The organism is Paenibacillus algicola, assembly GCF_005577435.1.
Classification (GTDB): domain Bacteria; phylum Bacillota; class Bacilli; order Paenibacillales; family Paenibacillaceae; genus Paenibacillus_AQ; species Paenibacillus_AQ algicola.
Genome location: NZ_CP040396.1, coordinates 2,343,434 through 2,401,104, shown reverse-complemented (window position 1 = coordinate 2,401,104; position 57,671 = coordinate 2,343,434). Strand labels below are relative to the sequence as shown.

Sequence of the window (57,671 nt, the reverse complement as noted above, 5' to 3'; positions counted from 1 at the left end):
GTACGCCTGGGCAGAGGTAAGGAGTGTCTTTCTCCTTGCCTCTTTTTTGTAATTTCGGTTCTGCCGGATCATTTCGACAAAGCGAGGAGATTACCATGTTAAAGACCCGCAAAATGATGCTGCTTGGCTCTGGGGAGCTGGGCAAAGAGGTTATTCTGGAGGCACAGCGTTTAGGTATTGAGACGGTGGCGGTAGACCGGTATGGCCATGCACCTGCCATGCAGGTGGCTCATCGGCACTATGTGATTGATATGATGGATGCATCCCGGCTGCGTCAGATCATTGAGGAAGAGAAGCCGGATTTGATCGTTCCGGAGATTGAGGCCCTGGCCACCCACGAGCTGGAAAAGCTGGAGGCGGAAGGACACCGCGTGATTCCGACGGCGCGTGCAGCAAGGCTGACCATGGACCGTGAAGGCATTCGGCGTCTGGCTGCCGAGAAGCTGGGTCTGCCTACGGCAGGGTATCAGTTTGCCGACACATACGAAGAATTCGATGCTGCGGTCAAGTCAACCGGCTATCCTTGCGTGATCAAGCCGCTCATGAGCTCTTCAGGTAAAGGACAAAGTGTATGCCGCCGTGAAGAAGACATTCAGTCCTGCTGGAATATGGCGATGGAAGGCGGCCGTGTGCAGAACGGAAGAGTCATTATTGAGGAATTTATTCCGTTTGAATCTGAGATTACACTGTTAACCGTTCGCTCGGTCAGTGGAACCGTCTTCTGTCCACCAATCGGACATATTCAGGAAAGCGGCGATTATATTGAATCCTGGCAGCCTCATGCCATGAGTGAAGACCAGCTTGCCGAGGCCAAAAGAATTGCTCAGGCTATCACTGATGAGCTTGGCGGTTACGGCTTATTTGGGGTCGAGCTGTTTCTAGCCAAGGACCGGGTTTACTTCAGTGAAGTTTCCCCAAGGCCTCATGATACTGGACTTGTGACCCTGGTTACCCAGAATCTATCGGAGTTTGCACTTCATGTCCGGGCGATTCTGGGCTACCCGATCCCTGAGATTGAGCTGATTACGCCTGGCGCCAGTCGGCCGCTGAAGGCTGCGGCCGAGCTGGAGCACTATGAAGTGACTGGCGTCGAGAAGGCCCTTGCTGTCCCTCGTACACAGGTTCGGATCTTCGGTAAGCCGGTGACCAAGATCGGTCGCCGGATGGCGGTCGCATTGTCTGCGGCGGACAGTGTAGAGCAGGCCAGAACTCACGCCAAGCAAGCCTTGGATGCTATGCAAATTGTACCTTCTGAATCATAAAGCCAAACAAGCGTGCGATCTCATCATGAGGCAGCACGCTTGTTTTGTTGATAAACCCCTTCAGGTATTTCATACCTTCATCAAGTGATTTAATTCACAATACTGAGAATCTATGGTATATTGTTTCCATTCCTACAAATTGCGGCTTGCACAATGATCAGGGACAAAAGGAGTGGGGTTATGAGGTACACATTGAATGCTTTTGGTAAAGTGCTTGCGGCTTTTTTGACACCGGCCATGGTCTCGTTCTTCTTTACGCTTCAAAGATCCTTTGAGATCCAGCCAAGTCATGAGGTCAGCTCATCCACCAGTTATATATTTGCAGCCGGTTACGTCTTCTTTCTTCCGTTCACTCTATTATTCCTCCTGCCATTATCGCTTCTAGCAGATATGACCATTGCGAGAATTCTTCATACCTTACGTCAAAAACAAAGGCATTTCATCACAATTATTGTATCCCTATTCGTGTACGGCGCGTTAGGTATGCTTGGTGGATGGTTGGGAGGATTAATGATTCAGCATTGGTTCCAAATGTCGATGACGATCCTGCTCGCGATTCTTTTCTGGGTGCTTCAGACTGTCATAAGTATGGCTCTAATCTTCATTGTTCGCAGAAAATAAAGATCCATGGCGAGGTTTTAACCATTTAGACAAGAACTTTTTACCAAAGTGTGCGTTTAATACTAGGGAGCTGGAAAAATAAAACGAGAAACTCAAGGGAGCACAGGTATGAATTTGAAAAAGTTAACGATATTCGCTTTGCTGGTTGTCGTACAGGCTGCTGCAGTTCTTCCTGCAGGAGCTGAGTCTGTAAGTACGGGACCCGTACCCGGCACAGTGACCGGCGAAGTCTATGAAGCACCGCAAAGTGATAAGAACGGACAGCTAGAAGTTATTCAAGGAGAAGTGGAAAAAGTAGAAGCGGACAAGGACGTTGTACCAGGGCAAGGTACAGAAGATGCAGAAGAAGCAGAAGAAGGGGCTGGAAACAGTCTGGAATCGGAGCCAGCGCCAACGCCGGTGTCCATGAACGAACTCATTTTTTATTATAATAGTACAAAGCTTGAGCTAGGCGGACAGGTGTATCAAGCGCCGCAGCCATTGCTGGTCAATAAAGGGATTTCTTATGTTCCGATCCGGACGCTGGTTGACCGTGTTGGTTTCAAGCTCCGCTATGAAGCCAAGACGAAGGAAACCGTGATTCTGAAGGGGGATACCGAGCTGCGCTTCAAGACAGACAGCGCCAGCTACACGGTGAATGGTGTCGTAAAGTCAATGAAAGGGGCATCGTATCAGACCAAAGGAACCTTCATGGTTCCGCTGACGTCCATAACACAAGCGCTCAATCTGAAGTACCAAGTGGATAACATCGGCAAGCGCATCATTATGAATCTGGAGCAGAAGCCTGTAGCAGCATTTACAATAGGACCGAAGGAGATTTATGCGGGTGAGACGCTAGTAACCTACAGCACGCAAGCCACGTCTCCTACAGGGCTTCCGATCGTGAATGAGCGCTGGGAGGGGCGGCAGGACGTGTTTAGCCAGCCTGGAGATTACGTGGTAACGTATTATGTTCAGGATGCCAGTGGAGCCTGGAGTGAACCAGCCACTCAGACGGTAAAGGTTCTGAAGCCGAATCAGCCTCCAGTGGCCGCATTTACAACCGATAAAGCAGAATATAAAATGGGCGAGTGGATTACATACACTGACCAGAGCTACGATGATGAAGGCATCAAGTCTGTGCAATGGGACAATAATGCGTATGCTTTTTTCACACCGGGCCCCAAGACGATTAATCTGACCGTGACTGACCAGCAAGGGGTAAGCACAACGGCGACCCGAATCATCAACATTACAGGTGAAACGCTGTATGCAGAGGATGATTTCAATAAGCTGTTTATTCCGGCCGGAGAGAAGTTTACGTTTAATGGATCTGAAGTGACAGGCCGTGACCGAATTCTTTATAAGTATTTGGACGAGCCAAGCACCTTGATCCGCAGCAACAGCCCCGAAACCGTGAATGAGCTCGGCAATGTCTATCGCGAGACGGCCTCCGGGGACATGCGTTTCATGATTCATCATGTAAACAACGTAAATAAAAATGTCAAAATGTATGTGGTTGCTACGAACAATAATGCATCTCCAGCTGTGATAAACACAGAAAATCTGGGCTTTGCCGGACCGACCTATATTGCCACGGCAGCCGGGAAGAAATCTGTATTGTACTACTTTGAATCGATGCAGAATGGCTCCAAGCAGTCTGCGATCACGCTGGCGCCAGGGGAAAGCCGACTGGTCATGACCGAGCTGAGCCAGACGCGGATGAAGCAGGGGGATGTTATTTCGCTCTTTGCAGATCTTTACAGTGATCTTCCGATTCAGTTTGACGTCATCATGATTGATGAGAAGGCTGAACCGCTGAAGGTGTGGAAGGAGCTTCCACTGCTTGATAAAGACGGCGTGCATAATCGCGGAACGTACCCGAACTCGACCCGAATCATTCAACATTTCGAAGAAGTGGGCGCCAAGCCAGAGCGTTTGCTGCTGGGAGATGATGGAGACGATCCGAATTTAATGGGCACCGATCCTATGTACAACAGTCCTACCTCCAACGCAGGCAATTTTGGAGTTCTTTACAAGATTCGTCTGGAACGAGTGGCACCTAATACATTGATCTCATTCAATCCCCGCGGCGGAAAGTATTCGGGATATGCTATGGTAAATGGGTTAATCACCGCCATTTATTCGAATGGACAAGTCAGCGCTCCAAATGAGCAGGCTGTTCTGTACCGTACTGGCGACTACGAGCAAAGTGTTGAGATCATGTTAACTGCTGCTCCGGGAAGCAACCTTCCCGTCAACCTGCTCTTTACCCCCATGCCTGCCAAGAAATAAAGGCTGAGAAGAACTTATATTCGTTATCCATCAAGCTGGTCTGAGGCGTAAGCCTTTCGATCAGCTTTTTTCATGGGAAGGGCTCTATTATCGTCTCTATTTATACAATTACAACATGTGAAAAATTCAAAATAATAAAACATTAGATATTCGTCACAACGGAGGCTCGAACCCCGCCAAGGGGGCACATAACAACCGCCAAATATCAGGAGCACAACCCAAACACCGTTCTCCTCAGAGCCGGCACGAGATCCCAAGGCTCTGCAAAAGAACGGTGGATAGAAGGTACGTGGAGATCAGCATCACTGCTCCAAATACCGGTATAGCGTTGATTTACTGATGCCGGTCTCATCTTTGATCTGGGCAAGCGAGTATGTTTTGCTCTGATACATTTCAATCGCGCGCTGTACATTCTGATCCGGCTTACGCGGCCGACCGGGGGCATTGCCTTTTTCCTTCGCCTGCAGCAATCCTTGCCGCGTATTCTCGCTCATGGCATCGCTTTGGAATTGCACCAAATGCTTGGCAATGGTCTGGAACGGGTACGCTAGGGCAGGATCAGTCTCAATTCCTTCTTGAAGGGATAATAAGACCGCCTGCTTCTGCTCCAGCATCTCTAATAGCTCTACCAGGTGCCGGGTTGAATCGGCCCAGACGAACAGCTTTGTTACGATGACGGTGTCGCCCGGCTGCAGCTGCTCCATCATCCGCTCCAACTCAGTGCGTCTCTTGGGTGCGGCATGCTCCTCCTGATAGATATGCTGACAGCCATGGTCCGTTAACTGCTTTGTCTGGCATTCACACTCGGGGTCTTCATAAAAAGGTCGCATATATCCAATAATCATAACCAGGCTCCTTACTGCAAAACACGGTATATCCTTCATGAAAAATAAAAGCCCCAAAAAGGTTCCATTTCGGGACTAGCGGTGATAAACTGTTGGTTGTGAACAGGCTGAATACGATGTAATCATATCCTATATCAATCGTAAAAGCCAATATATTGGATGAGGTGGAATACAAGTGTCCGAAAGATTAAGAAATGAATGGTTCGGCAATGTGAGGGGAGATCTGCTCTCCGGCATCGTAGTTGCGCTCGCGCTCATCCCGGAAGCCATTGCTTTTTCCTTAATTGCGAATGTGGATCCGATGGTGGGGCTGTATGCTTCGTTTATCATCGCTGTCATCATATCCTTTGCAGGCGGCCGTCCGGGAATGATATCCGCAGCTACGGGTGCGATGGCATTAGTGATCGCTTCACTCGTGAAAGACCATGGCCTGAACTATTTGCTCGCCGCTACAATCCTGACAGGGATTATTCAGTTTCTTCTTGGCTACTTCAAGGTAGCCAGGCTAATGAAGTTCATCCCGCGAGCAGTCATGATTGGCTTCGTCAACGCCTTGGCGATTCTGATATTCATGGCTCAGGTACCGTATTTCTGGAATATCTCGATGATGACGTATTTATTTGTCGGCTTGACGCTGCTGATTGTGTACGTGCTGCCACGTTTCTTCAAAGCGATCCCGGCACCACTTATCGCAATCGTCCTGCTCTCCGTGATCGCAGTGATGTCTGGTGCTAACCTGGGAACCGTCGGCGATTTGGGACATATCGACCGGTCGCTTCCTGCCTTTTTGTTTCCCGATGTTCCGTTAAATCTGGAGACGCTGCAGATTATTTTCCCTTATGCGATTGCCTTGTCGATCGTGGGGCTGCTGGAGTCTTTGCTGACCGCTCAAATTGTAGATGATATGACGGATACAGGCAGTAACAAGAACCGGGAAGCCCGGGGACAGGGAATTGCAAACTTTGTAACAGGTTTCTTTGGCGGCATGGCCGGCTGTGCAATGATTGGCCAATCGGTTATTAATGTGAAGTCCGGCGGACGAGGAAGGCTGTCTACTTTTGTGGCAGGTGCATTCCTGATGTTCCTGATCCTCGTGCTCGGCAATTATGTGGTTCAAATCCCGATGCCGGTTCTTGCCGGAATCATGATCATGGTATCCATCGGCACCTTTGACTGGTCTTCCTTTAAATATGTTGTGAAGGCCCCGCGCGGCGATGCCGCAGTCATGCTGGTCACTGTTATTATTGTCGTTGCCACCCATGACCTGTCCAAAGGCGTTATTGCCGGGGTCATTCTGAGTGCCGTTCTGTTCGTTTCCAAAATCTCGCGCATCAAGGTTACGGAATCGAAGCAGCAACACAGTACGATTTTTCAGGTGGAGGGTCAGCTGTTCTTTGCATCCGTTGACAGCTTTGTTCATAAGTTTGACTTGACTGCACAGAATCAGAATATTGTCATTGATTTCTCCAACGCCCATGTGTGGGATGACTCCGCAGTGGGAGCCATTGACCGGGTAGTCATCAAATACAAAGAGAACGACAATAAAGTGACTGTCAAAGGCCTCAATTCAGCAAGTCAAAAAATCGTAGATAAGCTGGCGGTATACAAAGATCCTCAAGCAGCAAACCGAAGTGCACATTAATGGACCAAGGAGTGATATTCCATGTATGAACGTATTGTACTGGCTGCTGACGGATCACAGAATTCGTTACGAGCGGCGAAGGAAGCCGGCAAGCTGGCTAAAGCTTCGGCTAACGCTACCGTGGAGGTTGTACTGGTCGCTGACTTCGACAAGGCCAAAAGCGAAATACTTCATGCCCAGAGCCATGTAGAGGTAGAGCAGCTTCGCCGGAAGAAGCTAGCAAGCGTGGAGGAGTGGCTTCAGCAGGAAGAGATCACGTACAAGGTGAAGGTGCTCCATGGTGAGCCGGGGCCTGCCATTGTGGATTATGTCAACAAAGAAAAAGCCAGCCTGGTCGTGATTGGCAGCCGTGGCCTCAATGCTCTTCAGGAGATGGTCCTTGGCAGCGTCAGTCATAAGGTAGTCAAGCGGGCTCAATGTCCGGTACTTATTGTGAAATAAGGACGGATAAGCATGTATAGACCTTTTTCCTGGATGAGAGGAAAAGGGTCTTTTTCTACATCGCTTTACCATGTTACTTTAATAAAATATCCGCTTGTAACATGAATCACAAAGGTATAGAATGTGAATAGAAGTACATTGTAGAATATTGTAGAAAAAGAGAGGAGAGTATTACCATTCGCTGGCTACATACGTTAAGTGCAAAGTTTATTCTCGTGATGGCCGTCGCACTGTTATTGGTTATGTTTCTCTTTGTCATGAGGCAATGGGATCGAATGGAGAAGGATGTGGAGCAGCAGCTGCTGGATAAGGGAAGTGCGCTTGCCAAATCTTTAGCGCAGACGCTTCAGTCTTTAACGGAGGATGATCTTAGAAATGGAGTCACGCTAAGCAACGGGCAAGCGTATACCGGACAGGAGTTGAGAACTCGGCTCTTCAATGATCAGCTGTCTGTACTCCCTGAAAGTGAAGAAGCTGCCCGCAAAAGAATGGAGAATGAGCCGGATGCCATGAACAAGCTTCAGTTGCTGCATGACGGGAGTGAGATTCCGCTGTGGCAATATGAGCTAAAGTATAGTAGTGAATATGATGCTTATACTGATGACAAATGGCAGTCTGTTATTGACAGCTTCCTTGTAGACAGCTCGGTTGTGTTTGCAATTCCGGCTGCGTATTCGGATAATCCGGAGGCGGCCGGCTATATAGCGACTCACAACACGACATATTCTCCAATCGGCGAGCAGTCAGTAGATCCCTGGGGCGATACCGGATTACTCAGTCAGAAATACCGGGCTAATCGGGTATTTAACGACAAGACCGGCTATGCAGCGGCGGCAAACACAGATACATCCCAGGTGCTGCTGCAGAAATACCCTCGGGTCATTGACGGCAGAGTGGTGGAAACCTGGGATATCTCTTATCCGCTCTACATTGATGGCGAGCACTGGGGTGGGGTCCGGGTAGCACTTTCAAAGGATGCCTCTGACCTTATGGCTGCCAAGCAGAAGCAAAGCGTGCTCCTGCAATTCAGTGTTCTGTTCGTCATGGTTTTGGTGCTCATTTACATATTAAACCGTTATATTATCGGGAAAAAGCTGCAGCAGCTGCTGTTCGCTGCCCAAAATTTAAATTCTGGCCAGGCGGATCTGACATATCGAATCCGCGTGAAGGGACAGGACGAGCTTGCCGGGCTGGCTAATGAAATTAATCGCTTTATTCATCATCTGGAGCAGCTAATGACACGGGTCAAGCAAAGCACACAGCAGCTGAATGCCAGCTCGTTGCAGCTGCACCAGTCCGCTCAAGAAACGAGTGAGGTTACGGAGTCTCTATCGGAATCTCTCAATGACACCGTGAAGGGCACTCAGAATCAGTCTCAGGCTCTGCGTGAAAGTGCCCGGGCGATGGAGGAGCTGGCTGAATCCGTGACAAAAGTGGCTGAAGCTGCGGGAACGGTAAACCAGGCGGCGCTGTTCATGAATCAAGGGGCCAAGCAAGGGGGACGTTCTCTGAAAGCCGCAGTAGGGCAGATGAACGAAGTCAATCAGGCGGCACAGCTTGCCCAGGAAGCGATCTTGAAGCTCAATGAGCACTCCGCGCATATTGGTGAAATGGCCTCGGTCGTGCAGGGTGTAGCTTCTCAGACCCAGATGCTTGCGCTGAATGCCAGTATTGAGGCCGCGAGAGCGGGAGAGCACGGTCGCGGCTTTGCTGTCGTCGCTTCGGAAATCCGCAAGCTGTCGGAGCAGTCGAGAACCTCCGCAGAGCAGATTACCGCGCTGATTACCGACATTCAGGATTCGGTAGAGCAAACGGCTTCATCGATCCAAAGCAACTCTCACGAAATTGAAGTCGGCGTGAATATGATGCAGAAGACCAGCCTGATTTTTGAAGAGCTGATAGAATCGGCTGATGCAGTATCCTCTCAAATTTCCGAAATCTCTCAAGCTGCAGAGCAAATGTCGGCAGGAACCGAGGAGATCAGTGCCGCACTGGAAGAGGTTTCGCAGATCGCTTTGAAATCTTCTGAAAGCAGCAAGGATATGAAGCAGGAAGCCGCCAAGCAGTCGGCAGCCGTTGAGCAGACTATGCAGCAGGCCGATCACGTGAAGCGAATCGCAGAAGACCTGGATGACAGCTCCTCTCAATTTGTATTAGATCGTAATGCGTAGTCTAAAATGAATAGTTAAACAGGCCCTGTCGCTTATGACAGGGCCTGTTTATACTCCACCTACATAAAGTCAAAAAAGTAGCGTGTGAAATGCAGAAAGACGGGAGAGGTATAAGCCAGGCTATCGACGCGGCTCAGGTAGCTTTTCTTCAACGCTTCAAAGCGTTCATCATCGCCAATGAGCAAATCACGCTTTAATACAGAGACGGTTAGGCTGCCAAAGAATCCGCTAAGGCTGATCAGCATCCCGGATATGACACCGAACTTAAGATCAAAGGGCGTCAGGTATGGAGTCAGGAATACAGCCGCGGCGGCTGTAGCCAGAAAGCCACAGACAAAGCCCTCCCAGGTCAGCAGCGGATTAGCAGTCGGTACAATCCGGCGTTTGCCCAGATAAATGGAGGAGATCTCGTGAACCACATCATTGAGCTGCGTCAGGATGACCAGAAACAGAACCAGGCCGGCCCCGTATTGCGGGGTGGCTACCTGGAAATAAGCCAGATGGCTCAGGCCGAACACCATCAGCATCAGCCCCCATTGGGTCGAGCTGACACTGCGCAGGAAACCGAGCGTACCCTTGTTGATCAAACGGGGAAGAGGCAGAAACAGAAACACATAGACCGGGATAAACACAATAAACATGCCATACCAGCCTATATAGATCCAATAAAATTGAACCGGGATCGATAGATACGCCCACAGAAAAATCCGCCGATCATGCTTTCGAGTGCGGATCATGGAGAAATATTCTTTTAAAGCGAAGAACGACAAGGCCATCAGAGAAAGCAGGGAAACCACCGGATTAAATAGCGCGGCCAGACAGAAGACAAAGAACATGCCCCACCAGGTATTAATCCGATGACCGATACGAGAGTAATCACGGTCCGGCTGGAGCCGACCGAGAATAAGAAACAGAATATGTACGAGCAAAAGGCCTGCCAGGATTACAATTAAAGTAGAAGGGCTGCTGTTCAACACCATCACCAACTTGTCTATGAAATGATTTCAAGAATAGAATCCTATGTTATTATGAAGCAATAGTTGTTCAATGATAAGGGGTAATTTACTATGGCTTCACCATCATCAGTCTATATTATGCTCAGTAATACAGGGACCTTGTTCACACAGCTCATTCAAAGCTATACGAGAGCACCTTATAACCACGCATCCATTTCATTTAACCGTGAATTATCAGAAATGTACAGCTTTGGACGTAAGCATCCGCGAAATCCGCTGCACGGCGGGTTCGTCAAGGAGGACGTTGCGACAGGCACCTTCAGTAAATTCCCGGATACTACCTGTGTCATTTATGAGCTAAAGGTCAGTGAGCGGGAAATTGAGAAAATGAAGCGTGTCCTGCACATCTTCATCCGCAGCCAGAAGAAGTTTCTCTACAATATATTAGGTGTCATCGGCATTGCTCTTCAGGAACCGGTTGAATTCAGCAACTCTTACTTCTGCTCTCAGTTTGTAGCCGAAATCTTGCAGCGCTCGGGCATCAAGCTGTGGGACAAGCTGCCAGCTTTGGTGACACCGGACGATTTTCGAAAATGCAGCCAACTGACGCTCATTTACGAGGGCAAGCTCTGCCATTATGAACCTAGAGAATAGGTACAAAACCTTTTTTTAACAAAACTATTGAAATTCCTCTTCTTCTTGATTATGATCATAGTCAGTTCTATATAGGAGAAGTGATATCATTTGAAAAAGCTTTCTGTTTCCTTGTTAACGGCTGTTTTCATTGTTGGAATCTCATGTATTGCAGTGCCAAAGGCGGATGCAAAAGGTGTTGTTATCTACAGTAATTGCACGGAGCTGAACAAGGTGTACAAAGGCGGCGTCGCCAAAAAAGCAGGGATTCAGAACAAGGGCGGCAAGACGAAATACAAGCCGTTTGTATCTGCAGCATTATATGAAGCGAATTACAAGAAGGACCGTGACAAAGACGGGATTGCTTGCGAGAAATAATAGGGCCTAGCGTAAACTGCACCGGGGAGCCTTTAGGCTGACACGGTGCAGTTTTTTTCATGTTTGACAGAGACAGGGGAAAGCGTAGACAATGTTGTCAGACAGCAGCATGGAAAGGAGCACGATCTCTATGGAAATGAGAAACCTGAGTATGGATGAGTTTGAGGACAGCATCTCTTTGTCGGAGTATGCTTTTCAGTACACATTAACCAAAGAGCAGAAGGATAAGAAACGAGAGCTGTTCCGGCCAGAACAGTTCTGGGGATGCTTTGAGGAGGGGAAGCTGCAGGCGAAGCTGACCATCTTGCCCTTTCAGATTTATTTGCACAACCAGAAGTTCAGCATGGGCGGCATTGCCGGTGTAGCTACCTGGCCGGAGAATCGGCGCAAAGGACATGTCGCTAAGCTGCTCAAGCATGCCCTTCAGCATATGAGAGCAGAAGGACAGGCCGTTTCGTTTCTTCACCCGTTCTCCATTCCTTTTTACCGCAAATTTGGCTGGGAGGTATTTACGGATACCTTAACCTACAAGCTTCAGATGCATCAGCTTCCCCCCAAGACCTCCGTTCCGGGACGGATTGTCCGCGGAACTGCAGATATAAATCTGCTAAGCTCTCTCTATGAGGCATTTGCTGAATGCTACAACGGTACACTGGTGCGCACAACCGAGTGGTGGAAGCATTCCGTGCTTAAAGACCAAGCCCATACCGCCGTTTACTATGCAGAGGACGGTGAGCCGCAGGGATATATTCTGTACGAGCTGAAGGATAAAGAGCTGGTATGCAGCGAGTTCGTGTTCTTACATGAACAGGCTCGAAGCGCTCTATGGACGTATATCTCCAACCATGACGCTCGGATTGAAGAAGTGACTCTGACTATGGTGCCGGGAGATGATCGGCTGCCGTTCATGCTGCCTGATCCCCGAATTCATCAGGAGCGTTTTCCTTATTTCATGGCGAGGATTGTGGATGTAGAGGCTTTTCTGAGATCATATCCGCTGCATCTTATTACCGGTGAAGGATGGACACTTCACATTTCTGATGAGGCAGCGCCCTGGAACGATGGAGTGTGGAACATTCAAAGCAATGCTGACACCGGAATCATCGTTCAGAAGGTCGAAGAAGCCGTCAAGGGTTCAAGTCCTGACCAGCTTCATCTGGACATTGGAGCACTAACCGCCCTGCTGCTGGGCTATGTAAAGCCTGCGGAGCTGGTTCGCTCCGGCAGACTGCAGGGCGATGAGACAGCCTTGCAGCGGCTGGAGGCTTCCATTCCGGTCCGCCCGCCGATGCTGATGGACTTTTTCTAAAGAATGATACTTAGAACGCTGCAGAAAGGAAGTCAACGTCATGTGGATGTATATCGTCGTCATTTCATTAATCGTCATCGGTCTGATCGCCACGCTGTGGGTCGGAATGTCGCAGGAGAACAGCAAATCCAATCCGAAGTATGAGAAAAAGACGAAAGCGAACATCATCATGCTGAGTGTAATTTATGGGCTCTCCATTGTTGCCTTTGTCGCGATCTGGATGATTTTTGATTAAGTCTATGACTGATAAAAACCGCGCCCTGCGCGGTTTTTGTGCTAGATCAGGTCGCTTCAACCTTGAAGCGCTTTCCTGTGCACATTCCAAACCATAACGTGAAACTGGATGGTTGGGTTTACTTTGTGATATACTTGTTTTTAAATTTAAGGGAGGGAGGTCGTGTCATTGGGAAGGCGATTCTGTTTGCATGTAAGCTGGCTAATATAAATCTAAGCGGTATGGGTCATTGCAGGGAGCTTTGGAAGTCTCAGCAGTACGATCTCCCGAAGCGGACGTAAGCAGCGTTACAAGTAACAATCAACTCATTAAGAACTATACCGGAGGTGAATCCCTCTTTACGAGGGGATGGATTGGACATCCTTACGATTATCAACTTAATCATTCTTGCACTTTTGCTTCTGTTAACGGCGTTTTTTGTGGCGTCTGAATTTGCGGTTGTCAAGATTCGTGCGTCCAGGCTGGATCAGCTCATTGAAGAAGGAAACAAGAAGGCCGTTCTTGCCAAAAAAGTGACAAGTGATCTGGACTATTACTTGTCAGCGTGTCAGCTAGGCATCACCGTAACCGCGCTGGGACTCGGCGCACTCGGTAAACCGGCGGTAGAGCGAATTATGCTTCCTGTATTTGAAGCGCTGAATATGAGCGAAGCCAACTCTTCTGTAGCGTCTTATGCCATTGCTTTTATACTCGTTACGTTCCTGCATGTGGTGGTCGGTGAAATGGCGCCAAAGACGCTCGCGATTCAATTCTCTGAGAAGCTGTCTTTGCTGCTGTCCCCGCCGCTCTATTGGTTTGGTAAGATCATGTATCCGTTTATCTGGGCACTCAATGGCGCGTCCCGAGTTATACTTCGCGGGTTCGGCGTCAAGCCGGCCGGTCATGAGCAGGTGTATTCCGAGGAAGAGGTCAAAATCATTATGACCCAGAGCTATCAGGCCGGTGAAATTGAGGAAACGAAGCTGGCTTACATGGAAAATGTATTTTCTTTTGATGAGCGGGTGACCAAGGATATCATGATTCCGCGTACGGAAATGATCTCTCTCGATAAATCCATGTCGCAGCAAGAAATTATCGAGGTTTTGGATGAATTCAAATACTCTCGCTATCCGATCTCCGAAGAAGGAGATAAGGACCGGATTATCGGGATGGTCAATGTTAAGAAAATGCTGCCATTTATTGTTTCGGGCAAAAATCCGAAGCTGTCTGATTTCATCCGCGACCTGCCAATGGTATTCGAATCCACCCGAATTCAGGATGCGATGCTGAAAATGCAGCAGGAGAAGGTGCACATGGCCCTCGTTATCGACGAATACGGCGGAACGGCAGGCATCCTGACGATGGAGGACATCCTGGAGGAAATCGTCGGGGAGATCCGGGATGAATTCGACGAGGATGAAATTGAGGATATCGTGCAGTCTGGGGAGAACCAGTATTTGATTCAGGGCAGAGTGCTGCTGGACGATCTGGAGAAGCAGTTCGGGTTGGTGTTTGAAGAGGATGAAATTATGGATACCCTTGGCGGCTGGATTCAGTACCGTAAAGGGGAAACGGTAGAGCCTGGTGATGTCATTGAACAGCATAATATCATCTGGACCGTCATGGAGACCGAAAATTATCAAATCAAGCAAGTGATGATGAAGCTGCCGGAGCCGGGGACAGAGTAAACGCTGACCGGGCCGGTGGCCAGACTTATATCCTAACTTGTATTTTAACGGAGGTGAACCCTCTCCACTAGAGGGAAATGATTGGACGGGACAATAGCCTTAAACTTATTTTTGGTGGCCGTATTTATTGGTCTTACAGCGTTCTTTGTAGGGGCTGAATTCGCGATCCTGAAGGTTCGCATGACTCGAATTGATCAATTGATTGCCGAAGGCAACAAGAAGGCGCTCACAGCAAAAAAGGTGACGCAGGATCTGGATTACTACCTGTCAGCTTGTCAGCTGGGGATTACGATTACTGCTCTCGTGCTCGGTGCCTTGGGTGAGCCAACCGTTGAGAGAATGCTGCACCCGTTGTTCGAACGCTTTGAGGTACCGGAAGCATTATCCACAGTGCTCTCTTATGCGATCGCACTCTCGGTCATTACGTTTCTGCATGTCGTCATCGGGGAACTGGCTCCCAAAACGCTGGCGATTCAATATGCCGAACGCATGACCTTGCTGCTCGCGCCGCCGCTGTACGGATTCGGAAAGCTGATGTATCCGTTTATCTATGCCTTAAATGGCTCGGCGCAGCTGCTGCTGAAGCTGTTCGGTGTCAAGCCGGCCGGTCATGATACCGCTCACTCGGAGGAGGAGATCCGGCTGATTGTCACGCAAAGCTATGAGGGCGGCGAGATCAACCAAACGGAGCTGGATTATCTCAAAAATATTTTTTCCTTCGATGAGCGGAAGGTTCAGGATATTATGATTCCGAAATCGAAAATCGTGACCGTGCCTGAGAATGCATCGGTAGAAGAGATCTTGCAGAGCCTGGACAGCTACGTTTACACCCGCTATCCGGTGGAGGATTCCGGGCAGCCTGGTCACTACAAGGGAGTGATCAACACGAAGGAGATTCTGACACATCTGGCGGCGGGAAGAGCGTTTGTGATGAATGAGTTCATCTACGATATGCCGGAGTATCCGGAGGATGCTCTGATTCAGGACATCCTGAGCACCATGCAGAAGGATCGGATTCATATGGCGGCGGTTGTTGATAGTCGCGGAGCCACGATCGGCATGGTTACAATGGAGGATATTCTGGAGGAAATCGTCGGTGACATTCAGGATGAGGTCGGTATGAATCCGAAGCCTCCGCTGCGTCCAGTAGTCAAGAAAATGCGCGAGGAATTACCGCGCACCGTAAGATAACAGCTGTTACAGAGCTGAAGCTTAGGATTACAAGCCGCTGACTTGTTCAGCGGTTTTTTTTCGCGTTCTGGTGCAAAATAAGCTTAGTGTGCAGTGGCATATGTCAATAAGTTGACAGTAAATGTTAGATACAGGGTCGAAGTGGGTAACTAATTAAATAGTTGTTTACATAGAGGAGGTTTGTCATGAGGATACTTCGAAGTCTTCATCTGATGCTGACCCTGGTCGTGCTCATCGCGGCAAGCTGGGGGGCTGGGAGCTTGACGGCTGCTGCAGAGCCGGCAGAGGGCAAGGTTTATATCATTGGCACGGATGTTACATTTGCTCCATTCGAATTCCAGGACATCAATGGCGATTTTGTCGGCATCGATATGGATTTGATCCAGGCGATTGCGGAGGACCAGAATTTCCAGTACGAAATCCGGCCTATGGGCTTCAATGCTGCTGTACAGGCGCTGGAGGCCAATCAGGTAGACGGTGTGATTGCCGGAATGAGCATAACGGAGGAACGGAAGCAGAAATTCGATTTCTCCGAAGGATACTATGATTCTGGCGTCGTCATGGGCATCGACAAGGATAACGAAGAGATCAAGAGCTATGAGGATCTTCGTGGCAAAAAGGTCGCTGTCAAAACCGGCACAGAGGGATACTCCTTCGCGGAATCCATTGCGTCTCAATATGGATTTACTCTCGTTCCCTTTGACGAATCCGCCCTGATGTATGAGGACGTCAAAACCGGGAATTCAGCAGCCTGCTTCGATGATCATGCGGTACTGGCTTACGGTGAACAGCAAAACATCGGGCTTAAGCTGGTTACAGAGCCTGAACCGGGAGCTTCATATGGCTTTGCGGTGCGCAAAGGTGAGAACCAGGAGCTGCTGCAGAAATTCAATGCCGGACTTACGAACCTGAAGGCCACAGGCGCCCATGAAGAGATTTTGGAAAAATATCTTGGTGAGAATGCCGCAGGCAAGGCTCCACTCACCCGCATGGAGCTGCTTCAAGCTTCCTTTGTGCCTTTGCTTGAAGGTATGGGCAAAACGATCTTGTACACCTTCATTTCCTTGTTCTTTGCATTCATTATAGGCCTGATCTTCGGCTTCATGAAGGTAAGCAGAAATGCATGGCTGCGGGGGATAGCTACCGTGTTCGTGGATGTCTTCCGCGGAATTCCGCTGATCGTGCTTGCGTTCTTCATTTACTTTGGCATTCCGCAGGCGTTCGGCTTTACCATGCCGCTGTTTCTTGCAGCCGTGCTGACCCTGACCCTGAACGCAGGCGCTTATGTGACTGAGATCATCCGCGGCGGTATTCAATCCATTGACCGGGGACAGATGGAAGCGGCACGCTCCTTGGGAATTCCTTACCGCAAAGCTATGTTCAAGATTATCATTCCACAAGCGATCAAGGTCATGATTCCGTCGTTTATCAATCAGTTCGTCATCACCTTGAAGGATACATCCATTCTGTCTGTCATTGGCCTGGTAGAGCTGACGCAATCCGGGAAAATCATCATTGCCAGAACCTTTGCATCCTTCGATATCTGGCTGATGGTCGCGCTGATGTATTTTATCGTCATCACAGTATTAATCAAGATCGCCAACCGTCTGGAAAGAAAGGTGGGGCAGCATGGCTAAAATTATCGTAGAAGGCTTGAAGAAAAGCTTTGGCAACAACGAGGTGCTCAAGGGTATTGATATGAAAGTCCATGAAGGAGAGGTCGTCTGTGTCATCGGCCCGTCAGGCTCGGGCAAAAGCACCTTTCTGCGTTGTATTAATCGACTGGACGAGATGACCGGCGGCAAAGTGATCATTGATCAGAAAAATATTAATGACCCGAAGACTGACATCAATAAGGTTCGCGAGAACATCGGCATGGTGTTTCAGCACTTCAACCTGTTTCCTCATTTTAATGTTCTTAAGAATATTATGTTTGCCCCCGTCGAGCTGGGAAAGCAGAGTGAGGCGGAAGCCAAACAGACGGCTTTACGGCTGCTGGACAGAGTCGGCCTGTCCGATAAGGCTGAAGCATTTCCAAGCCAGCTGTCCGGGGGTCAGAAGCAGCGGGTCGCGATTGCGCGTGCACTTGCCATGAATCCGGATATTATGCTGTTCGATGAGCCGACCTCGGCGCTGGACCCTGAAATGGTTGGTGAGGTGCTCGGCGTCATGAATGATCTGGCCCGTGAAGGAATGACGATGATGATCGTGACACATGAGATGGGCTTCGCCCGCGAAGTGGCTGACCGGGTCATCTTTATGGACGGCGGGTATATTGTTGAAGAGGGAGCCCCGGAGGACGTATTCGGGAATCCCAAGCATGAGCGCACGATCAGCTTCCTGGATAAGGTACTGTAGTCTATCATGTTTAAGGAGCCGGTCTGCTTGTCGAGACCGGCTTTTTTATAGTGAGTAGGTAGAAGATCGTTTCTGTGTATATTCCTTGTAAATGAATGGAAATTGAATTACTATTTGATGAGATCATTGTTTTCATATACCTATCAATAGGATGGAGGGCGTGAAATTGTTATACAGCTATTTGCAAGAAGACCGCGTCAAGAAGCAGCTATATCCTGTCGTTCTTGCCGTTTTTCTCATTTCCGTGGTTGTCGTACTGTATCATGGAAATGGACTGTTTCTGGGAGATCCCGAGAAGCTGAACAATGATGACGTCAAATACATACATACGGCAAGGGTGCTGCTGAATGAAGGTACACTCGTCTACAATTCGGGAGAAGCCCCGTCGGCCTTTATCATGCCGGGTCTTCCGCTATTATTGAGCGGATTTATGGCTGTCTTCGGGCAGGAGCAGGGCGGCGTCACAGCCTTCCGAGTATTTCAGTCCGTGCTGCAAGCAGCATCCATAGTCCTTATTTATCTCTTGTCCAGATATACCTTCAGCCATCACAAAGTGGCTATGCTTGGTGTCGTGATCGCTGCGCTATACATACCGGATTATTTTACGTCAGGCTCCATCTTAACAGAGTCCAGCTTTCGCACCCTTATTCTAATGCTTCTATGTGCCATGATTACAGCCGTTCATACCAAAAAAATACGTTGGTACCTCGCTGTCGGCTTGCTTACAGCCGCCGCCGCTTATTTCAAGCCGCAGGCGTCTCTGTTTCCTTGTATGCTGCTGTTCATTTGGCTTGCCCATCGCTATACTCTTAAAGAGATTGTTCGTTTCACGCTAGTCGTTATAGGAAGCTATATCCTGCTGCTCATACCATGGTGGATTCGTAACCTGGTGACCTTCGGTGAGTTTATCTTATTCACCAGCTCTGCCGGAAGTCCCTTTCTACTGGGGACCATGATTTCATATGAGCTGCCGCCTGCTGGCTTTTTTACAGCCTATCCGCAGTATGATCCCAAGACAGTATTTGAGGGTTCAGATGCTGCCGCTATTCAAAAAGGAATGGATATTTTAAAATATGGCTTTACTGTTCAGCCTTTGACTTATTTGTACCATTACAGTATCGGTCGTTTCGAAGCTTTGTATCTGGTGCCTTTCTATCTCAAGGATCTATTTTCGATTCCGAAGCCTTTCGTTCAAATCATGCAGCAGGTTATTGTGTATACGGGGTTAGTCGGTATCGTATGGGCTTCTGTTCGAAAAGTAGGGAAGTCCATGCTTCCGTTATTGCTGCTCCTGATATACTTCACGCTCATTCATCTTCCTTTTGTCGCCATGTCAAGATACGGCTATCCAACGAGTATTGTGTTTATCCTCTTTAGTGGATATGCATTCATGCGATTATACGGAGCGATTACGAACAAGCCGGGAACGAACAAGGAGGAGTCTGCACATGCTCAAGGTACTCGTCATCATTCCGGCTTACAATGAAGAGAGTAGTGTCCCCTACGTCATCCAGGACATTCGTAATCATATGCCGTCTGCCGATATTCTTGTTGTAAATGACGGTTCCAGAGATCGGACAGCACAAGTGGCTATGGAGGCAGGAGCCAAAGTACTGACATTGCCCTTTAATGTAGGCATTGGCGGCGGCATGCAAACCGGCTACATGTACGCCAAGAAGCACGGATACGACGTGGCCGTGCAGATGGATGCGGACGGTCAGCACGCTGCTGCTGATCTGCCTCGGCTGCTAAGCAAGGTTCGTGACTGTGATCTGGTCATCGGTTCACGTTTTCTGGAAAAAACCTCATATAAGTCGTCCGTAATGCGAAAAGTGGGAATTACCTTTTTTTCTCGGCTGGTCAGTCTCGTGACCCGTCAGCGCTTTACTGACACGACAAGCGGCTTTCGTGCTGCCGGAGCGAAGGTCATTGACTTATATGCCGAGTACTATCCGATGGATTATCCTGAGGTAGAGTCGATCGTGTATTTGACCCGCAAGCATTGCCGACTGATGGAGGTTAAAGCTGAAATGCGGGCGCGGGAGACCGGCAAGTCCTCCATTACCCCGCTGAAGTCTGCGTACTATATGGTCAAGGTCACATTATCTGTGCTGATGAGCGCAGTCCGCTACCGGGAGGGAAAAGCATAGCTGTGATGAATGTATATATTCTTTCCGTAATGTTTTCCATTGTATTCCTCGTCATGATCATTGAACTGGTCCGAAGACGAAGGCTAAAAGAGCAATATTCCTTACTATGGATTCTGATGGGCTTCACGCTGCTCATCATATCTGTAAATGTACAGGGAGTAGAGCGGCTGGCTTCATTTCTGCAGATTGAATATGCGCCAGCGCTTTTATTTCTGTTTGGACTGCTGTTCTGCTTTGTATTGATCCTCCACTTAACGCTAGTCATTACAAAGCTGAGCGCTCAGGTGCTCCGACTTACGCAGGAGATTGCCATCATGAAAGGAGAGAAAGCATCTCACAATGAGCATATTCATTAGCTACGGGCTGTTATTCCTGAATATCATGCTGCTAGTATCGGGCCAGATTTTGTTCAAGCTGGGATTGGAGAGCAGCGGCGGCTTGCAGTGGATGAAGCTGTTTACGTCCATGTATGTTTGGAGCGGTCTCGTGCTCTATGGCGCCGCAACGGTAATCTGGTTTGCTGTGCTTTCACGGCTGCCGCTGAGCATTGCTTATCCTCTGCAAAGCATCGCTTATGTGCTGGCATTAATTCCGGCGTTCTTCCTGTTTCATGAAACCATGAGCTTCTCGAAGCTGATCGGGATCGCCCTCATCATCACCGGTGCTTATTTCATAGTCAAATAAACAAGCCACGTAACCATTCGCTCTTCGTTCGTAAAAAATGCAGAAATATGGTAGACTTAGTTGCTGAATATTTCAAAAACAGAACTTTTATTTCGGATATTGTTAATGAGGTGTAGAGAGAACATGATGGAATGGAGAAATCTTTATCGCGGCTTTGTGATGGGAACCACCGATCTGATACCAGGGGTCAGCGGCGGCACTCTGGCCGTAGTACTCGGTATATACGAGCGTTTGTTAGAAGCAATCAGCGGCATATTCAGTAAAGACTGGAAGCGTCACTGGAGCTTTCTGATCCCGCTGGGCATCGGGATGGTGCTCGCAATCGGATCGTTGAGCCGATTGATTGAATACTTGCTGGAGCATCACTACGCACCCACTCAATTTTTCTTTACGGGACTGATTCTCGGGGTACTTCCAATGCTCATTCGGCTGGCGGAGGTCAAACGTAATTTTACAGGTCCGCACATCGGGGTTTTAATTGTATGTATTCTGCTGATGGCCTTGCTTGGCTTCATCCAGGGTGACAAAGAGGGCGGGGAGCTGATTGACCTCAACGTCGTGAATGGCATCGGCATGTTCTTTGCCGGCTGGCTGGCCAGCATGGCCATGCTGCTTCCGGGTGTCAGCGGCTCCTTTATGCTGTTGATGGTTGGGGTATACCCAACAGCCATTAATGCACTGTCTAACCTGGATGTACCGGTCATTGCTGTGATCGGAGCCGGTGTGCTGGCAGGCTTTTATTTCAGCAGTAAAGGGATTCGGTATTTGATGTCTGCTTTTCCAAACATGATGTATGCGGTCATGATCGGCCTGATCGCCGGTTCGGTACTCGTCATATTCCCGGGTGTTCCGGCAGGCTTTGGCTCCATAGTGATTTGCCTTCTTACTTTCCTGGCGGGAGCCGGCATTGCGATATACTTTGGCTCCTCCAAGAGAGTGCAGAAAAGCTAGCTTCTAATCTTGTGCGGACTCATCATCTGAATAAAGAGGCTGTTCCAAGAGATCTAGGGTCTTGCGGGATGGCCTCGTTTGTTGTTGAAGAAGGTCGCAATAGACCAAAATAAAGACATGGCGGTGCTGGGATTACCTCCCTGACTCCACCATGTCTTTATTTTTTGCTTCGGATCTCACTCAAGTGAGCTGTCTCGTTAAACAAGAAACTACTTTGGGACAGCCCCTTTCGTCAATATGCTGGTGCCTGTGATCAGCTGGAGCTGTACTTGCGGCTTTTGTAGTATCCGTGTCCCATACTGCCATGTCTACGCTTGTAATCGGAGGAAGAGCTCTTTCTCCGGGCATGACCGTAGCTGCTGCTGTAACGCTTCTTGTAGCGTTGATCGGAGCTGCTGTAGTGGCGTTTGCCCCGGCTGTGGGATGCAGAGTGAAGAAGCTTGTCAAACATTTTTCTTAACATCTGTTTCAGCCTCACTTTCGAGTGAATAGCAGGAATAAAGGATAATGACCAGTCATAATTACCTTAAATTTCTAACATCGTATCATAATCAAGCTGCTGCTTTCAACGTCAAACTATGACTGCCGCTGTCGAATTGCCGCTAACGCTTCCCTAGAATTAGAAAAAGGGTGAGAATGCCCAAAGAGGGAGTCAAGGAACTGCCTCATTTGAGTTGAAAGGTCTAATTCTTCTCTCCAGCTGCACTCCTGAGCGGTTATGCCGTTTTCCGGCTCGTAAGACGAGTAAAGCATGAACAGCATGAAATGACCGATGTCCTCTAAATCGCTTGTCTCATCAGCCACCTTGCTGCCGGTTGCAGCAGCAGGCTTTCGCCAGAAGGCAGGCCGGTGCTTCTGATGGATGGAGGGCAGTTCTTCTCCCACCTGGCGGCTTAACCCGAAATCAATAAGATACAGCTCATCCCCCTGAATGATCACGTTCGGAATTCGCAGATCCAGATGTACAAAGCCGCAATCATGAACGTGAACAGCCAGCTCCAATAGCTGCTGAGCCAAGGCGAAGCATTCGGCTTCTCCGTATGTATGCCCCTGCTCAAAGATGAGCTCCTCCAGTGTCCTACCTTCCAAATATGTCATGACCATAAAATCGCAGCGTTCTGCTTGGAAGCAATCCAGATAAGCTGGAATCCGCGGGTGATGCAGCAGCCGCAGCATCCGGGCCTCCCGCTGAAGCAGAAGGCGTGAGGATGATCCCTTGCTGCGGCGGCTTTGCTTGACGGCCACTTGATTACCGGAATCCTGATCGTGACAAAGATAGGTCAAGCCATAGCTGCCTTCTCCAAGCAGAGACATGACCTGATATCGTTCGTGGAGCATACTTCCAGGCTGCAGGGGGTAATCTCTCCAGGCCATCATAAACTCCCGCATTCTGTGAAATAAATGCATACATTCTGCTCCTTGTTCAAGTGTACTGACGAAGCTGAAGACATTTCTTACAGTGTAAAGCATGGCTCATCGGAGAAACAATAGTCACGGAATCTATATCGGTAAAATAATAGAACAGCGAGGCTGATTTGAAATCGGCTCCGCTGTTTTTTTAATATTTTTCAGAAAATGATGATTGACAATGGTAATCACTGTCATTATAGTTATTGTTAATCGTAAAGATTACTATCTTAGACAGCGGCGAATATATTTATACGGGGAATAGGGGGGAAAGAGTTAGAAATGGAGGTCAAGTTTATTAAGACGAATCCCACCCAGAATATGACGATCCTCGTAGAGAGCCGTCACGGCCGCGAGGATTACGGACAAGTGGCACAGCGCATGATGTCCTATGATCATGTTTTTGCAGAGCAGGTCGGGTTTATTGAGCAAGCTGAAGGTCAGGAGGCCTGGGCCAGACTGCAGATGATGTCCGGGGAATTTTGCGGTAATGCGGCGATGTCACTGGCAGCGGTGATGGCATGGAAATGGAATCTGCCGCTGGGGCGCAGTCTTGACATTCCACTGGAGGTGTCTGGTGCAGATCAACTGCTATCGTGCAGGGTTACGGCAGATGCGGCTCCTGGATATACCTGCAGGCTGGAGCTGCCGCCGCCGTTAAGTATCGAGCCATCAGTTCTGTTGCTTCGTGAATCAGCACTCACGATTTCTGCTGCCCTGGTTCGCTACCCTGGCATTTGCCACGCGATCCTTGAGGTTGCCCCTGGAGAAGTGAATTTACGATCTATTGCTGAACAGGCAGTACAGTCTTTAGCAGCCACCTGCGATGAGCAGGCCGTCGGGATTATGCTTTACTGCCCGGATACGCAGGAGATGGAGCCGCTCGTATACATACCGGCTGCCAGTAGCCTGGTGTGGGAGCGGGGCTGCGGCTCGGGAGCCGCTGCGGTAGGCGCCTGGCTTGCAAGGCAACAACAGCGTCATATACATACTCAGATCAAGCAGCCTGGAGGAACCATGGAGGTTTGGGCTCAGATTGAAAATCGGCAAATTACCCGCCTGGCCATTCAGGGGCAGGTACATATTTCTGCGTCCGGAACAGCGTATATCTAACCTGGCAAGCTGTTCAACGAAAGGAGATCCGCCATATGATTTCGGTCGAAAAAGACTCATTACAGCAGCAAATGGAATCTTTTTTATCCCGCTTCCGTCAATTGAACAAGGCCTTCGAGCTTAACGATCAAAGCTATAGTGAGATGGAAGAGACGATCGGGCAGTATACTGCGTTTATCGTTCATCCAGATCACGAGGCCGCCTGGGGCGCCATGCCTGAGCAAACGATGCATTTCAAAGAGCTGGCGGAAGATTTGCGGCAGGAAGCTTGTCATTGTGTATGGGCCATGGAGAAGCATCGGGCAAGAGCCTGGCTGGAAAACCGTCCTGATATTGCAGACTACTTTCATAACATTGAAGACTGTATTGAAGCAGAGTTTCAAGGTGCTGGCATGAACAAGCATTCCAAGGTGCTAATGATCGGTTCTGGTGCCTTTCCGATGACTCCTTTATTGATTCAGCGGCGGACAGGTGCACAGGTAGTCGGCATTGACATCGATGCTGAAGCCAACCGCCTTGCTGTGCAGGTACTGCAAAAGCTGGAGTGCAGAGAAATCCAGATCGAGCAGCTTACCGTGGATCAGCTCAGCTTCACCCGGGAGGCCACGCACATTATATTTGCGTCTACGATTCCGGAGAAGTTTGATCTTCTGCAGCAGCTTCATGATCTAACGAATCCCGATGTGATCATCGCCATGCGGTATGGAAACGGATTGAAATCATTATTTAATTACCCGCTGCTGGAAGTCAGTCCGGCGCTATGGACGCTCTCGGAGCAGGTTCGTCAGCCGGGTCAGGTGTTTGAGACGGCATTGTACCGGAAAAGCGCAGCTGTCACCGCATTCAGCTCAGCGCGTGGAGAATTCCATGGATCATGTTAACCGCGTCTTGATTGCAGGAACAGGCCCCGCCTCCATTCAGCTGGCCGTCATGATGAAGCATGCTGGACATGTCATCACCGGTATTGCCGGGAGGATGTCGCTGCGGTCTGAAGGCTTTTATGCATCTCTAAAGGCAAGCTCTTCATGCATTGCGGTAAAGGTACAGAATCCAGCTCACAGCCGATTAGCCGGAGAATGCTGCCTGGATCAAGTGTTTCAGGGCTATGAGACCATTACGGGAACGTGGGATATTCTCATCCTGTCGGTGACTACAGACGCTTACCTTCAGGTGCTGAAGCAAATTCCACCGCAGGTGCTAAGCTCGCTGACAACCATCGTGCTGCTGTCGCCAACCTTTGGCTCCAACCGACTGGTTCAGCGTTATGTACGGAGCAGTGGAAGTGCGGCTGAGATTATCAGCTTCTCCACCTACCTTGGGGATACCCGCTGGGAAAGCGGATCGCCGGGACATCAGGTTCTGACCGCTGCAGTGAAGAAGAGACTGTATATCAGCTCCACAGACTCCAATTCTGTGATCATACCTCATCTAACAGAGATGTATCGCAATCTGGGGGTGGATTTGGTTCGGCTGTCTTCACCGCTGGAAGCGGAAACTCGCAATCTTTCGTTAATTGTCCATCCGCCGCTGTTCATGAATGATGTTACGCTTTCTGCTATTTTTGAGAAGCCCCAGCCGCAGAGATATGTGTACAAAATGTTCCCGGAAGGACCGATCACCCAGGATCTGATATCAGGAATGCTTGCGTATTGGCATGAGATTGAGGGGCTCTTATCGAAGCTCGGCTTATCCGGCATGAATCTACTGCAATTTATGACCGATGATAATTATCCGGTACGCCCCGAGAGCCTCAGCAGACAGGATATTGAGCAATTTCCTGCTCTGGAGCCGATTCACCAGCAATATTTACTGTACGTGCGCTATGTGTCGTTACTGATTGATCCTTTCTCAGAGCCTGACGAGAACGGACGATATTATGATTTCTCTGCTGTTCCCATCCGTCCTGTGTATGTGAACAAAGAGGGTGAGCTGGATATTCCCAGAATGCCCAAAGAGGATTATTACCGCATCAAGATCATTCAGGGAATGGCCAAGCATCTGGGAATCCCTTCTCCGGCCGCGGATCATTTTATTGCTACATATGAACGCTGGCTGATCCAATCCGCTTCAGCAAATGAAGCCTTCCCGCTCTCAAGCGGGTTTAATGTTCAGAGCTTTCAAGAGGATATCAACAGCATCTGCCAGGATTTAATGACTGAAACCAGCAAAGCTTAGGCAGATATACAACAAGGAGGATTTACTGTGAGAGTAAGAAGATCATTTTGGATAACGATGCTAACCCTGGCAGCCCTGGTGCTGCTATCTGCCTGCAATTCTTCAGAGCAAGCCGAGAAGCAGGCAGCAAATCCAGAGAACAAAGAGAGTAAAGAGATTGTATATGCAACGGCAAAGGATATTGTCGATATGAATCCCCATCTTTATGCAGGCTCCATGCCGGCACAGGGCATTGTATACGAATCTCTGGTGGAGAGCACTCAAGAAGGAATTGCTCCGCTGCTCGCTGCATCGTGGGAGCTGTCTGAGGATGGCAAGGTGTACACGTTCAAGCTGAGAGAGGACGTGACCTTCCATGATGGAGAGCCGTTTAATGCAGAAGCGGTGAAACAGAACCTCGAGGCTGTCTTGAGCAATGCGGCCAAGCATTCCTGGATCGGACTGACAACCCGGATTGAAAGCTGCAATGTCATTGATGAGTTTACTGTCGAGCTCGTGCTCACGGAAGGATATCAGCCGGCCTTGAATGAGCTGGCGATGACCCGGCCGTTTGTATTCATCTCTCCAAAAAGCTTTATCAATGGCGAGACCAAGGATGGCGTACAGAGCTACCACGGGACGGGCCCTTACAAGCTTGCCGAGCATAAGGTTGACCAATATGCCGTGTTTGAAGCCAACGAGCAGTACTGGAACGGCGCACCGGCCGTCAAGAAAATCACCTCCAAGGTGCTTCCAGCCGGCGAAACCACCTTCCTGGCCCTGCAAAAGGGTGAAGTGAACTTTGTGTTTACCGATGACCGGGGTGCTGACAGCCTGGATGAAGAAGCTATGGAGGCTCTGGTTGCCTCAGGAAAATATCAGCTGGAGCGCAGCGAGCCCATGAATACGAAGATGATCGCAGCGAACAGCGGCAAGACAGACAGTCCGGTTAGTGAGCTGGCGGTACGGGAAGCCATCTGGCATGCCATTGATCGCGAAACGATCAGCAGCCAGATTATGAATGGCGCTGAAGGGCCGGCAGAAGCGCTCTTCTCTGCGAATGTGTACGCAGCCGACCTGCCGCTTAAGAAACGAGAATTTGACCTGGAAACATCCAAGTCCTTGCTGGAATCAGCCGGATGGGTGATGAAGGAGGGTGAGGCGGTACGTACGAAGAACGGTAAGCCGCTTGCGATGAGCGTTTATTTTGACGTTAACTCCAGTACGCAGAAGATCCAGGCGGAATATATCCAAAGCACGTTGAAGGAAATCGGTATGCAGCTGGAGCTGGTGGGCGAAGAATCCTCTTCCATTGCCAATCGCCGCGGAACGGGCGAGTATGACCTATTGTTCAATCAAACCTGGGGACTTGCGTACGACCCGCAGAGCACGATCGCCGCATTTGCCCTGGAATCCTCGTATCTGCATACGACGAAAGGAATGAAGGACGCAGATGTCCTGTACTCCAAGATCGAACAGGCTCGGGCCGCGCAAGAGGAATCCGAAGCGAAAGCGCTATATGCCGACATTTTGAACATGGTTCATGAAGAAGCGGTGTTTATCCCTCTGACACACGGAAGTGTAACGGTTCTTGCCCCAAGCGACTTAACCGGACTTGCATTCAAGCAGACGCAGTTCGAGCTGCCATTTGAGCGGATGAGCTTCAAATAATGAACGGCTAAAGGAGGATTGCTGTGCTTCGTTATGTTAGCCGCAGATGGATTCTGTCGATTCCGCTGCTTGTGATTATTTCGTTTCTAACCTTTGTTCTGATCCATTTATCACCGATGAAGCCGGCGCAGGTCGTCCTACAGGCACAAGGGGTACCGGTTATTACAGAAGAGCTGATTATCGAAACAGAGCAGAGGCTGGGGCTTGACCGCCCCTTTCTGCTGCGCTTCGGAGATTGGCTGCTGTCCTGTCTGAAGCTAGATTTCGGCGATTCCTATGTTACAGGGCAAACCGTATGGTCGATGCTTAGTCCGGCGCTGTGGAACACACTTAAGCTCACGCTCGTGTCCATGGTGGCGATTGTGACGCTGTCCATTGTGCTTGGCGTAATCTGTGCGCTTAAAGCGGGCTCATGGGTAGATCATTCGGTGCGGTCAGTCTCTTTCTTTCTGACTGCGATGCCGGCTTATGCACTCGCTGCGCTGCTGATCTGGTTGTTCTCGATTCGACTGGATCTGCTCCCCACAAGCGGAATGGATTCCATCCAAAGCTATGTGCTTCCTGTCATCATCATTACAACGACCTATGCCGGACTTTATTTCCGCGTCATTCGGACCTCAATGCTTAACAATCTGAACCAAAATTACGTGCTTTACGGCAGAGCATGTGGGCTTCCGGAATCCAAAATTATCTTGAGCGTATTAAGAAATTCACTACAGGTGGCGGTATCGGTATTCTGTATGGCGGTGCCGATTATTCTCGGCAGCACGGTGGTGGTCGAAAATATTTTTGCATGGCCGGGTCTAGGCAGCTTGAGCGTTCGGGCCATCCTTGGCCGAGATTTCCCGGTTATTCAAGCCTTTGTGCTCGTGCTGGCTGCGGCTTTTGTCATCTTTAATACGTTCTCCGACACGATTAATGCTGTGCTCAATCCGAAATCCAGAGAGGGGATGTAGCTGCATGAATATGAGGTTAAGGCTGAAGCGCCTGCTGAGTGATCCTCTTGCGGCTCTGTCACTGGGTGTAATTACCCTGATTATGACAGCCGGGGCCTTTGCGCCCTTCTTTGCCCCCCATGATCCGTATGAAGTGAATATGAGCCTCCGGTATGCCGGCAGCTCGATGGAGCATTGGCTCGGGAACGACCATCTTGGACGATGTATTTTGTCACGGCTCATTTATGGCATTCGCCCCAGTGTGATCTGGGTGTTTGGGACTTTGCTTCTTTCTGCTCTGTTCGGCGCCCTGCTCGGTCTGGTGTCCGGTATTCTGAGGGGTAAAACAGAGGCCGTTATTATGGGCGCCTGTGATGTTGTGCTTTCTTTTCCCGGCACGGTAATGACTTTAGCTATTGTCGGCATGCTGGGCGTGGGGATGGAGAACATTCTGCTTGCCTTTATCCTGTTAAAATGGGCCTGGTTCGCGCGAGTTGTGCGCGCTTCCGTGCTGCAATACACCGAATCAGAGTATGTGAAGTTTGCCAAGGTTATAGGAGTGCCCACATCCAAGATTATGACCAAGCATATCATTCCGGTGACCCTGCCGGATTTCGCTGTTGCTGCTAGCGGCTCCTTTGGCTCCATGATCCTGCAGATCTCCGGCTTCTCTTTTCTCGGCCTTGGCATTCAGGCCCCTCATGCCGAGTGGGGGATGATGCTGAATGAGGTTCGGGATGTTCTGTTTACGAAGCCGGAATTTGTGATCGCTCCTGCCCTGGCCATTATCATTACGGTATCTTCTGTACAATTCCTTGCAGATGCACTGCAGAAGGCATTAAATCCCCAGCTCAGTACGAATGGAGCGGTACCGGAAGCCAGTACGGCGACTGGAAATCAGCGTCTCGCGAAAGGAGAGGTGGCTGGATGAGCCCGGATATACTGACCGTCGACAAGCTCCAGATCTGGGATCGGCACAGCGAGCAGATGCTCGTTCATGGCAGTTCTTTTTCCGTGAGGGAAGGCAGCTGTCTTGCCATCGTCGGTGAAAGCGGCAGCGGCAAATCCTTGACCTGCAAATCGATTATGAAGCTGAATCCCTCAAGCTTAGCTCATTCGGGAACGATGATGTTCAAGGGTCTTGATCTGAATAAGCAGTCCCGTTCCCAGATGAGGAGCATGCGGGGACGTCATATGTACATGATTCTGCAGCAAGGGATGAGCGCCTTCGATCCGTCGAGAGCCGTGGGACATCATGTGAAGGATGTGCTGAAGCAGCATTTTGGATGGGGGAAGCAGGAGGCTTTTAAGCAGATGAGTGACGCGATGCGCAAGGTCATGCTGAATCAGCCGGAGGATACGCTTCAGAAATTTCCTCATCAGCTGTCCGGTGGCATGCTGCAGCGGATGATGATTGCCCTTGGGCTTGTGCTGAAGCCGGAATTAATTGTGGCAGATGAGCCGACAACGGCGCTGGACACGATCTCGCGGTTTGAGGTCATGGAGCAGCTGTCGCTGCTTCAGCAGGAGCTGGGATGCTCCATGATTCTGGTGTCCCACGATCTGGGCATGGTCCAGAAGCTGGCCGACGATATGCTCGTCATGAAGAAGGGGCACATTGTGGAGGCCGGAAAGACTTCAGAGCTATTTGACCATGCCGGGCACGAATATACCCGGTACCTGATCTCGACGAAACAGAAGCTGTCACAGGCATTTCAACAAGTGCTTGGAGGTGAAGACCGTGCTGGAAGTCCAGTCCATACATAAGAGCTTCAAAGCAAGCGGGTGGTTAACCGGCAAGCCTCAAAAGGTACTGCATGATGTTTCCTTCCATTGTCTTCCTGGAGAATGCCTGGGCATTATCGGAGAGAGCGGCAGCGGTAAATCGACCCTGGGACGGCTGATCCTGGGACTGGATCAGCCGGACAGCGGCAAGGTGCTGTTTGAAGGACAGCCTGTTTCTCAAGCCAAAGTAAGACGAGGCAATATGAGCGCGGTCTTTCAGAACTATACCTCCTCCATGAATCCTTATTTCACGGTGCGGGAAGCGCTGCTGGAGCCTTTGGGACTGCAGAGCAGGAAGGAAGAGGACCGCGAGCGCCGGATGAAGGAGCTCTTGTTTCAGGTCGGTTTAAGTCCGGCTTATCTAAACAAGGCACCGCATGAGCTGTCCGGAGGCGAAGCTCAAAGGGTATGCATTGCCCGAGCGATTTCCACGCAGCCGAAGCTGATTGTTATGGATGAGGCGGTTAGCTCGCTCGATGGATCTGTGCAGCTTCAGGTTCTGGAGCTGTTAAAAGGCTTGCACAAGCAGCTGAATACCGCATACATCTTCATCACGCATGATATACAGGCCGCAGCGTTCCTCTGCGACCGCATCCTTGTGTTCCGCCAGGGCCGAATTGAGGAGAGTCTCCACGTATCCGAGCTGCAGCACGCTCAGAGTGACTATACTCGGACCTTGCTGAGCATGAGTATGTATTAGGAAGATATGTATCAGCATCAGCATTGAATCCAGCTAGCTTGCATTATAGCTGTAGAAAGGAGTGAAGCACTTTGACGGGTGCACTCGCTTGGCCCTTTATGCGCCTCTATTTACTGACCCTGCTGTATTTTAGTGCCAATGCCGTGCTGAATGTGATGATTCCGCTGCAGGGAAACGCACTGGGCGCCAGTAATACGGCCATCGGAATAATAATGGGAGCTTATTTGTTCACTACAATGCTGTTTCGCCCCTGGGCGGGGCGCTTGATTCAAAAATACGGGCCGGTGACCATTTTGCGGAGCATTCTGATAATAAACGGCGCCGCCCTTATTCTCTACACGATATCGGGCCTTGAAGGTTACTTTGTCGCAAGAATGCTGCAAGGCGCCGTGACCGCTTTTTTCTCCATGGCTCTCCAGATTGCCATTATGGATGCTCTGCCTGAGAAAGACCGGGGGCAGGGCATTTCCATGTATTCCTTATGCTCTTATATTCCTGGAATATTGGGGCCGCTGCTGGCGCTGGGACTCTGGCAGACGGGCAGTATGAGCGGATTTGCCTTCGTGATGATTGGGATCGCAGTCTTCACGGGCTGGGTGGGCTTTACGGTGGTCATCAAGGAGGAGCCGGTTGAAGACAAAGCACAGTCTTCTGCAAAAAAACCCTCGATGGGCGCATCTTTTAAACAGGTATTTCTGAATCGGGACCTTTTGAGGTGCAGCATCATCATGCTCGTAGCATCCATGATTTTTGGTGCGGTCACGACATTCATTCCCCTTTATGCCCAAGAGGTGAAGCATGGCGAAGCCTGGCTGTATCTGATGCTGCAAGCCGCGGTCGTCGTCGCCTCCCGCTTCATACTTCGGAAGAAGATTCCTTCCGATGGGCGCTGGCATGCTTCTTATGTAGCATGGGTCTTGCTGCTGCTGACCTTAGCAGCCGTATGCACGGGGGCTGCCTCCAGCCTGGGCGCGGCAATCTTTTATGCGGGGGCTTTACTGATGGGAGTGTCCCAGGCCATGATCTACCCTTCGCTCACCACCTACCTGACCTTTGTCCTGCCGGCGGAGCAGCGCAACGTACTCATCGGATGGTTCATTGCATCCGCTGATTTGGGTGTTTCTATGGGAAGCGTCTTGATGGGGCCGCTTGCAGACCTGTTTTCTTATGGGGTTATGTATGGTGTTTGTGCCGTTCTTGGCGGCAGCTTGATCTTGTTTGCCTTCGGTGCTCCACATCGGGAACGGAATCCACAGCAGCCTGTATAGGGCTGAGGGAAGCTGGCAATGCCTTGATCAGAGGCAGGAAGCTTGTGTTTTAACGGGAGATGTCGTACCTTGAGAAGATGAGTCAAGCTTTCAAGAAAGGTACACATCTATGACACAAAAAGTTATTGTAATCGGCGCCGGCATTCTTGGCGCTTCGGCCGCCTATCATCTTGCAAGCCAGGGTGCTGAGGTGCTGATCATCGACCGGGCTGATCCTGGACAGGCTACGGCTGCGGCTGCGGGCATAATCTGTCCCTGGCTTTCCCAGCGCCGAAATAAGGCCTGGTATCAGCTTGCAAAGGCTGGAGCAGCATTTTATCCTGACTTGGTGCAGGCTCTGGAGCAGGAAGGGGAAAGTGACACCGGGTATGCTCAGGTTGGAGCCATCAGCATCCATGAGGACGAAGCCAAAATTCTACTTATGCAAGAGCGTGCGGCTCTCCGCAAGGGCGAGGCACCAGAGATCGGACAGATCCGCTCCCTCTCAGAGGCCGAGACCCGTTCTATGTTTCCTCTCCTGAAGGAAGGCTACAGATCTGTGCACATTAGCGGCGCGGCACGTGTAGATGGCCGTGCCCTGCGCGATGCGCTGCTGCGCGCAGCCAGAAATCATGGGGCGAAGCTGCTGAATGGGGAAGCGGTGCTTGAGGTTCACGAAGACCGGGTTACCGGCGCCCGCATGGGCGAGGCATCGTATTCCGCCGATGAAGTGCTTGTGTGTGCAGGGGCTTGGGCGGATGAACTGCTGCAGCCGCTGGGCATCCTTTTTCAACTCTCACATCAGAAGGCGCAAATTATGCATCTGAGGGTGAACTCCATAGCCGAAACCGGGACCTGGCCGGTAGTCATACCGCCCACGGATCAATACCTTCTGGCTTTTGACGAGCAAAGGATCGTCATGGGTGCGACGCACGAGAATGACGTTTCACTGCACGATACCGCTGTGACCGCCGGAGGCATGCAGGAAATACTGAACAAGGGTCTCGAGCTGGCACCTGCTTTGGTGGGCAGCACGCTGCAGGAGGTTCGTGTTGGCTTTCGACCCTTTACACCTGGGTTTCTTCCCGTGATCGGCCGCATGCCAGGCTGGAAGGGGCTGCTAGCCGCGAATGGACTGGGTGCCTCAGGCCTCACAGTGGGTCCGTTTCTCGGACGGCAGCTGGCCCGGTTAGCTCTTGGTGAAGAGCCGGAGCTGGATCTTTCCCCTTATGATCTCACTCATGCGATTTCAGAAGCAGAATGAAGGGCTGTATGGTATCTCGCATTTATGCATGTTAAAGAAGCCTTCCGGAACGGTTCAGAACGTCTTGATCCGCTGGAAGGTTTTTTTATCGTATAGCGGCTTGGCAACAATGAAGGATTACATCTGTCTCCAATCCTTGCTGCACCGCAATTCTAACCTTGACGTAAGTATCTGACTTTAAAGTACGTACTTCCATAAAGGACAGCTCTGGACCTACAATATCCTTGTTTGAGAAACTGAAATGAACCGACAAGGAGAGAGTAAACATATGGAACTACAGCTCGCACTAGATTTGGTCGATATTCCGGAAGCGAAGAAGCTGGTGGCACAGGTCGCCGACTATATTGACATTGTTGAGATCGGCACACCGATCGTGATCAATGAAGGACTGCACGCCGTCAAAGCCATGAAGGAAGCCTTTCCTCAGCTGCGTGTACTCGCTGACCTTAAAGTGATGGATGCCGGAGGCTATGAAGTGATGAAGGCTTCAGAGGCAGGGGCAGACATTATTACAATTCTGGGCGTATCTGACGATTCCACGATCAAAGGCGCGGTTGCGGAAGCTGCCAAGCAGGGCAGACAGGTTATGGTGGATATGATCAATGTCAAGAACATGGAAGAGCGGGCCGCGGAGATTGATGCTATGGGCGTAGATTATATTTGTGTGCATTCCGGCTACGACCATCAGGCTGAGGGCAAAAACTCCTTCGAGGAGCTGAACGCCATCAAGCGAGTCGTAAAACATGCGAAGACTGCAATTGCCGGCGGCATCAAGCTGGATACGCTGCCCGAGGTCATTCAGGCTCAGCCGGATCTGGTCATCGTTGGCGGCGGCATTACGGGTGAAGCAGACATTCAGGCAGCCGCTTCTCGCATGAACGAGCTGATCAAGCAGGGCTGATATCAAGATGGTGAGTAATTCTTTTGCCCAAGCTTTAGCAATTAGCGGCGAAATCAGCACTGCTGTTAAAGAGATCAACACAGAGGAAGCAGAGAAGCTGGCAGAGCGTATTATGCAAGCGAGAAGCGTCTTCGTCGCCGGCGGCGGGCGCTCCGGTTTGATGATGAAAGCTTTTGCCATGCGGCTGATGCAAATGGGGTACCAGGCCTACGTAGTCGGTGAGACGGTGACACCAGCCATTGGTCCAGAGGATCTGCTGTTGATCGGCTCAGGCTCCGGGGAAACGCAAAGCCTATGTGCCATGGCGAACAAGGCGAAGAGCCTTGACGCCTCGCTGGCACTTATCACGATTCAACCCGGCTCTACCATCGGAAAGCTGGCGGATGCTGTCCTGAAGCTTCCCGGAGCCACAAAGGATCAGGCTGGTGTTACAGGGACAACCCGGCAGCCGATGGCCTCCCTCTTTGAGCAGACGCTGCTTGTTGTACTGGATGGTATGATTCTAAAGCTGATGTCGATGCAGGAGCTGTCTTCGGAAAACATGTTTGTTCAGCATGCCAATCTGGAGTAGCCGTCGCTTGCAGTATGGTGCGCACGCCCTGTTTTGAGATTTACCTGCCTTTCAAGGTATACTTGATGAGGAAGGGAGGGCGTCATATGGCCCATGAAGTCAAAGACCGAATCAATCTGAAGGAAATTAACTGTCATAAAGAGCTGACGCTTGCCGTTATTGGCGGCAAGTGGAAGCTGATTATATTGTGGCATCTGGGACTCGAAGGCGTAAAGCGCTTTGGCGAGCTGGACCGCCTCATCCCGAATATTACGCAAAAAATGCTGACCAATCAGCTTCGGGAGCTGGAGGAAGACCAGCTTGTGCAGCGTGTAGTCTATCCCGAGGTTCCGCCGCGGGTCGAATACTCGCTGACTCCTTACGGTCAAAGCCTGATGCCGATACTCAATCTGATGTATGATTGGGGCAAGCAATATGGCGAGACGGTGGTTTGGAAAGGCGAGGTCAACTCGCTGGAGATGAAATCCGGCAAGCGTGCAGGTTCATCCCTTTCTTCATAACGTTAATATCAGGCGAGACCCGGGATTCCCGGGTCTTTTTGTGTTTCGGCTATAAATCTAGTACAGGCCGCATATAGATCTAATGAGGTTGTCTTTGGCGGAGCCTGCACATTTGATCTTTCGCAAACTGGACATGACGGCTTGTGAAACATTATAGTTAAAGGAGCAAAGCTCGCTGAGTAGCATGGCCTGCTAAAGGTATGATGAGATGAGGGAGGACGTATATGGAGCAGCCCCGCATTTGGCCGGATCGATTTAAACGATTTTTTCTGAACAATAAATTTGTACTTCTGCTGTTCATCTTGCTGCTGGCCAGCCTTAACATATTTATTCTAAGCAAGATCACGTTTATTTTGTATCCGCTGAACGTATTAATCAAGACGATTATTTTGCCGATTGTGTTGTCCGGTATTTTGTATTATTTGCTCAATCCGCTCGTCAATGTGATGGAGGAGTGGAAGATCAAGCGTGTCTGGTCGATCCTGATTCTGTTTCTGGCCATCGCCGGGATTCTGACTGTTGTGGTGCTGGCGGTCATTCCCGTGCTGCGCAATCAGATTATGGGCTTGATTAACAATTTTCCGGCTTATAGTGAAACTGTTCGGCAGCAGTTTGAGGATCTAACAGGAAGTGAGCTGTTCGGACAGCTTCAGGGTGCTTTAAATGTCAATTCCGAGGAATGGTGGGGCACCGTCACAGAGAAAACGACAGAGCTCTTCAAGAATACCTGGACCCGACTGGGGGGCTTCCTGGGCGCATTCACGGAAACGGTATTGTCGATTATTACGGTGCCATTTATCCTGTACTACATGCTGAAGGATGGCAAAAAGCTGCCGGTCAAGATTCTGTCCTTTCTGCCTACGAACAGCCGCTCCGGCATTCTGCATGTCCTGCAGGACATCAACCGCCAGATCAGCTCATTTATTCGCGGACAGATTATTGTCAGCTTCTGCATTGGCATTCTGCTGTACATCGGCTACATGATCATTGGCCTGGATTACGCATTGATTCTGGCGATCATTGCTTCATTCACCAGCGTAGTTCCTTATCTCGGGCCGGCCATTGCCATCACGCCCGCGTTGGTTGTAGCCATCGTGACTTCCCCCGTTATGCTGCTCAAGATGATTGCGGTGTGGACCATTGTGCAGCTGATTGAAGGCAAGTTCATTTCTCCGCAGATTATGGGAAAAACGTTAAAGATTCATCCGATCACGATTATATTTGTCATTCTTACGTCAGGCAACCTGTTCGGCGTAGTGGGCGTACTGCTGGCCGTACCGGGATACGCAGTGCTAAAAGTATGTGTGACTCATCTGTTTGAATGGTTTAAATCCTCCTCAGGCTGGTATGAGCCGCCCGTAGCGTAGACCCTCGTTTGAAGTAAGCAAGAAGCCCCTGATCCTGGCGTTATTTCGCTAAGGAGAGGGGCTTTTTTTGCTATGGAATTTCTAGCGGGATCATCTTCTACAAAGGGTACGGACAGCAGGTGCAGGGCCCAAATGTCCGTATATTGTCTTTAGATTGTCATATCTATCTTTTTTAACGTCTTTAAATGGTTTATAATAGGAAGGAAGAGTTCATATTTCATGCCATGAATTAATATGAGTAGAACGAGAAGCGGAGTTAATTTTACACAGGAAAGCTGCACTCTCTTAGCTTGATTTGATCTGTACATGGGAACAGGGAGACAGCCTTTTACTGCGAATACATGGATAAGGAAGGTAATCATGAGCGTACAGAAAAAAACAGACGTGATCTTGATTGGTGCCGGCGTAATGAGCGCAACCTTGGGCGCCATATTGAAGCAGTTATCTCCGGAGTGGGAGATTAAAGTGTTCGAGAAGCTGGGCAGCTCAGGGGAAGAGAGCTCTAATGAGTGGAATAATGCGGGTACCGGCCACGCTGCATTATGCGAGCTGAACTACACGTCGGAGAAGCCCGATGGATCCATTGACATCAGCAAAGCGATCAAGATTAACGAGCAGTTTCAGCTATCCCGGCAGTTCTGGTCTTTTCTCGTGAAGAATCGCTTGATTCAGAATCCGCAGGATTTCATTATGCCAATTCCCCATATGAGCATGGTGCAGGGGGACAAGAACGTTGAGTTTCTGAGAAAGCGCTTTGAAGCTTTATCGACCAACCCGTTATTCCAAGGAATGGAGTATTCAGAGGATCCGGAGCAGCTGAAGCAGTGGATTCCGCTGATTATGGAAGGCCGAAAGTCCGGCGAGAAGATCGCTGCGACGAAGATTGACTCGGGAACGGATGTGAACTTCGGGGCATTAACTCGCATGCTGTTTCAGCATTTGAACCAGCAGGGCGTGAAGACCTATTACAAGCATGCTGTCAAGAATTTAAAGCGCAACCAAAACGGCGGCTGGGACCTGAAGGTGCAGAATCTGAACACCGGCCAGGTAGAGCAGCACTCGGCCAAGTTCGTCTTTATCGGCGGAGGCGGGGGGAGCCTTCCACTGCTGCAGAAGACTGGCATCCCGGAATCGAAGCAAATTGGCGGCTTCCCGGTAAGCGGCTTGTTCATGGTATGTAACAATCCGGAGGTTGTGGAGCAGCATCACGCCAAGGTGTATGGCAAGGCTAAGGTAGGTGCGCCTCCGATGTCCGTGCCTCACCTGGATTCCCGCTACATTGATAATAAGAAATCATTGCTGTTTGGACCGTTTGCCGGCTTTACCCCTAAATTCCTGAAGACCGGATCTTATTTCGATCTGATCGGCTCTGTGAAGCCGAACAACCTCCTGACCATGCTTGCTGCTGGCGCGAAGGAAATGGCCCTGACGAAGTATCTCATTCAGCAGGTCCTGCTCTCTAACGAGAAGCGCATGGAGGAGCTTCGGGAATTCATTCCGAACGCAAAGAGTGAAGACTGGGAAATGGTCGTTGCCGGACAACGCGTTCAGGTTATTAAGGATACCCCAACAGGCAGAGGCACCCTGCAGTTCGGTACAGAAGTCGTCAGCGCCTCCGACGGCTCGGTGGCCGCACTTCTCGGCGCATCGCCAGGCGCTTCCACGGCGGTGCACGTCATGCTGGAGGTGCTGCAGAAATGCTTCCCGCAGCATATGCAGAAGTGGGAGCCGAAGATCCGTGAGATGGTGCCTTCCTATGGCATGTCGCTGACCGATAACCCGGAGCTGTTCCACGAAATTCATGCTTCAACAGCTATGACACTGGGTCTTGCTCAGGCTGATTCCACGGTCAATCATAAAGCGCCATCTATTATTAATCTGTAGCTGCTGCCATTAAGTCATGCATGACCGCTTCAATAGATCCTGTGATCTATTGAAGCGGTTCTTTTTTTTTATTTGTTGGGATATCCGGATGGCCTTTGTTACAGCTTATACATGCGAGGGTATGTAACGTTTAAAGAATCAAGACTATGATCTGTTGAAGGAGGAAATACGGATGTCATCTGCAGAATTTGAACAAGCCCGGGAATCCGAAGAGAAATACCATGCCAAGCTGTATGAAAGCAAGGATATTCTTGAGCCGGGCAGTTGGATGTCTGAGCCTGTCCCGATCGTTATGGAGCTGCTGGAGCAGGTGCTTCAGGAGCATCAAGATCCGGTCGTGCTGGATCTGGGGAGCGGTCCTGGACGCAATGCAATCCCGATGGCACAGCGATTGAAGGAATCCGGACATGGCCGGGTCATCGGTACAGACCTGCTGGATGAAGCGGTCAGCAAGCTGCAGGACAACGCAGTCAAATACGATGTACAGCCTTTTATTCAAGCCATGCAGGCCGATGTGGAGGATGGACAATATGAAGCCGAATCGTACCACTATATTGTGGCCTGCGGCTGTCTGGAGCATGTATCCTCTAAGACCGCATTGCGGGATGTGATTGCAAGGCTCCAGGAGGCGACCAAGCCAGGAGGCATTCACTGCTTATCTATGAATACAGAGGTTCGGGAAAAGCAATTGTCTACGGGTGAAGAGGAAGCCGCCCAAATTGAGCTCAATATGAGCGAATCGGAGGCTCAAGCACTGTTGGCAGAGGTTTACCGCGGATGGCGTATTCTCGAGGACGAAGAGAAGGAGGTCTCCATCCAAGAGGAGAAATATGAGGAGCCGACTGAATTTCATGCAAATACAGTCTTTTTTGCCGCTCAAAAGCCATTGTCCACACAGAAGGGTTAAGTGATCTCATTTCCGATTGTTGTAAATCCATGAGTCTATAGGCTGGGCATATGCATAGGATACATTATCGGCTTTTTCATGACCTTAAGAGTGAGGAGAGTGCGTCATGTATCCTGGTTTTCATCCGTACCATCCCGGCCATCCGCAGGCATATCAAGATAGTTGTTCCTGTCACGGCCAGCTTAAGCTCGTCGATTATGGCAAAAGACCGCTAGTCATCAACATCGATGAGGCCTCCAAGCGCAATCAGACGTATCGCACGGCACTATGGACGGGAGACCATTTTCAGGTCACACTAATGAGCATTTTTCCCGGAGAAGATATTGGTCTGGAGGTGCATCCCTCCACAGATCAATTCCTGCGGATCGAAGAAGGGCAGGGTCTGGTTCAGATGGGACCCTCTGCAAACCAGCTGGACTTTGAAGTGATGGCATGTGATGATTATGCCATTATCGTACCGGCCGGAACCTGGCACAATATTACCAATACAGGCCCTATGCCGCTCAAGCTGTACGTAATTTATGCTCCACCCGAGCATCCGTACGGCACCGTGCATGTGACCCGCGCCGATGCTATTGCGGCGGAACAAGGGTAATCACTCCGTTGTTAATTGCATCAGTATAAACAGGCAGCCCATGATGGGCTGCCTGTTTGCTGTGAGTATATGCAAAGAAAATATTACTTAAGTCTTCTATTAAATTTTAATATATGGTATTTATGGTTTGATATGTTTGGTATAATAACCTCATCATCAAATGCTAAATCTGTAATAAACAAACTAGAAATGACATCTATGGCTTTTAAATAAAAAACGAGGAGATGATGACCGTGAAGACTGTCAAAGTTCAAAACGAAGCGCTCGGCAAGCGCTCTGCAGCCGCTGTAACGACGTCCCCTTACAGGCCATGGACACCGATAGTGTTTCTTCTTTCCACGGTTCTAATCATCACCGCCGTGCTGTGGGCAGAGTCCCCGACAGCCCCTAAACCGGCCAGTGCTCCACTGGATCAGTTCTCAGCTGAACGAGCGATGAGTCATATTCAGCAGATCGCCCAAGAGCCTCACCCGAGCGGTTCTGAGGAGAACCTGAAGGTGCGCAATTATCTGGTAGAACAAATGGAGCTGCTGGGACTGAATCCGGAGCAGCACACCTTTACCTCCCGTGTTGTAACCCGGCGGATCAATGCCGAGATGGAGCTCACGAACCTGCGGGGCTTGATTCCCGGAACGGAGAACGGCAAGCCCCTGCTGCTCATGACTCATTATGACTCCGTCCCTACCGCGCCTGGTGCCAATGACGCTTCAGTAAGTGTCGGAGCCTTGCTGGAAACGGCGAGAGTCCTGCAGCAAGGACCTGCTCCACGCAATGATATCTGGATTGTGCTGACTGACGGCGAGGAGATTGGGCTTGCTGGGGCGAAGGGCTTCTTCAAGGAGCATGAGGAAGAGGATTTTGGACTGATTGCGAATTTTGAAGCCCGCGGCTCCAGAGGGGCCAGCTTTATGTTTCAGACCAGCGAGGGAAATCGCGGATTGATTGAAGAGTATGCCAAGACGGCTTCCAAGCCGGTTGGAAATTCCGTGCTCGTCGATTTGTACAAAAAAATGCCGAACGACACCGACCTTACTGTCGCGCTGGAGTACGGTCATCCCGGCATCAATTTTGCCTTTGGAGAAGGGTGGGAGGCTTACCATACACCACTAGACAATATAGATCAGGTTTCACTACATACCTTGCAGCACCACGGCGAGAATGTGCTGTCCATCGCCCGGCATTTCGGCAATCTGGACCTCTCTTCACTTGAGAATCCGGACAATCAGATCTATTTCAATCTGTTCGGCATGCTATTTCATTATCCTTCAAGCCTTGCAATCAGTATCCTTGTATTCCTGTTTCTAATGTGGCTGGGACTTGCCGTCTGGCTTCTGCGAAGCAAGCGGGCTCACTGGCGTGGAAGCTGTTGGGGAGCGGCCATTCCGTTATTCTCAGGACTGATGTCTACGGGAGTATGCTACTTGGTGTGGCTGGCAGTCCATAAGCTATGGGCAAGCTCCATGACTCAATTTACGGGAGCCGTGTACGATTCCATTCTGTACAGTCTCGTGTTCGTGCTGCTTACAGCAGCCATTCATATTGCCTGTACCCGATGGCTGCAGCCTAAATCCTCTTCGCTCGAAATGATGCTGGGGGGTTCCGTCGTTGTTCTGATCCTGCTCGCAGCGTCAACCCTATGGCTGACGGGAGCAAGCTATTTATTTGCGGTTCCGCTAGCCGGTCTGCTGCTGCTGATGGGATTGTCGGCACGAACTCAGGAGTCCGGACGTTCTGCGGCAGAGGTCTCCGTGCTAGTGATTTTCGGTTCGTCACTTCTGCCCTTGCTGCTGTTCACTTCCATTTTGCATATCGTATTTCTCATGCTCCCGCCGTCCATTCATCTTTTTAGCATGATTATTATAGCTCCGGTCTTAGCAATGATGGCGCCTGCGATCCGTATGCTGTCCTTTTCCTGGAAATGGGTCATCCCGGTTTTAACCGTTTCTGCGGTGGTGCTTCTCGGTGCTGCGTGGTCTTTAGCAGAGCCAGGTCCGGATCGGCCCGTCTATACTGAATATGATCATGCGCACTGAGCCTTTAGGGTAAGAATCGGCCTGTATCCCCGTGAATGGGATGCAGGTTTTTTTCATGGTCACAGGCTCGTCAATCATTTAGCAACACAGGAAAAGAAGTTGATTTAGTTGCACCAGACATGTTTACACGCTGGATCTTAATGATGAGATCGTTCTTTTAAAATGCCACTCCCTTTGTAACGCCTCATGTAACCGCGCTTGCAGCACTAATTAAGCAGAAGTATCCTCATTGCTCCAATAAACAAATTTCAGCAGCCTTGAGTAAGAACGCTGAAAAGCTCGGAAGTCCCAGGCAATATGGATCAGGTATTTCGGATGCACTTTTCCTCATATTAATACAGCTGTTTAAAGCCGCCACAATGTGCCATTAGAATGGCTATTGAGGCGGCTTGTTAGATAGCTCAAGCGCGAACGCTCGAATCTGATCGCTCAGTTTTGTTCAAGAGCAAGAATCGGTCTCTTTGGACTCGACAATGATTCCTCCACTTACGCCTTCGGATGAATAGCCAGCTTCTTCGCGTAATTTTTTAGCCTCAGCCTCCGACACTTCAGTCGTGACGGTCTTATAGGGAGGCGAGCATCCATCAGCAATCATTTGACGATCCGAAGATTGATTTTCTGCAGGATAAGGGTCTACCTGAGCGCTGGGTGGATAGACATATCCCTGCTCGCTTTGATCGTGTAAAAGCTGACTTGCCACCAAGCATATTCCGGTAACAATGCAGAGGAAACCGATTAAACGGTATCTCATGAAGATTCCTCCTTACTTAATATTAATATACATATTATAAAAGAATTTCATAACCGGATGTGATGAGAATTCGATTATACATGAAAAAATGAATCCTTAGTCCAGGATATTATACCTAGACCATGGATTCATCAGTTAAGCCAGCAACTTACATCGATTTTGATTCATAATAAATGGTATGAAGTCTTTCTGCTTCGTAGTCGTCAATATAATCATCAAACTATTGATCATCTTCCCACAGGTCGCCAGTCTTTTCTTCGTATCTCGGATATCCAATCAATGTTTTGCAACCTCTAACTGGTTTTGTTCCGCTATTTCGTACTGTTTTCGATGTTACGATTTGATTATGATCTTTAACATGCTGGCAGTGAAGGTTACACTACCGATTAGAGTCGTAGTACTGGTGAACGATGCGGTAGCGGTCAGTGTCATGTCGCAACCGCTGGCTCCTGGCAAGTAGGGATCATTATAGTCAATGCGGTAGGTTGTTTTTTTCATGGTCACAGGCTCGTCAATCATGCTATGCTGCTCCCTCTATTCATGGACAAAATTGTCTCATTAGTTACGCTAAAAGTTGTCAACAATATTCATGACGAAAGTGTGTTTTCATTTCATTGTGAGAGAGGTCACTTTTGATTTAACATAAATGCAAAGGGCTTACAGATTACGCAGTATGTAAGCTTATCCTGATTTCATTTGTATTGAGGAGGCTCCAAGATGGCAACATCCACAGTAAACGAAAATCAACCGCGCGGGTTGAGAGTCGGTGTTCAAAAATTTGGTCGTTTACTTAGCGGCATGATTATGCCGAATATCGGTGCATTTATTGCCTGGGGATTGATTACGGCGCTGTTTATTCCGACGGGCTGGATCCCTAATGAATATTTAGCGGTGCTGGTAGGTCCTGCAATTACGTACCTGCTGCCTTTGTTAATTGGTTACACAGGCGGGGAGATGATTCATGGCAAGCGGGGCGCGGTCATCGGCTCCATCGCTACAATTGGGGTCATTGTCGGCTCCAGTATTCCGATGTTTCTCGGCGCGATGCTTGTCGGTCCGCTGTCAGCATGGATTCTGAAGCAGTTCGACAAAGCTGTTGAAGGCAAAATTCGTGCAGGATTCGAGATGCTCGTAAATAACTTCTCGATCGGCATCATCGGCGGACTGATTATGCTGGGCACCTACTCCGGAATTGGACCGGCTGTACAAGCCCTGACAAGCCTGTTGTCCGGCGGTGTTCAGTTCCTGGTGAACGCGAATCTGCTGCCGCTGGTGAATATTATTATTGAACCGGCCAAGGTGCTGTTCCTGAACAATGCCATCAATCATGGTATACTGAGTCCAATCGCGGTGGAGGAATCCGTTCGTGCCGGCCAGTCGATCCTGTACATGCTGGAATCGAATCCGGGTCCGGGTCTCGGCGTCCTGCTGGCGTATATGCTCGTTGGCCGAGGTGCAGCGAAGCAATCGGCGCCAGGCGCGGTTGTGATTCATTTCCTGGGCGGCATTCATGAGATTTACTTTCCTTATATCCTGATGAATCCACGTTTGATCCTGGCTGTCATTGCGGGCGGTGTATCTGGTACGTTCGTATTCCAGCTGCTCGGTGCCGGACTTACAGGTCCTGCATCCCCAGGCAGCATCATCGCCTATGCGCTAGTGACACCTAAAGGCGGCTATGCTGCGATGATCGCGGGTGTGGTTGTGGCGGCTGTCGTTTCGTTCCTGCTCTCCGTGTTCTTCCTGAAGACGAGCAAGAAGCAGGAAAACGGCAATATTGAAGAAGCATCGGCCAAGCTGAAGGATATGAAGCAGGCAGGGGTAAGTGATAGCACAGCGGCTGCAACCGGTGCTGCGGAGTCCGTAGAAGAGGCGGCCCAGCATTTGAAGCGCGAAGAAGTGCGCAAGATTGTATTCGCTTGTGATGCCGGCATGGGTTCCAGTGCCATGGGAGCTTCGGTGCTTCGTAAGAAAATGCAGCAGGCTGACGTCAATGTGACCGTTGTTAATTCAGCCATTAGTGAAATCCCGGATGATGCAGATATCGTCATTACGCAAAAAACGTTGACTGATCGGGCGAAATCAAAAATTCCTGCGGCGGAGCATATCTCCATCGAAAATTTCCTGAAAAGCCCTGAATATGACAAGCTGGTGGATCGTCTTAAAGGGTAACGGATGTGTACATGCCGGTATCATACCGGCAGGGTCCGCCATACTGGAGGCGATCGTTGTTGAACAAACTGACAGCAAGGCAGCGACAGATTATTCAGCTGCTGCTAGAGCACGACGGCGAAATCACAGCATCTGCATTGGCGCTGGATCTTCGTGTGAGCGTGCGCACCATATACCGGGAAATGGAAGGGCTGGAGCCTTTCCTTTCCCGTTTTCAAATAACATTAAAGAAAAAGTCCGGCAAAGGCATTGAGCTGGAAGGAACACCGGAGGCGCGAAGCAGCCTTGCCAGTGCTCTGACTGAGAGCATGACGGCTCACTACTCTGCTGAGGAGCGAAGGCTCGTCACTTTACTGCTCTTGCTTCAGGCGAATGAGCCGCTCAAGCTGTTCGCCCTGGCGCATACCTTAAAGGTAACGCCGCAAACCATCACCCATGATTTGAACGAGCTGGAGGTTTGGCTGCACAAATTTCGGCTGGAGCTGGTACGCCGGCGGGGATATGGCGTTGAGATCGGCGGCCAGGAGGAAGACAAGCGCAAAGCCATTTGTCAGCTCGCCAAGGACCATCTTGAGCCTTCGGACTGGATCGCGGGCAGAGAGCAGCAGCCTCCACTGAAGCAGCATCTGCTGACCCTGACAGGACAGCCCTTTGTCCTGAATGCAGAGCATATTCTATGGTCCAGCAGCTCCGGGTGGGTAAACGAGCTGAGTGAACAGGCCTATACCCAGCTGATATTGTCCTTGTCTGTGTCGCTGCAAAGGATTCAGCAGGGTCAGGAGGTTGAAGCGTCACCAGCTTCCAAAGCCGGCTCATCAGCTTATATGCCGCAGGCTCAGGCGCTGGCAGATCAGCTAGCCGCGGACACCGGCCTTCCCATCAGCTCGGCAGAGGTAGAGCATATCGCATATTTGCTTCACACCCTGCAGCTAGAAGGGGCATCGCCTTATTTTATGTATACCGATCTGCATCTGCTGGAACAAATTCATCAGCTCATTAACAGGGTCGCACAGATGACAGGCTATCCGCTGCAAGGCGACAAATCGCTGCGCGAGGGATTACTGCAGCATATTGATCCCGCGCTGAAACGGATTCGTGAAGGTGCAAGCATCCGTAATCCGCTGCTGGGCTCGATTCGCAAGGATTATGGAGACCTGTTTCTCACCGTGAAGGAGGCGGTAGCAGGACTGCAGTGGGATTTGGACGTACCGGAGGAGGAAATCGGATTTTTGACGATGCATTTTGGTGCATCCTTAGAGCGTCTGCAGAAGCTCCAGCAGGAGGTACGGGCCATTCTTGTATGCAGCAGCGGCATTGGCTCGACTCAGCTGCTCGCCACGAGGCTGGAGAAGGAAATTCCTCAAATCCAGATTATACGTAACAGCTCCTGGTATGAAGCGGCCCGAATTCCGGAGGAAGAATATGATCTGATCATTTCTACGATAGACCTGCCGCTTCCTAAAGAGCGCTATATTCGCTTAAGTCCGTTGCTGAGCCGGGAAGATCTGGAGCAGCTGATGGAGTATATCAGAACCACGACGCTGCACCAGATGAATATTGCGGGTACGAACCCGGGTAATAGAAAAGAGCAGATCTTTACGGTACAGCCCATGGATGAAATGATTTCCTTGCAGCATACGCTGCAGGAAATGGTGCTGCTATTGGAGCGATTTCACAGCTACAGTCTGGATTCACAGAGCCATGAGCTGCGAGAGGTATTGATCTCCGCTTGTGCCAAGCTGTGGGAAGCGCAGCTGCTGGAGGATCCCGCTGCCGTCACCGATTTACTGCTGGAGCGGGAGCGGCAGGGCAGTCTGCTCATCCCGGACAGCTCTCTGGCCCTCTTTCATACGCGCAGTCATCATATCCAGGAGCCTGTTGTAGCTCTATTCCGTTTCCAAGCGCCTTTACCGATGGGGGACGGACACCATATGCGTGTGATGCTGCTAATGCTGGCACCGAAGGAGCTGCCGAAGGAAGCGCTGGAGGTGCTGAGCGAGATTAGTGCCATGCTGCTCCGGCCAGAGCTTGTCACTTTAATGGAGCAAGGAAGTGAGCAGGAAATCAAGCTGTTTCTGTCCACGGAGCTGCTGAGCTTTTTCAAAAATAAATGATAAAGGTGTGTTCATAATGAGTATTCTTTCCGCAGATAAAGTAGTGCTTGACGCCAAAGCCAATGATAAATATGAAGCGATTCGCATGGCCGGACAGCTGCTGGTTCAAGCCGGTCATGTTGATCCGGAGTACGTTGATCGGATGGTCGAGCGTGAAGACATCGCCTCCACCTACATGGGCAGCGGCCTGGCGATTCCGCACGGGACGAAGGAAGGCAAGGCGCTCATTCATTCTACGGGTCTTTCTGTAGTACGCTTTCCGGAAGGCGTGGACTTTGGTGGAGATGAGCCGGCATTTGTCGTGATCGGTATTGCAGGTGCAGGTGGAGACCATATGCAAATCTTGACCAATGTCGCGATGATCTTCAGCGAAGAGGAGAGCCTGGAGCATATTATGAATGCAGCAACGGCTGATGAGATCATTTCAATCTTTGAAGGAGGCTTGGAGGGATGAAGAAGGCCGTCCACTTTGGGGCGGGGAATATCGGCAGGGGCTTTATCGGTCTGCTGCTATCCCAGGCCGGGTATCAGGTTACATTTGTCGATGTGAATGACACGCTAGTGGGTGCCCTGAAAAAGGAGGGAGAGTATCCGGTCGTCCTGGCAGATGATCAGCCGCAGCAAATCATCGTCCGCGGGGTTAGCGGAATTAACAGCGCCATGGAGCCCTTTGAAGCGATTGCAGCCGCGGCGGAAGCGGACCTGATTACAACCGCGGTCGGCGTCAACGTGCTGAAGCATATTGCACCGACGATTGCGGCAGCCATATCGCAGCGGCTGGCTGAGCCTTCACCGAAGCCGCTTCATATTATTGCCTGTGAAAATGCGATCGGCGGCAGTACGCAGCTGAAAGAGCACGTAGAGCCATTGCTGGCTCGTGAAATCATTCAGAAGGCTGAAGGTCTTGTCGCCTTCCCGAACGCGGCTGTAGATCGTATTGTCCCTTTGCAGCAGCATGAAAATCCGCTGATGGTAGAGGTGGAGCCATTTTATGAGTGGGTCGTGGATGCTTCCGGCATGCTGCCAGGCTACATACCTGTAGAAGGCGTGCTGTATGTAAAGGAGCTTTCACCGTATATTGAGCGCAAGCTCTTCACCGTGAACACGGGCCACTGCTCTGCCGCATACCGAGGATACTTGAAGGGGCTGGACACGATTCAGCAGGCGATGGCCCATCAGGACATTAAAGACGAGCTGGTTCAGGTCCTGCAGGAGTCGGGAGCCGTGCTGGTAGCGAAGCACGGCTTTGACCCCAAGGAGCATGATAGCTACATCCAGAAGATTCTGGAGCGTTTTCGGAATCCGGCGCTGCAGGATGACATTGTGCGGATTGGCAGATCTCCAATTCGGAAGCTTTCCCCTAATGACCGTCTCGTCTCTCCCGCTTTACAGGCCTTTGAGCGCGGTTTACCGTATCAAGGACTAGCCAAGTCCATGGCAGCAGCACTCCGCTTTAACGCAGCCGAGGACGAAGAGGCGGTTCAAATTCAGCAAAGCCTGAGACTGCGTGGCTTGACTCCGACAATCACCGAGATTACGGGAATCCTTGAGGACCATCCCGTCCATCAGGAAATTGTGAATCAATATCATCGTTTATAATTTAGGATCAGAGGTCGTTTCCGTAAAGGAAGCGGCTTTTTTTGATTTGTCCTGCATGGAAAAAAATCTCAACCTCTTCTCCGAAAATATAGTAAAATGAATTTCTGATGAAGCATTTATAAGGAGAGAGGGAGAAGCAGCAACGTGAACAAATGGTATTATTTCGGATTTAAACATTACTGGAGTCCATATCTGGTAATGGCGCTGGCAGGAATCTTCAGTGCGCTGTACTTCGGCATTACGCATACGGTGTGGGCCGTGACCGGGGAGTTTACCCGCTTCGGAGGTCATATTCTGGAGCTCTTCGGTGTGGATGTTTCGGATTGGGCTTATTTCGGTCTCGTGAAGCTGGACGGCTCTACCTGGAGCCGGACTGACGGGTGGATCGTCTGGGGGATGTTCATCGGTGCGCTCATCAGCGTGCTTCTGAGCAGCAATTTCAAGATCCGCTTTCCTCGTCAAAAAAGACGGTACGTGCAGGCACTCGCCGGCGGCATCATTGCCGGCTTCGGTGCGCGGATGGCGCTGGGCTGCAACCTGGCTGCATTTTTTACTGGCGTACCGCAGTTTTCTCTGCACGCCTGGCTGTTCATTGTCGCTACCGCCGGAGGCACTTACCTGGGTGCGAAGCTTGTGAATATGAAATGGTGGAAAGGCAAGCCGGTCCTGCGCGCTGGCGGTACGGCTCAGCCAACCGGACAGCAAAAATCACGTCAGCCCATAGGGGGGACGGTGCTGGGCTTTTTATATCTTGGTCTCATCATTTATTTCTACGCCAGCAATCAATTTATGCTGGGCACAGCCGCGCTGTTCGGCGCCGTTTTTGGCATTCTGATCGAGCGCGGTCAGATCTGCTTTACCTCAGCATTTCGCGATCTGTGGATTAGCGGCCGGGCGACCATGACCAAGGCGATCACGCTTGGTATGGCCGTCAGCGCGATTGCCACCTTGATTATCATCTTAGTGGCAGGCTTGGACCCGGTCACGAAGCTGGCGGCACCCAGCACGCTGGTGGGGGGATTGCTGTTCGGTCTTGGCATCGTCATGGCCGGGGGCTGTGAAACCGGGATGATGTACCGGATGATGGAGGGACAGATCGTCTTTGTTCCCGTCTTTATCGGAAATATTCTGGGCGCCACGGCGCTTGCTTATTCCTGGGATCACTTGGGAGTCTATCGCTATCTGGGTGAAAGCGGAGCCCCTGTCAATCTGATTTCAGTGATGGGTCCGGCGGCGGCACTGCTCCTGACTCTGCTAGTCCTTGGTGTCTTCTACGCTATTGCAGCCGTATGGCAGCGGCATTACCGCTTCGGAAAAGGCTTTACGAAAGGAGGTGCAACCCATGTCCGTTGATTTCACACTGGATTTACGCGGCGAATCCTGTCCGTATCCCGTTATCTATACCTTAGAGGCGCTGCAGGGAATGAAGAAGGGCCAGACACTGCAGGTGATCTCGGATTGTCCGTCGGCATTTCGTAACGTGCCGGAGGAAGCCGTGAAGCATGGCTATACGATGGCTCAGGAGCCCGAGAAGCAGGGTCAGGAATTCAGCTTGTTTATTACTGTATAGTCTTCAGGAAGCCCCCATTGAACGGACCATTTGAAGTCCTAACTCTGTCTCATGTAGAATGAGAGAATCATTATTGTCGATAAGACGAAGCAGGAGGCAGAGTGTTCAATGGATGTATTGTTATGGTTAAAGTATTTATTTCTAGGAATGGTACAGGGCATTACCGAGCCCATCCCGGTATCCTCCAGTGGTCATCTGGTCATTGTGCAGGAGCTGATGGGCCTTAAGCAAGAAGGCCTGTTTTTTGAAGTGCTGACGAATACGGCATCCTTGTTTGCGATTGCTGTCATTTACAGGCAGGACATTGCGCGCCTGATCTCTTCCACTGTGAAGTTCATCCTTACGCGGGAGAAGGAGTACCGGTCCGATTTCATGTTCAGCCTGTATGTGGTGATCGGGACGATTCCGGCGGCGCTGGCCGCAGTCCTGCTCAAGAGTCAGATCGAGCAATTCTTCTCTTCTATACATACGGTTAGCATTTCACTCCTTGTTACAGGGGTCGCCTTATGGCTGATCCGAAATTTACGGGGACGAAAAAGAGACGGTGACCTTTCCGTCCGTGACGCCTTGCTTGTGGGTCTGGCCCAGGCGGTTGCTTTGATTCCAGGCATCAGCCGCTCCGGCGCTACGGTCATTTCGTCTATGGCGGTAGGGATGAAGCAGGAGACGGCCCTGCGCTTCTCATTCATGCTCTATATTCCGATCAGTGTCGGCGGGATCATTCTCAGTGTTTCCGATTTGACCCAGAACCCGGAACGAGCCTCAATGGCGGTCCCTTATGTACTCGCCTTTGCAGCTTCATTGGTAACGACCTATTTTTCCATGAAATGGCTGATGAACGTGATGGCTAAAGGAAACCTGAAGTATTTCGCCTATTACTGCTTTGCGGTCGGAATTTTGCTATTGTTTATCTTATAAAGCAAGAGAACCTCTTAAGGGTCAGCTTCTTGCTCCTTGAGTGAAAATGAAACCAAAAATAAAGACATGGCGGTGCTGGGCTAACCTCCCAGACTCTACCATGTCTTTATTTGAGTTTATGACCTCATTTTTTTTGGGGGACAGCTTCTGCTGATGAGGGCATTACTTTATATTAGAGCAGCTCTGCGTTCTTGAGATCGATATATCAGGGCCAGGAGCAAGGAGGGCAGTGTACACACAATCATACCGAGAAACGCAAACCCGGGCTGAATTTCATATAGAAACCCGCCGAACAGCGTTAATATCGCCGTACTCCAGCTTAATGCCAGCGCACCGTACATCCCTTGAGCATTCGGAATTTGCGACTGAGGAATATGGTGCGTGATGAATCGCATAAATGCATAATGACCCATGGCGAACGAGAAGGCGTGCAGGGCTTGGGAGATCGAGAACACCACCACATTCGGAAAAGCGAACACGAGCAGCCACCGCACGGTAGAGCCCATCGCCGCAAGACTCAACAGAGACCCGGCAGAGAAGCTCTGAAAATAACGGTCGGCTACCACGAAAAAAATAATCTCGGCAACCACTGCAATGTTTATGATGATCCCGATCCAGTAGGTAGGGACCTCAATATGCTGCAAATAAATATAGCCATAGCTGTAATACGAGGCATGGGCCGCCTGCAGCAGAACGACGGCAGCCAGCACGATTCCGAAATGACGAACACGGAACAGCTGCAGCATGCCGTTACGGGAGCGGTGCAGCGAGGCTCCTTCCTGCAGAGCTTCAGGGGCAGGCAGCAGACTTAGCACGGCAAATACAAACATCCCGAGGATAAGTGCCCATAAGACCACGCCGTCACCGTACGTTCCTGTAAAAAAGGTAAGCACCACACCCGCCATCACAAAGCCTGCCGAGCCAAAGGATCGGCTTCGTCCATAGTTGTTCAGCAGCTTGCGCTGAATCAGGATTCCTGCCGCACTGTCGAGCGCCGGCATAATGGTCGGGTAGAACATATGCACCAGCACCGTCGCAAGAATGAGCTCTATAAAGGATTCTGCCGGAATATAGGTGAGAATAGCCAGCAGCGTCGCGATCGACATCGCGATCCGCAGGGTATTACTGCTGTATCTGGCCGACAGCCAGGGAAACAAAAACAGAGTGGACAGCCCTCTCATGGCTAGACCCAGACTCATAATCAGGCTGGCTTCGGCTACACTCAAGCCCTTGGCTTCCATCAGCCACCCGGTCCAGAAGGGAAGAAACACTCCCCAGGTTACAAAAAAGCTTAAATACTGTCGACTCATCCAACGCTGTATGTTTATCATCTTAAACCTCCATGATTGCATAATATCACAGAGTCCCTTACAATCCTATGAGACAGGTAGATTGAAAGGACTGTTTCAGCCCTCGGATTGTTGGGTATATAGCCTATTATTTCTACCATGCGAGAGACACTGATCATGTGGAGGTCACATATGCACCGTGTTAACCTGGATAAGCCAACGCTGAATAGCCAAGTATTTGAATTCGCCTCATTCGGAATTGCACTGATGGATCATAAAGGGCTGATATTATCAGTTAACCCGGCCTTCGAACGTATGTTTGGATACCAGCAGCATGAAATGGACGGCAAGCATCTTGCCGAGTTTACATACCCGGAAGAACCTCTTCCACTTATGAACCAAATTCTCGGGCTCACCGGAAGCACAGAGACAGAGCTGCAGGTTGAGAAGCGATTTATCCACCGTAACGGCCATTTGATATGGGGCTTGTTTTCTGTGCGATTGTTTAGTGATGATCAAGGAGTCCCGATGTACTATATCGCACAGATGATTGATATTTCGAAGCAAAAAGAATCGGAGCAGCGACTGCAGGAATCGGTAGAGCGTTACACCTCTCTAAAAAAATACAATCACGACGCTGTAGTATCCTTTGACTTGAAGGGCAACATCATCAATGCGAATATTATGGCGGAGAAGCTGACCGGGTACAACGTGTCTACCGAGCTGATCGGGATGGAGCTTGCCAATCTGATTGGTCCGAGCCATGTGTACCGCATTTTAACGGAATCCTTGCATGACAGCTCCGTCGAGCAGGAAATTGATACCCTGGTGACCAAGGAAGGTCACTTTGTGGAAGTGCTTACAAGTATTGCGCCGATTTTTGTGAATGAGCAGAATATCGGGTTCTATATGATCTGCAAGGACATGTCGGAGCAGAAGCAGCTGATTATGGCCAAAGAGACCGCAGAAGCCACCAATAAGGCCAAGAGTGAGTTTCTGGCGATGATGAGTCATGAAATTCGGACACCGATGAATGGTGTCATCGGGATGACGGATATTTTGCTGGATTCTGATCTGGAGGAGGAGCACAAAGAGTACCTGCGCATCATTCGCCAGAGCGGGGAATCGCTGCTCTCCATTATTAATAACATTCTGGATTTATCGAAGATTGAAGCGGGAAAAAGCGAGCTGCATGAGCAAATCTTCGATGTCCAGCGGATCGTGAAGGAATGCCTTTCCATTGTGTCGGCTAAGGCCGAAGTGAAGAAGCTCAGGCTGTCATACTCCATCCAGCACGATGTGCCCGAGCATTTGCTCGGTGATGCGGATCGTCTAAAGCAGGTGCTGCTGAATCTGCTCGGTAACGCGGTGAAATTCACCGGGAGCGGGGAAATCTCGGTAGCGGTCTCCAAGGCTCGCCGTGGCGATGACGACATGCTCTTGTTCACGGTAGCGGATACTGGCATTGGTATTCCTCCGGATAAGCTGAAGGTAATCTTTGAGCCCTTCTCACAGATTGACAGCTTCATGATGAAGCGGCATGAGGGAACCGGACTCGGACTCTCCATCTGTCAGCGGATCGTGGAGATGATGGGCGGACAGATTTGTGCGGATAGTGATGGCAAGAGCGGCTCACGCTTTCATTTTACGTTTCCTCTAAAGGAAGGGAAGATGAAAGTCGCCAAGACTCAGGAGGAAGGTTATGACCAAGACCTGGAGCCTGCTAGAATACTTATAGTCGAGGACCATGAGATTAACAGACTTGTGCTTAGCAAAATGGTGGAGAAGATGGGCCACCGTGTCTCGGTGGCTACGAACGGACAAGAGGCGCTGCAAGCACTAACCCGTCATCCGTACGATATTGTATTCATGGACATTCATATGCCTGTGATGGACGGCTTGACTGCAACCCAGGAAATCCGTAAATCTATTCCCGAGGATAGGCAGCCGTACATTGTTGCTGTCACGGCCAATGCGCTCAAAGGGGACCGGGAGCATTGCCTGGAGGCAGGAATGAACGAGTATATTAGCAAGCCTGTGTCCCGCGACGCGATTCAAAAGGCACTACAATTCGTGAAGCAGAAGCACCTGATGTAAACACCAAGCCAATTCCTGAGCCGTACAGGAATTGGCTTTTTTTGTCGTTTTTCCAAGATCCATGTGGAAAGCTTGCAGGTTCAATGTTATGATAGGGTTTCTAGAGGCCAGTATACAGGAGGTCCATGATGAAGCAAGCCCAATCGCAAAACACGTTGATCCCGTGGGAATACCTGATCGCCAGACTGCAATATTCGGTTACGGTAGTGGATGCAAGGGATCCGATACTGCCTTTAATTTATGTCAATGAGCATTTCACGGAGCTGACCGGCTATTCGGTAGAGGAATCCGTAGGCAGCAACTGCCGCTTCCTGCAAGGACCTGAGACGGATCGCGAGACCGTGGACAAGATCAAGCAGGCCATTCAGCAGCAGAAGGCTACGAAGGTCGAGATTTTAAACTACACTAAAGCCGGCCGTAAATTCTGGAACGAGCTGAACATCGACCCTATTTTTAACGAAGCTGGAGAGTGTTTGTATTTCGTTGGTATTCAATATGATATCAGTGAGCGTAAATTCGCCGAGCAGCAGCTGCAATTAGCAATACAAATGGCGGAGTACAATGCCAGACAGCACATGGAGTTCATTGGCAAGCTTAGCCATGAGATCAGAACGCCGCTTAACGGCATCATGAATATGATTGAGCTCGCCGGGATGGATGCTTCCCCGCAGGAGCAGGAGGAATATCTGGAGCTTGCACAGCAATCTGCGGAGGTTCTCCTGAGCTTTGTAAATAACAGTATGGATATGGCCAAGCTTGGCATGGGAAAAATGAAGGTGGAAGAGGTCGAATTCAGGCCCGATCAGCTGCTGCAGCAGCTATTCAAGATCCATCAGCCGGCAGCAAGGCTTAAGCAGGTGGAGCTGTCCACAGATATTGATCCTAGCCTGCCGGAGGTGTTGATCGGGGATCCGCTTCGGTTAAGGCAGATTCTGGACAACCTGCTGAGCAATGCGATTAAATTTACACAGTCTGGACGTGTTCAGCTGCAGGCCAGGCTGGTCAAGCAGCATAACGAGTCTGCGGAGATCACATTTATCGTGCAGGATACAGGGATCGGCATACCGAAGTCCAAGATGAAGAGTCTGTTTGGGACCTTTGTCCAGGCGGACATTTCCCACTCCCGCCGCTTTGGCGGCAGCGGCCTGGGCCTGAACATTTGCAAAGAGCTCGCAGAGTTAATGGGAGGACAGATTCACGTCGAAAGTGAAGTCGATGCAGGAACCACGTTCACCGTGGAGCTGAAGTTCAAGTCCATAAACTAGTGTGAGCATCAAAACCCCAAGAGCTGCAATGTTTTGCCGCTCTTGGGGTTTCTTTTCATCTTTGAGATTGATTCTTCAGGCAACGCGTTATTTCAGGTTTACTTCCTCATTCATATCCGAAGCCTTTACATCTTGGCCAACAGCACGGCGCAGCATATACGTCATCATCTTAAATTTATTGCCGGAATCCCAGTACTCCGCCGTCTCTGCATGCACCTTGATCAGAACCAGGCTCGGATCATCATAGCTGCAGTCCAAAATTTCTTCATAGGCCTTATTCCAGAACTCCTTGATCTTCTCCGGGCTGTCGATCAGCTCGGCATTGCCACGCACCGAGACATAGGATTTGTCAGCATACGCTACATTGACCTGCTTGTTATGCAGGATTTCATGAAACTTGCTAGTATCCTTTTTGGTCAGGAACCACAGATCTCCGTCAAACTCTAATTCTTGCGTTTTCATAGGGCGGGACACGAGTCCGTTTTCAGAAATCGTTGTCAGCATCGCCGTGTCGATGTCCTTGATCAGCTTAGCGACCTTTTGAATATCCTCCGGATGTTTCGTCATACTCATGCTATAGCTCATTCCCTTCCATGTAGATGTATAGGTATATGCTTAGTATTACACGCTTGACAGAGACACAAACCATGGATTCCGGCAAGAAGGGATGGCATGAAAATGTAATCGGGGTGGAATGCTAATGGAGGTCATTTCATTTGAATCCATCAAGGAGGGTACTGTGATGTCTCAACAAAAGAGAAGAGCAGAGGCTGCCTGGAAATCACGAAAGCGGGATCAGCATCCCCACGGCAAGATCAAATCGCTGAAGGAGCTGGCTTCCGAAGCGGAAAAGATGGATTAGAATTCGTGACCGATGAGGACTGCCGCATGGTGAATGCGGCAGTCTTTGCGATGAAATGCTGAGATTTCTCAGGTAGGAGCTTTAATTTGGAACTATTTATGAATACGCTATCATTTTACAATGATTATGAAAGGAGGGAGGCGGCTAAGAATCCGGACTGCATCGAGCAGTCCATAACACACTCCAATTAAAGATGAAGGGAATGAATGTTATGAAAAAAGGCAAACGATGG

The 57,671-nt window shown here is 50.1% G+C and carries 54 protein-coding genes, 2 pseudogenes and 1 riboswitch (2 of these 57 running past the window's edge); of the genes and pseudogenes, 49 read left to right on the top strand and 7 right to left on the bottom strand.

Annotated features, from left to right (window positions below):
- A riboswitch (ZMP/ZTP riboswitch) is annotated at positions 1-19 on the top strand; it begins 62 nt to the left of the window's first position.
- 76 nt (positions 20-95) lie between these two features.
- The 3 genes from purT to E6C60_RS11070 all read left to right on the top strand — a co-directional run bounded on the left by purT (position 96) and on the right by E6C60_RS11070 (position 4,157).
- Positions 96-1,262: a formate-dependent phosphoribosylglycinamide formyltransferase gene (purT, locus tag E6C60_RS11080; protein ID WP_138225906.1), complete on the top strand. Its 1,167-nt coding sequence runs from the start codon at positions 96-98 to the stop codon at positions 1,260-1,262.
- A 192-nt stretch (positions 1,263-1,454) separates the two neighbouring features.
- Entirely contained in the window at positions 1,455-1,883 is a 429-nt protein-coding gene (locus E6C60_RS11075) for a hypothetical protein (protein ID WP_175415276.1), read from the top strand.
- Positions 1,884-1,991: 108 nt separating this feature from the next.
- A complete protein-coding gene (locus tag E6C60_RS11070) occupies positions 1,992-4,157 on the top strand; it encodes a stalk domain-containing protein (protein ID WP_138225904.1) in 2,166 nt (721 codons plus the stop codon).
- 302 nt (positions 4,158-4,459) lie between these two features.
- Here the strand turns inward: E6C60_RS11070 and E6C60_RS11065 are convergent, their stop codons facing one another.
- Positions 4,460-5,002, bottom strand: a complete 543-nt coding sequence (locus E6C60_RS11065; protein WP_138225903.1) for a recombinase family protein — start codon at positions 5,000-5,002, stop codon at positions 4,460-4,462.
- 175 nt (positions 5,003-5,177) lie between these two features.
- On the opposite strand from E6C60_RS11065, the gene E6C60_RS11060 reads away from it, so the two are divergent.
- From E6C60_RS11060 to E6C60_RS11050, 3 genes are all read left to right on the top strand, one after another.
- Positions 5,178-6,644 carry a SulP family inorganic anion transporter gene (locus E6C60_RS11060; protein WP_138225902.1) on the top strand — a complete coding sequence of 489 codons (1,467 nt, stop codon included), beginning with the start codon at positions 5,178-5,180 and terminating at the stop codon, positions 6,642-6,644.
- Positions 6,645-6,665: 21 nt separating this feature from the next.
- Positions 6,666-7,085 carry a universal stress protein gene (locus tag E6C60_RS11055; protein WP_138225901.1) on the top strand — a complete coding sequence of 140 codons (420 nt, stop codon included), beginning with the start codon at positions 6,666-6,668 and terminating at the stop codon, positions 7,083-7,085.
- A 275-nt stretch (positions 7,086-7,360) separates the two neighbouring features.
- The gene (locus E6C60_RS11050; protein WP_175415275.1) at positions 7,361-9,256 is read left to right on the top strand and encodes a methyl-accepting chemotaxis protein; all 1,896 of its coding nucleotides are present in this window, start codon (positions 7,361-7,363) and stop codon (positions 9,254-9,256) included.
- A gap of 59 nt (positions 9,257-9,315) precedes the next feature.
- Here E6C60_RS11050 and E6C60_RS11045 read toward each other — a convergent pair whose 3' ends face one another.
- A complete protein-coding gene (locus E6C60_RS11045; RefSeq protein WP_138227759.1) occupies positions 9,316-10,230 on the bottom strand; it encodes a phosphatidate cytidylyltransferase in 915 nt (304 codons plus the stop codon).
- Positions 10,231-10,323: 93 nt separating this feature from the next.
- Between E6C60_RS11045 and E6C60_RS11040 the strand changes: the two genes are divergently transcribed.
- From E6C60_RS11040 to E6C60_RS10980, 13 genes are all read left to right on the top strand, one after another.
- Positions 10,324-10,866 carry a hypothetical protein gene (locus tag E6C60_RS11040; protein ID WP_138225899.1) on the top strand — a complete coding sequence of 181 codons (543 nt, stop codon included), beginning with the start codon at positions 10,324-10,326 and terminating at the stop codon, positions 10,864-10,866.
- 90 nt (positions 10,867-10,956) lie between these two features.
- Positions 10,957-11,223, top strand: a complete 267-nt coding sequence (locus E6C60_RS11035) for an excalibur calcium-binding domain-containing protein (protein ID WP_138225898.1) — start codon at positions 10,957-10,959, stop codon at positions 11,221-11,223.
- A 130-nt stretch (positions 11,224-11,353) separates the two neighbouring features.
- Positions 11,354-12,532 carry a GNAT family N-acetyltransferase gene (locus E6C60_RS11030; RefSeq protein ID WP_138225897.1) on the top strand — a complete coding sequence of 393 codons (1,179 nt, stop codon included), beginning with the start codon at positions 11,354-11,356 and terminating at the stop codon, positions 12,530-12,532.
- 40 nt (positions 12,533-12,572) lie between these two features.
- A complete protein-coding gene (locus E6C60_RS11025; protein ID WP_138225896.1) occupies positions 12,573-12,767 on the top strand; it encodes a hypothetical protein in 195 nt (64 codons plus the stop codon).
- Positions 12,768-13,120: 353 nt separating this feature from the next.
- Positions 13,121-14,434, top strand: a complete 1,314-nt coding sequence (locus E6C60_RS11020) for a hemolysin family protein (RefSeq protein ID WP_138225895.1) — start codon at positions 13,121-13,123, stop codon at positions 14,432-14,434.
- A gap of 81 nt (positions 14,435-14,515) precedes the next feature.
- Positions 14,516-15,625, top strand: a complete 1,110-nt coding sequence (locus E6C60_RS11015) for a hemolysin family protein (protein ID WP_138225894.1) — start codon at positions 14,516-14,518, stop codon at positions 15,623-15,625.
- A 212-nt stretch (positions 15,626-15,837) separates the two neighbouring features.
- A complete protein-coding gene (locus E6C60_RS11010) occupies positions 15,838-17,262 on the top strand; it encodes an amino acid ABC transporter substrate-binding protein/permease (RefSeq protein ID WP_407669159.1) in 1,425 nt (474 codons plus the stop codon).
- Positions 17,255-17,983, top strand: a complete 729-nt coding sequence (locus E6C60_RS11005; RefSeq protein WP_138225892.1) for an amino acid ABC transporter ATP-binding protein — start codon at positions 17,255-17,257, stop codon at positions 17,981-17,983. Before E6C60_RS11010 ends, E6C60_RS11005 begins: the two co-directional genes overlap by 8 nt.
- A 160-nt stretch (positions 17,984-18,143) precedes the next feature.
- A complete protein-coding gene (locus E6C60_RS11000; RefSeq protein ID WP_175415274.1) occupies positions 18,144-19,469 on the top strand; it encodes an ArnT family glycosyltransferase in 1,326 nt (441 codons plus the stop codon).
- Entirely contained in the window at positions 19,432-20,133 is a 702-nt protein-coding gene (locus E6C60_RS10995) for a glycosyltransferase family 2 protein (RefSeq protein WP_138225890.1), read from the top strand. Before E6C60_RS11000 ends, E6C60_RS10995 begins: the two co-directional genes overlap by 38 nt.
- A 5-nt stretch (positions 20,134-20,138) precedes the next feature.
- The gene (locus E6C60_RS10990) at positions 20,139-20,489 is read left to right on the top strand and encodes a DUF2304 domain-containing protein (RefSeq protein WP_138227758.1); all 351 of its coding nucleotides are present in this window, start codon (positions 20,139-20,141) and stop codon (positions 20,487-20,489) included.
- A complete protein-coding gene (locus E6C60_RS10985) occupies positions 20,473-20,817 on the top strand; it encodes an EamA family transporter (protein WP_138225889.1) in 345 nt (114 codons plus the stop codon). Before E6C60_RS10990 ends, E6C60_RS10985 begins: the two co-directional genes overlap by 17 nt.
- Before the next feature lie 126 nt (positions 20,818-20,943).
- Entirely contained in the window at positions 20,944-21,768 is an 825-nt protein-coding gene (locus E6C60_RS10980; RefSeq protein WP_138227757.1) for a DUF368 domain-containing protein, read from the top strand.
- A gap of 253 nt (positions 21,769-22,021) precedes the next feature.
- Here E6C60_RS10980 and E6C60_RS10975 read toward each other — a convergent pair whose 3' ends face one another.
- Together E6C60_RS10975 and E6C60_RS10970 are read right to left on the bottom strand one after the other, a co-directional pair.
- A complete protein-coding gene (locus E6C60_RS10975; protein ID WP_233280982.1) occupies positions 22,022-22,219 on the bottom strand; it encodes a hypothetical protein in 198 nt (65 codons plus the stop codon).
- 125 nt (positions 22,220-22,344) lie between these two features.
- Positions 22,345-23,175, bottom strand: a complete 831-nt coding sequence (locus E6C60_RS10970; protein WP_175415273.1) for a serine/threonine protein kinase — start codon at positions 23,173-23,175, stop codon at positions 22,345-22,347.
- Positions 23,176-23,457: 282 nt separating this feature from the next.
- Between E6C60_RS10970 and E6C60_RS10965 the strand changes: the two genes are divergently transcribed.
- The 19 genes and pseudogenes from E6C60_RS10965 to E6C60_RS21605 form a co-directional block, all read left to right on the top strand.
- Positions 23,458-24,288, top strand: coding sequence for a histidine racemase CntK family protein (locus E6C60_RS10965; RefSeq protein ID WP_138225886.1), 831 nt, complete (start codon positions 23,458-23,460; stop codon positions 24,286-24,288).
- A 35-nt stretch (positions 24,289-24,323) separates the two neighbouring features.
- The gene (locus E6C60_RS10960) at positions 24,324-25,169 is read left to right on the top strand and encodes a nicotianamine synthase family protein (RefSeq protein WP_138225885.1); all 846 of its coding nucleotides are present in this window, start codon (positions 24,324-24,326) and stop codon (positions 25,167-25,169) included.
- Entirely contained in the window at positions 25,156-26,463 is a 1,308-nt protein-coding gene (locus E6C60_RS10955; protein WP_138227756.1) for an opine metallophore biosynthesis dehydrogenase, read from the top strand. The genes E6C60_RS10960 and E6C60_RS10955 overlap by 14 nt, the downstream gene beginning before the upstream one ends.
- A 27-nt stretch (positions 26,464-26,490) precedes the next feature.
- Positions 26,491-28,113 carry a staphylopine-dependent metal ABC transporter substrate-binding lipoprotein gene (gene cntA, locus E6C60_RS10950; RefSeq protein ID WP_407669117.1) on the top strand — a complete coding sequence of 541 codons (1,623 nt, stop codon included), beginning with the start codon at positions 26,491-26,493 and terminating at the stop codon, positions 28,111-28,113.
- Between the two features lie 23 nt (positions 28,114-28,136).
- Positions 28,137-29,069 (top strand): nickel/cobalt ABC transporter permease, encoded by a 933-nt coding sequence (gene opp1B / locus E6C60_RS10945; RefSeq protein WP_138225884.1) that lies wholly within the window; start codon positions 28,137-28,139, stop codon positions 29,067-29,069.
- 10 nt (positions 29,070-29,079) lie between these two features.
- Complete coding sequence (opp1C, locus tag E6C60_RS10940; RefSeq protein WP_175415414.1) at positions 29,080-29,979, top strand: nickel/cobalt ABC transporter permease; 900 nt, start codon at positions 29,080-29,082, stop codon at positions 29,977-29,979.
- Positions 29,976-30,815, top strand: coding sequence for a staphylopine uptake ABC transporter ATP-binding protein CntF (gene cntF, locus E6C60_RS10935; RefSeq protein WP_138225882.1), 840 nt, complete (start codon positions 29,976-29,978; stop codon positions 30,813-30,815). Before opp1C ends, cntF begins: the two co-directional genes overlap by 4 nt.
- Entirely contained in the window at positions 30,790-31,533 is a 744-nt protein-coding gene (locus tag E6C60_RS10930) for an ABC transporter ATP-binding protein (RefSeq protein WP_138225881.1), read from the top strand. The genes cntF and E6C60_RS10930 overlap by 26 nt, the downstream gene beginning before the upstream one ends.
- A gap of 71 nt (positions 31,534-31,604) precedes the next feature.
- Positions 31,605-32,801 carry a staphylopine family metallophore export MFS transporter CntE gene (gene cntE, locus E6C60_RS10925; RefSeq protein WP_138225880.1) on the top strand — a complete coding sequence of 399 codons (1,197 nt, stop codon included), beginning with the start codon at positions 31,605-31,607 and terminating at the stop codon, positions 32,799-32,801.
- Between the two features lie 109 nt (positions 32,802-32,910).
- Positions 32,911-34,044 (top strand): NAD(P)/FAD-dependent oxidoreductase, encoded by a 1,134-nt coding sequence (locus tag E6C60_RS10920; RefSeq protein WP_138225879.1) that lies wholly within the window; start codon positions 32,911-32,913, stop codon positions 34,042-34,044.
- A gap of 268 nt (positions 34,045-34,312) precedes the next feature.
- Positions 34,313-34,945: a 3-hexulose-6-phosphate synthase gene (gene hxlA / locus E6C60_RS10915; RefSeq protein ID WP_138225878.1), complete on the top strand. Its 633-nt coding sequence runs from the start codon at positions 34,313-34,315 to the stop codon at positions 34,943-34,945.
- Positions 34,946-34,952: 7 nt separating this feature from the next.
- Positions 34,953-35,516, top strand: a complete 564-nt coding sequence (hxlB, locus tag E6C60_RS10910; protein ID WP_138225877.1) for a 6-phospho-3-hexuloisomerase — start codon at positions 34,953-34,955, stop codon at positions 35,514-35,516.
- An 86-nt stretch (positions 35,517-35,602) separates the two neighbouring features.
- Positions 35,603-36,016 (top strand): winged helix-turn-helix transcriptional regulator, encoded by a 414-nt coding sequence (locus E6C60_RS10905; RefSeq protein ID WP_138225876.1) that lies wholly within the window; start codon positions 35,603-35,605, stop codon positions 36,014-36,016.
- A 224-nt stretch (positions 36,017-36,240) separates the two neighbouring features.
- Positions 36,241-37,383, top strand: coding sequence for an AI-2E family transporter (locus E6C60_RS10900; RefSeq protein ID WP_138225875.1), 1,143 nt, complete (start codon positions 36,241-36,243; stop codon positions 37,381-37,383).
- 357 nt (positions 37,384-37,740) lie between these two features.
- Positions 37,741-39,267 (top strand): malate:quinone oxidoreductase, encoded by a 1,527-nt coding sequence (locus E6C60_RS10895; protein WP_138227754.1) that lies wholly within the window; start codon positions 37,741-37,743, stop codon positions 39,265-39,267.
- Between the two features lie 172 nt (positions 39,268-39,439).
- On the top strand, positions 39,440-40,174 hold the full coding sequence (locus E6C60_RS10890) for a class I SAM-dependent methyltransferase (RefSeq protein WP_138225874.1): 735 nt from the start codon (positions 39,440-39,442) through the stop codon (positions 40,172-40,174).
- A gap of 106 nt (positions 40,175-40,280) precedes the next feature.
- Positions 40,281-40,769, top strand: a complete 489-nt coding sequence (locus tag E6C60_RS10885) for a cupin domain-containing protein (RefSeq protein ID WP_138225873.1) — start codon at positions 40,281-40,283, stop codon at positions 40,767-40,769.
- Positions 40,770-41,002: 233 nt separating this feature from the next.
- Positions 41,003-42,802, top strand: coding sequence for a M28 family peptidase (locus tag E6C60_RS10880; protein ID WP_233280981.1), 1,800 nt, complete (start codon positions 41,003-41,005; stop codon positions 42,800-42,802).
- Between the two features lie 179 nt (positions 42,803-42,981).
- Positions 42,982-43,173, top strand: a pseudogene (locus E6C60_RS21605) (S8 family serine peptidase); the annotation flags it as partial.
- A gap of 68 nt (positions 43,174-43,241) precedes the next feature.
- On the opposite strand, the gene E6C60_RS10870 reads toward E6C60_RS21605, so the two are convergent.
- Positions 43,242-43,553, bottom strand: a complete 312-nt coding sequence (locus E6C60_RS10870) for a hypothetical protein (protein WP_138225872.1) — start codon at positions 43,551-43,553, stop codon at positions 43,242-43,244.
- Positions 43,554-44,270: 717 nt separating this feature from the next.
- On the opposite strand from E6C60_RS10870, the gene E6C60_RS10865 reads away from it, so the two are divergent.
- The 7 genes from E6C60_RS10865 (at position 44,271) to E6C60_RS10835 (ending at position 51,926) form a co-directional block, all read left to right on the top strand.
- Complete coding sequence (locus E6C60_RS10865; RefSeq protein WP_138225871.1) at positions 44,271-45,725, top strand: PTS mannitol transporter subunit IIBC; 1,455 nt, start codon at positions 44,271-44,273, stop codon at positions 45,723-45,725.
- A 59-nt stretch (positions 45,726-45,784) separates the two neighbouring features.
- Positions 45,785-47,839, top strand: coding sequence for a BglG family transcription antiterminator (locus E6C60_RS10860; RefSeq protein ID WP_175415272.1), 2,055 nt, complete (start codon positions 45,785-45,787; stop codon positions 47,837-47,839).
- A 16-nt stretch (positions 47,840-47,855) separates the two neighbouring features.
- The gene (locus E6C60_RS10855) at positions 47,856-48,293 is read left to right on the top strand and encodes a PTS mannitol transporter subunit IIA (protein WP_138225869.1); all 438 of its coding nucleotides are present in this window, start codon (positions 47,856-47,858) and stop codon (positions 48,291-48,293) included.
- Positions 48,290-49,438 (top strand): mannitol-1-phosphate 5-dehydrogenase, encoded by a 1,149-nt coding sequence (locus E6C60_RS10850; protein ID WP_138225868.1) that lies wholly within the window; start codon positions 48,290-48,292, stop codon positions 49,436-49,438. Before E6C60_RS10855 ends, E6C60_RS10850 begins: the two co-directional genes overlap by 4 nt.
- Before the next feature lie 198 nt (positions 49,439-49,636).
- On the top strand, positions 49,637-50,791 hold the full coding sequence (yedE, locus tag E6C60_RS10845; protein WP_138227751.1) for a selenium metabolism membrane protein YedE/FdhT: 1,155 nt from the start codon (positions 49,637-49,639) through the stop codon (positions 50,789-50,791).
- Positions 50,781-51,008 carry a sulfurtransferase-like selenium metabolism protein YedF gene (gene yedF, locus E6C60_RS10840; protein WP_138225867.1) on the top strand — a complete coding sequence of 76 codons (228 nt, stop codon included), beginning with the start codon at positions 50,781-50,783 and terminating at the stop codon, positions 51,006-51,008. The genes yedE and yedF overlap by 11 nt, the downstream gene beginning before the upstream one ends.
- Before the next feature lie 108 nt (positions 51,009-51,116).
- Positions 51,117-51,926, top strand: a complete 810-nt coding sequence (locus tag E6C60_RS10835; RefSeq protein WP_138225866.1) for an undecaprenyl-diphosphate phosphatase — start codon at positions 51,117-51,119, stop codon at positions 51,924-51,926.
- Positions 51,927-52,093: 167 nt separating this feature from the next.
- On the opposite strand, the gene E6C60_RS10830 is transcribed toward E6C60_RS10835, so the two are convergent.
- A complete protein-coding gene (locus tag E6C60_RS10830) occupies positions 52,094-53,254 on the bottom strand; it encodes an MFS transporter (protein WP_138227750.1) in 1,161 nt (386 codons plus the stop codon).
- Between the two features lie 153 nt (positions 53,255-53,407).
- Here E6C60_RS10830 and E6C60_RS10825 point away from each other — a divergent pair, with 153 nt between their 5' ends.
- Complete coding sequence (locus tag E6C60_RS10825) at positions 53,408-55,312, top strand: PAS domain S-box protein (RefSeq protein WP_138225865.1); 1,905 nt, start codon at positions 53,408-53,410, stop codon at positions 55,310-55,312.
- Positions 55,313-55,437: 125 nt separating this feature from the next.
- Positions 55,438-56,577: a sensor histidine kinase gene (locus E6C60_RS10820; RefSeq protein WP_138225864.1), complete on the top strand. Its 1,140-nt coding sequence runs from the start codon at positions 55,438-55,440 to the stop codon at positions 56,575-56,577.
- Positions 56,578-56,664: 87 nt separating this feature from the next.
- Here E6C60_RS10820 and E6C60_RS10815 read toward each other — a convergent pair whose 3' ends face one another.
- A complete protein-coding gene (locus tag E6C60_RS10815) occupies positions 56,665-57,150 on the bottom strand; it encodes a pyridoxamine 5'-phosphate oxidase family protein (protein ID WP_138225863.1) in 486 nt (161 codons plus the stop codon).
- Between the two features lie 169 nt (positions 57,151-57,319).
- Here E6C60_RS10815 and E6C60_RS21310 point away from each other — a divergent pair, with 169 nt between their 5' ends.
- Complete coding sequence (locus E6C60_RS21310) at positions 57,320-57,439, top strand: DUF6254 family protein (RefSeq protein ID WP_233280980.1); 120 nt, start codon at positions 57,320-57,322, stop codon at positions 57,437-57,439.
- 202 nt (positions 57,440-57,641) lie between these two features.
- Positions 57,642-57,671: pseudogene (locus E6C60_RS10810) on the top strand (glycoside hydrolase family 11 protein) (it continues 611 nt past the right edge of the window).

Coding starts and splice junctions, on each gene's coding strand:
- E6C60_RS10870 (WP_138225872.1), bottom strand. CDS start 43,553: ATGAGATACCGTTTAATCGGTTTCCTCTGCATTGTTACCGGAATATGC.
- E6C60_RS10985 (WP_138225889.1), top strand. CDS start 20,473: ATGAGCATATTCATTAGCTACGGGCTGTTATTCCTGAATATCATGCTG.
- E6C60_RS10980 (WP_138227757.1), top strand. CDS start 20,944: ATGGAATGGAGAAATCTTTATCGCGGCTTTGTGATGGGAACCACCGAT.
- E6C60_RS10855 (WP_138225869.1), top strand. CDS start 47,856: ATGAGTATTCTTTCCGCAGATAAAGTAGTGCTTGACGCCAAAGCCAAT.
- E6C60_RS10885 (WP_138225873.1), top strand. CDS start 40,281: ATGTATCCTGGTTTTCATCCGTACCATCCCGGCCATCCGCAGGCATAT.
- E6C60_RS11010 (WP_407669159.1), top strand. CDS start 15,838: ATGCTGACCCTGGTCGTGCTCATCGCGGCAAGCTGGGGGGCTGGGAGC.
- E6C60_RS10890 (WP_138225874.1), top strand. CDS start 39,440: ATGTCATCTGCAGAATTTGAACAAGCCCGGGAATCCGAAGAGAAATAC.
- E6C60_RS10820 (WP_138225864.1), top strand. CDS start 55,438: ATGATGAAGCAAGCCCAATCGCAAAACACGTTGATCCCGTGGGAATAC.
- E6C60_RS10970 (WP_175415273.1), bottom strand. CDS start 23,175: ATGCATTTATTTCACAGAATGCGGGAGTTTATGATGGCCTGGAGAGAT.
- E6C60_RS10835 (WP_138225866.1), top strand. CDS start 51,117: ATGGATGTATTGTTATGGTTAAAGTATTTATTTCTAGGAATGGTACAG.
- hxlB (WP_138225877.1), top strand. CDS start 34,953: ATGGTGAGTAATTCTTTTGCCCAAGCTTTAGCAATTAGCGGCGAAATC.
- E6C60_RS11030 (WP_138225897.1), top strand. CDS start 11,354: ATGGAAATGAGAAACCTGAGTATGGATGAGTTTGAGGACAGCATCTCT.
- E6C60_RS10900 (WP_138225875.1), top strand. CDS start 36,241: ATGGAGCAGCCCCGCATTTGGCCGGATCGATTTAAACGATTTTTTCTG.
- E6C60_RS10850 (WP_138225868.1), top strand. CDS start 48,290: ATGAAGAAGGCCGTCCACTTTGGGGCGGGGAATATCGGCAGGGGCTTT.
- E6C60_RS10825 (WP_138225865.1), top strand. CDS start 53,408: ATGCACCGTGTTAACCTGGATAAGCCAACGCTGAATAGCCAAGTATTT.
- E6C60_RS21310 (WP_233280980.1), top strand. CDS start 57,320: ATGTCTCAACAAAAGAGAAGAGCAGAGGCTGCCTGGAAATCACGAAAG.
- E6C60_RS10960 (WP_138225885.1), top strand. CDS start 24,324: ATGATTTCGGTCGAAAAAGACTCATTACAGCAGCAAATGGAATCTTTT.
- E6C60_RS10905 (WP_138225876.1), top strand. CDS start 35,603: ATGGCCCATGAAGTCAAAGACCGAATCAATCTGAAGGAAATTAACTGT.
- E6C60_RS10990 (WP_138227758.1), top strand. CDS start 20,139: ATGAATGTATATATTCTTTCCGTAATGTTTTCCATTGTATTCCTCGTC.
- purT (WP_138225906.1), top strand. CDS start 96: ATGTTAAAGACCCGCAAAATGATGCTGCTTGGCTCTGGGGAGCTGGGC.
- E6C60_RS11065 (WP_138225903.1), bottom strand. CDS start 5,002: ATGATTATTGGATATATGCGACCTTTTTATGAAGACCCCGAGTGTGAA.
- cntF (WP_138225882.1), top strand. CDS start 29,976: ATGAGCCCGGATATACTGACCGTCGACAAGCTCCAGATCTGGGATCGG.
- yedF (WP_138225867.1), top strand. CDS start 50,781: ATGTCCGTTGATTTCACACTGGATTTACGCGGCGAATCCTGTCCGTAT.
- E6C60_RS10865 (WP_138225871.1), top strand. CDS start 44,271: ATGGCAACATCCACAGTAAACGAAAATCAACCGCGCGGGTTGAGAGTC.
- E6C60_RS11055 (WP_138225901.1), top strand. CDS start 6,666: ATGTATGAACGTATTGTACTGGCTGCTGACGGATCACAGAATTCGTTA.
- E6C60_RS10975 (WP_233280982.1), bottom strand. CDS start 22,219: ATGTTTGACAAGCTTCTTCACTCTGCATCCCACAGCCGGGGCAAACGC.
- E6C60_RS10815 (WP_138225863.1), bottom strand. CDS start 57,150: ATGAGTATGACGAAACATCCGGAGGATATTCAAAAGGTCGCTAAGCTG.
- opp1C (WP_175415414.1), top strand. CDS start 29,080: ATGAGGTTAAGGCTGAAGCGCCTGCTGAGTGATCCTCTTGCGGCTCTG.
- E6C60_RS11070 (WP_138225904.1), top strand. CDS start 1,992: ATGAATTTGAAAAAGTTAACGATATTCGCTTTGCTGGTTGTCGTACAG.
- E6C60_RS10995 (WP_138225890.1), top strand. CDS start 19,432: ATGCTCAAGGTACTCGTCATCATTCCGGCTTACAATGAAGAGAGTAGT.
- E6C60_RS11025 (WP_138225896.1), top strand. CDS start 12,573: ATGTGGATGTATATCGTCGTCATTTCATTAATCGTCATCGGTCTGATC.
- E6C60_RS11005 (WP_138225892.1), top strand. CDS start 17,255: ATGGCTAAAATTATCGTAGAAGGCTTGAAGAAAAGCTTTGGCAACAAC.
- E6C60_RS11040 (WP_138225899.1), top strand. CDS start 10,324: ATGGCTTCACCATCATCAGTCTATATTATGCTCAGTAATACAGGGACC.
- yedE (WP_138227751.1), top strand. CDS start 49,637: ATGGCGCTGGCAGGAATCTTCAGTGCGCTGTACTTCGGCATTACGCAT.
- E6C60_RS10955 (WP_138227756.1), top strand. CDS start 25,156: ATGGATCATGTTAACCGCGTCTTGATTGCAGGAACAGGCCCCGCCTCC.
- E6C60_RS11050 (WP_175415275.1), top strand. CDS start 7,361: ATGGAGAAGGATGTGGAGCAGCAGCTGCTGGATAAGGGAAGTGCGCTT.
- hxlA (WP_138225878.1), top strand. CDS start 34,313: ATGGAACTACAGCTCGCACTAGATTTGGTCGATATTCCGGAAGCGAAG.
- E6C60_RS10920 (WP_138225879.1), top strand. CDS start 32,911: ATGACACAAAAAGTTATTGTAATCGGCGCCGGCATTCTTGGCGCTTCG.
- E6C60_RS10965 (WP_138225886.1), top strand. CDS start 23,458: ATGGAGGTCAAGTTTATTAAGACGAATCCCACCCAGAATATGACGATC.